53 protein-coding genes are annotated in these 55,953 nt (G+C 47.0%); 41 read left to right on the top strand and 12 right to left on the bottom strand.

What is annotated here, in order from left to right:
• Positions 1–139: 139 nt before the first annotated feature.
• The gene (locus ACKX14_RS10780; protein WP_422447475.1) at positions 140–1,528 is read right to left on the bottom strand and encodes an MFS transporter; all 1,389 of its coding nucleotides are present in this window, start codon (positions 1,526–1,528) and stop codon (positions 140–142) included.
• 266 nt (positions 1,529–1,794) lie between these two features.
• Positions 1,795–3,561, bottom strand: a complete 1,767-nt coding sequence (locus ACKX14_RS10775; protein ID WP_422447473.1) for an ASKHA domain-containing protein — start codon at positions 3,559–3,561, stop codon at positions 1,795–1,797.
• A gap of 399 nt (positions 3,562–3,960) precedes the next feature.
• On the opposite strand from ACKX14_RS10775, the gene ACKX14_RS10770 reads away from it, so the two are divergent.
• The 20 genes from ACKX14_RS10770 (at position 3,961) to ACKX14_RS10675 (ending at position 23,921) form a co-directional block, all read left to right on the top strand.
• Positions 3,961–4,128: a GntR family transcriptional regulator gene (locus ACKX14_RS10770; protein ID WP_422447472.1), complete on the top strand. Its 168-nt coding sequence runs from the start codon at positions 3,961–3,963 to the stop codon at positions 4,126–4,128.
• Positions 4,129–4,443: 315 nt separating this feature from the next.
• Positions 4,444–5,097 carry a cobalamin B12-binding domain-containing protein gene (locus ACKX14_RS10765; RefSeq protein WP_422447470.1) on the top strand — a complete coding sequence of 218 codons (654 nt, stop codon included), beginning with the start codon at positions 4,444–4,446 and terminating at the stop codon, positions 5,095–5,097.
• Between the two features lie 17 nt (positions 5,098–5,114).
• On the top strand, positions 5,115–5,870 hold the full coding sequence (locus ACKX14_RS10760) for a GntR family transcriptional regulator (protein ID WP_422447468.1): 756 nt from the start codon (positions 5,115–5,117) through the stop codon (positions 5,868–5,870).
• Between the two features lie 621 nt (positions 5,871–6,491).
• Entirely contained in the window at positions 6,492–8,099 is a 1,608-nt protein-coding gene (locus ACKX14_RS10755) for a mannitol dehydrogenase family protein (protein WP_422447466.1), read from the top strand.
• A gap of 209 nt (positions 8,100–8,308) precedes the next feature.
• Positions 8,309–9,346: a TRAP transporter substrate-binding protein gene (locus tag ACKX14_RS10750; RefSeq protein WP_422447464.1), complete on the top strand. Its 1,038-nt coding sequence runs from the start codon at positions 8,309–8,311 to the stop codon at positions 9,344–9,346.
• A gap of 104 nt (positions 9,347–9,450) precedes the next feature.
• Entirely contained in the window at positions 9,451–10,470 is a 1,020-nt protein-coding gene (locus ACKX14_RS10745) for a zinc-binding alcohol dehydrogenase family protein (RefSeq protein WP_422447462.1), read from the top strand.
• Between the two features lie 42 nt (positions 10,471–10,512).
• Positions 10,513–10,986 (top strand): TRAP transporter small permease, encoded by a 474-nt coding sequence (locus tag ACKX14_RS10740; RefSeq protein WP_422447460.1) that lies wholly within the window; start codon positions 10,513–10,515, stop codon positions 10,984–10,986.
• Entirely contained in the window at positions 10,983–12,263 is a 1,281-nt protein-coding gene (locus tag ACKX14_RS10735) for a TRAP transporter large permease (RefSeq protein WP_422447458.1), read from the top strand. The genes ACKX14_RS10740 and ACKX14_RS10735 overlap by 4 nt, the downstream gene beginning before the upstream one ends.
• Positions 12,264–12,269: 6 nt before the next feature.
• Positions 12,270–13,349, top strand: a complete 1,080-nt coding sequence (uxuA, locus tag ACKX14_RS10730) for a mannonate dehydratase (RefSeq protein ID WP_422447456.1) — start codon at positions 12,270–12,272, stop codon at positions 13,347–13,349.
• An 86-nt stretch (positions 13,350–13,435) separates the two neighbouring features.
• The gene (locus tag ACKX14_RS10725) at positions 13,436–14,113 is read left to right on the top strand and encodes a GntR family transcriptional regulator (RefSeq protein WP_422447454.1); all 678 of its coding nucleotides are present in this window, start codon (positions 13,436–13,438) and stop codon (positions 14,111–14,113) included.
• Positions 14,114–14,462: 349 nt separating this feature from the next.
• On the top strand, positions 14,463–15,308 hold the full coding sequence (locus ACKX14_RS10720; protein ID WP_422447452.1) for a methyltetrahydrofolate cobalamin methyltransferase: 846 nt from the start codon (positions 14,463–14,465) through the stop codon (positions 15,306–15,308).
• Between the two features lie 180 nt (positions 15,309–15,488).
• A complete protein-coding gene (locus ACKX14_RS10715; RefSeq protein ID WP_422447450.1) occupies positions 15,489–17,171 on the top strand; it encodes a formate--tetrahydrofolate ligase in 1,683 nt (560 codons plus the stop codon).
• A gap of 61 nt (positions 17,172–17,232) precedes the next feature.
• On the top strand, positions 17,233–17,865 hold the full coding sequence (locus ACKX14_RS10710; protein ID WP_422447448.1) for a cyclodeaminase/cyclohydrolase family protein: 633 nt from the start codon (positions 17,233–17,235) through the stop codon (positions 17,863–17,865).
• Positions 17,866–17,898: 33 nt separating this feature from the next.
• Positions 17,899–18,753 (top strand): bifunctional 5,10-methylenetetrahydrofolate dehydrogenase/5,10-methenyltetrahydrofolate cyclohydrolase, encoded by an 855-nt coding sequence (locus tag ACKX14_RS10705; protein ID WP_422447446.1) that lies wholly within the window; start codon positions 17,899–17,901, stop codon positions 18,751–18,753.
• Between the two features lie 19 nt (positions 18,754–18,772).
• The gene (locus ACKX14_RS10700; protein ID WP_422447444.1) at positions 18,773–19,441 is read left to right on the top strand and encodes a methylenetetrahydrofolate reductase C-terminal domain-containing protein; all 669 of its coding nucleotides are present in this window, start codon (positions 18,773–18,775) and stop codon (positions 19,439–19,441) included.
• Positions 19,438–20,313, top strand: a complete 876-nt coding sequence (locus ACKX14_RS10695) for a methylenetetrahydrofolate reductase (RefSeq protein WP_422447442.1) — start codon at positions 19,438–19,440, stop codon at positions 20,311–20,313. Before ACKX14_RS10700 ends, ACKX14_RS10695 begins: the two co-directional genes overlap by 4 nt.
• 33 nt (positions 20,314–20,346) lie before the next feature.
• A complete protein-coding gene (gene lpdA, locus ACKX14_RS10690; protein WP_422447440.1) occupies positions 20,347–21,720 on the top strand; it encodes a dihydrolipoyl dehydrogenase in 1,374 nt (457 codons plus the stop codon).
• Positions 21,721–21,759: 39 nt separating this feature from the next.
• Positions 21,760–22,134 carry a glycine cleavage system protein GcvH gene (gene gcvH / locus ACKX14_RS10685; RefSeq protein WP_422447438.1) on the top strand — a complete coding sequence of 125 codons (375 nt, stop codon included), beginning with the start codon at positions 21,760–21,762 and terminating at the stop codon, positions 22,132–22,134.
• An 18-nt stretch (positions 22,135–22,152) separates the two neighbouring features.
• Positions 22,153–23,091, top strand: a complete 939-nt coding sequence (locus ACKX14_RS10680; protein ID WP_422447437.1) for an amidohydrolase family protein — start codon at positions 22,153–22,155, stop codon at positions 23,089–23,091.
• Positions 23,070–23,921 carry a formate/nitrite transporter family protein gene (locus tag ACKX14_RS10675; protein ID WP_422447481.1) on the top strand — a complete coding sequence of 284 codons (852 nt, stop codon included), beginning with the start codon at positions 23,070–23,072 and terminating at the stop codon, positions 23,919–23,921. Before ACKX14_RS10680 ends, ACKX14_RS10675 begins: the two co-directional genes overlap by 22 nt.
• A 109-nt stretch (positions 23,922–24,030) precedes the next feature.
• Here the strand turns inward: ACKX14_RS10675 and ACKX14_RS10670 are convergent, their stop codons facing one another.
• From ACKX14_RS10670 to mscL, 4 genes are all read right to left on the bottom strand, one after another.
• Entirely contained in the window at positions 24,031–24,789 is a 759-nt protein-coding gene (locus tag ACKX14_RS10670) for an ABC transporter permease (protein ID WP_422447435.1), read from the bottom strand.
• Positions 24,786–25,514, bottom strand: coding sequence for an ABC transporter ATP-binding protein (locus ACKX14_RS10665; protein ID WP_422447479.1), 729 nt, complete (start codon positions 25,512–25,514; stop codon positions 24,786–24,788). The genes ACKX14_RS10670 and ACKX14_RS10665 overlap by 4 nt, the downstream gene beginning before the upstream one ends.
• 334 nt (positions 25,515–25,848) lie before the next feature.
• Positions 25,849–26,199: a nucleotidyltransferase domain-containing protein gene (locus ACKX14_RS10660; protein ID WP_422447433.1), complete on the bottom strand. Its 351-nt coding sequence runs from the start codon at positions 26,197–26,199 to the stop codon at positions 25,849–25,851.
• 56 nt (positions 26,200–26,255) lie between these two features.
• Positions 26,256–26,636 (bottom strand): large conductance mechanosensitive channel protein MscL, encoded by a 381-nt coding sequence (gene mscL, locus ACKX14_RS10655; protein WP_422447431.1) that lies wholly within the window; start codon positions 26,634–26,636, stop codon positions 26,256–26,258.
• 250 nt (positions 26,637–26,886) lie between these two features.
• Here mscL and ACKX14_RS10650 point away from each other — a divergent pair, with 250 nt between their 5' ends.
• Complete coding sequence (locus ACKX14_RS10650; RefSeq protein ID WP_422447429.1) at positions 26,887–27,438, top strand: NADH peroxidase; 552 nt, start codon at positions 26,887–26,889, stop codon at positions 27,436–27,438.
• Positions 27,439–27,490: 52 nt separating this feature from the next.
• Here the strand turns inward: ACKX14_RS10650 and ACKX14_RS10645 are convergent, their stop codons facing one another.
• Positions 27,491–27,757: a hypothetical protein gene (locus ACKX14_RS10645; protein ID WP_422447427.1), complete on the bottom strand. Its 267-nt coding sequence runs from the start codon at positions 27,755–27,757 to the stop codon at positions 27,491–27,493.
• A gap of 109 nt (positions 27,758–27,866) precedes the next feature.
• Between ACKX14_RS10645 and ACKX14_RS10640 the strand changes: the two genes are divergently transcribed.
• The 7 genes from ACKX14_RS10640 (at position 27,867) to ACKX14_RS10610 (ending at position 37,172) form a co-directional block, all read left to right on the top strand.
• Positions 27,867–28,001, top strand: coding sequence for a hypothetical protein (locus ACKX14_RS10640; RefSeq protein ID WP_422447425.1), 135 nt, complete (start codon positions 27,867–27,869; stop codon positions 27,999–28,001).
• 609 nt (positions 28,002–28,610) lie between these two features.
• The gene (locus tag ACKX14_RS10635; protein ID WP_422447424.1) at positions 28,611–29,492 is read left to right on the top strand and encodes an NAD(P)/FAD-dependent oxidoreductase; all 882 of its coding nucleotides are present in this window, start codon (positions 28,611–28,613) and stop codon (positions 29,490–29,492) included.
• Between the two features lie 178 nt (positions 29,493–29,670).
• Positions 29,671–32,076: a heavy metal translocating P-type ATPase gene (locus tag ACKX14_RS10630; protein WP_422447422.1), complete on the top strand. Its 2,406-nt coding sequence runs from the start codon at positions 29,671–29,673 to the stop codon at positions 32,074–32,076.
• A 272-nt stretch (positions 32,077–32,348) separates the two neighbouring features.
• Positions 32,349–34,277 (top strand): heavy metal translocating P-type ATPase, encoded by a 1,929-nt coding sequence (locus ACKX14_RS10625; protein ID WP_422447420.1) that lies wholly within the window; start codon positions 32,349–32,351, stop codon positions 34,275–34,277.
• A gap of 158 nt (positions 34,278–34,435) precedes the next feature.
• Positions 34,436–35,200 (top strand): ZIP family metal transporter, encoded by a 765-nt coding sequence (locus tag ACKX14_RS10620; RefSeq protein ID WP_422447418.1) that lies wholly within the window; start codon positions 34,436–34,438, stop codon positions 35,198–35,200.
• 112 nt (positions 35,201–35,312) lie between these two features.
• Complete coding sequence (locus tag ACKX14_RS10615; RefSeq protein WP_422447416.1) at positions 35,313–35,591, top strand: hypothetical protein; 279 nt, start codon at positions 35,313–35,315, stop codon at positions 35,589–35,591.
• A gap of 210 nt (positions 35,592–35,801) precedes the next feature.
• Positions 35,802–37,172 (top strand): ATP-binding protein, encoded by a 1,371-nt coding sequence (locus tag ACKX14_RS10610; RefSeq protein WP_422447414.1) that lies wholly within the window; start codon positions 35,802–35,804, stop codon positions 37,170–37,172.
• Between the two features lie 2 nt (positions 37,173–37,174).
• Here the strand turns inward: ACKX14_RS10610 and ACKX14_RS10605 are convergent, their stop codons facing one another.
• The 3 genes from ACKX14_RS10605 to ACKX14_RS10595 all read right to left on the bottom strand — a co-directional run bounded on the left by ACKX14_RS10605 (position 37,175) and on the right by ACKX14_RS10595 (position 39,004).
• Positions 37,175–37,738, bottom strand: coding sequence for an HD domain-containing protein (locus ACKX14_RS10605; protein WP_422447412.1), 564 nt, complete (start codon positions 37,736–37,738; stop codon positions 37,175–37,177).
• Between the two features lie 112 nt (positions 37,739–37,850).
• On the bottom strand, positions 37,851–38,123 hold the full coding sequence (locus ACKX14_RS10600; RefSeq protein WP_422447410.1) for a putative Se/S carrier protein: 273 nt from the start codon (positions 38,121–38,123) through the stop codon (positions 37,851–37,853).
• A 338-nt stretch (positions 38,124–38,461) separates the two neighbouring features.
• Entirely contained in the window at positions 38,462–39,004 is a 543-nt protein-coding gene (locus ACKX14_RS10595; protein WP_422447408.1) for a spore coat protein, read from the bottom strand.
• A 297-nt stretch (positions 39,005–39,301) separates the two neighbouring features.
• Between ACKX14_RS10595 and ACKX14_RS10590 the strand changes: the two genes are divergently transcribed.
• The 11 genes from ACKX14_RS10590 to ACKX14_RS10540 all read left to right on the top strand — a co-directional run bounded on the left by ACKX14_RS10590 (position 39,302) and on the right by ACKX14_RS10540 (position 50,911).
• The gene (locus tag ACKX14_RS10590; protein ID WP_422447406.1) at positions 39,302–40,483 is read left to right on the top strand and encodes a thiolase family protein; all 1,182 of its coding nucleotides are present in this window, start codon (positions 39,302–39,304) and stop codon (positions 40,481–40,483) included.
• 24 nt (positions 40,484–40,507) lie between these two features.
• Positions 40,508–41,359: a 3-hydroxyacyl-CoA dehydrogenase family protein gene (locus ACKX14_RS10585; protein WP_422447404.1), complete on the top strand. Its 852-nt coding sequence runs from the start codon at positions 40,508–40,510 to the stop codon at positions 41,357–41,359.
• 91 nt (positions 41,360–41,450) lie between these two features.
• The gene (locus tag ACKX14_RS10580; RefSeq protein WP_422447402.1) at positions 41,451–42,602 is read left to right on the top strand and encodes an acyl-CoA dehydrogenase family protein; all 1,152 of its coding nucleotides are present in this window, start codon (positions 41,451–41,453) and stop codon (positions 42,600–42,602) included.
• Between the two features lie 100 nt (positions 42,603–42,702).
• Positions 42,703–43,485: an enoyl-CoA hydratase/isomerase family protein gene (locus ACKX14_RS10575; RefSeq protein WP_422447400.1), complete on the top strand. Its 783-nt coding sequence runs from the start codon at positions 42,703–42,705 to the stop codon at positions 43,483–43,485.
• Between the two features lie 114 nt (positions 43,486–43,599).
• Positions 43,600–44,400 carry an electron transfer flavoprotein subunit beta/FixA family protein gene (locus tag ACKX14_RS10570; protein ID WP_422447398.1) on the top strand — a complete coding sequence of 267 codons (801 nt, stop codon included), beginning with the start codon at positions 43,600–43,602 and terminating at the stop codon, positions 44,398–44,400.
• A 147-nt stretch (positions 44,401–44,547) separates the two neighbouring features.
• Positions 44,548–45,750, top strand: coding sequence for an FAD-binding protein (locus ACKX14_RS10565; RefSeq protein WP_422447396.1), 1,203 nt, complete (start codon positions 44,548–44,550; stop codon positions 45,748–45,750).
• 333 nt (positions 45,751–46,083) lie between these two features.
• The gene (locus ACKX14_RS10560; RefSeq protein WP_422447394.1) at positions 46,084–47,091 is read left to right on the top strand and encodes a proline racemase family protein; all 1,008 of its coding nucleotides are present in this window, start codon (positions 46,084–46,086) and stop codon (positions 47,089–47,091) included.
• A 160-nt stretch (positions 47,092–47,251) separates the two neighbouring features.
• The gene (gene deoC / locus ACKX14_RS10555; RefSeq protein WP_422447392.1) at positions 47,252–47,923 is read left to right on the top strand and encodes a deoxyribose-phosphate aldolase; all 672 of its coding nucleotides are present in this window, start codon (positions 47,252–47,254) and stop codon (positions 47,921–47,923) included.
• Between the two features lie 112 nt (positions 47,924–48,035).
• Positions 48,036–49,148: a BMP family lipoprotein gene (locus tag ACKX14_RS10550; protein WP_422447477.1), complete on the top strand. Its 1,113-nt coding sequence runs from the start codon at positions 48,036–48,038 to the stop codon at positions 49,146–49,148.
• A 164-nt stretch (positions 49,149–49,312) separates the two neighbouring features.
• Complete coding sequence (locus ACKX14_RS10545) at positions 49,313–50,059, top strand: SIR2 family NAD-dependent protein deacylase (RefSeq protein ID WP_422447390.1); 747 nt, start codon at positions 49,313–49,315, stop codon at positions 50,057–50,059.
• A gap of 297 nt (positions 50,060–50,356) precedes the next feature.
• A complete protein-coding gene (locus ACKX14_RS10540) occupies positions 50,357–50,911 on the top strand; it encodes a pyruvate kinase alpha/beta domain-containing protein (RefSeq protein WP_422447388.1) in 555 nt (184 codons plus the stop codon).
• 73 nt (positions 50,912–50,984) lie between these two features.
• Here the strand turns inward: ACKX14_RS10540 and ACKX14_RS10535 are convergent, their stop codons facing one another.
• A complete protein-coding gene (locus ACKX14_RS10535) occupies positions 50,985–51,608 on the bottom strand; it encodes a TlpA family protein disulfide reductase (protein WP_422447386.1) in 624 nt (207 codons plus the stop codon).
• Positions 51,609–51,729: 121 nt separating this feature from the next.
• Complete coding sequence (locus ACKX14_RS10530) at positions 51,730–52,392, bottom strand: cytochrome c biogenesis CcdA family protein (RefSeq protein ID WP_422447384.1); 663 nt, start codon at positions 52,390–52,392, stop codon at positions 51,730–51,732.
• A gap of 356 nt (positions 52,393–52,748) precedes the next feature.
• On the opposite strand from ACKX14_RS10530, the gene ACKX14_RS10525 reads away from it, so the two are divergent.
• Positions 52,749–54,635 (top strand): sigma 54-interacting transcriptional regulator, encoded by a 1,887-nt coding sequence (locus ACKX14_RS10525; RefSeq protein WP_422447382.1) that lies wholly within the window; start codon positions 52,749–52,751, stop codon positions 54,633–54,635.
• 235 nt (positions 54,636–54,870) lie between these two features.
• A complete protein-coding gene (locus tag ACKX14_RS10520) occupies positions 54,871–55,779 on the top strand; it encodes a diaminopimelate dehydrogenase (protein ID WP_422447380.1) in 909 nt (302 codons plus the stop codon).
• Positions 55,780–55,953 lie beyond the last annotated feature (174 nt).

Here is a 55,953-nt window from a genome sequence, read left to right as displayed (position 1 = left end):
TCTTAAGCTGGCTTTAGCCTGAATAGCGACTTTCAGTCGCAAATAATTCCCTGCACTCCAGTGCAGGGTGGTTCAATATTTTGGTGCCCGACAGATATATCAAAATATTCGCCCTGCCGTTGAGCATTAAATCAACGGGCTATGCCCCTAATTCGGCTTTCCTCTGATTTATTTCATTTTGTAATTGCACCAAATGTTCTCTTGTTAATTTATAACCTACCGATAATATTACAGCAGATGCCAGAGCAAAAATGCCGGGAATAAATACAAACACATTTATTACTGCCATTTTTAACGCCAGTGAAGCAGTGGCCGGATCAGCTCCGGAAACAAAACCTGCTGCCGATAAAACAAAAGGAATTATAGTGCCTCTTGATATGACTGCGGTTTTAAGGGACAAGGTCATTAAACCCATAACAAACGGAGAAGCATCTTCTCCGGTTTTCCATTGTGCGTAAACCGAAACATCCGAATACAAGCTGACCATTACCGAAGTAAGCAGCCCGAGGAATATTCTCGCTATTAAAACAAAAACAAAGAACGTGATTAAATTCATCGCCACGAATTTACACATTATTAGGGATATGGCCAAACCGAAAAGGCCGAGAATCGAAGCGTTTCTCGATGATAGTTTTTTCGACAGCGAGCCAGCCATATGGGCTCCTATTACCTGAGCAATACCACCGAGTAATAAATAAGTAGGATACAGATCCATATTTTGGGCAACGTAGGTAAAGTAGTACGCAGCTGCAGCTGTCATTACGAAGTTAACCATGTATCTGAGAAAGTCTGATAAGAGGAGCACAATAAGAGGTGGATTTTGAACGAGACTATTTACCATAGCTTTTATGGATACCTTCTGTGATGAAGATGCTGCGGCACTTTGAGTTTGGCCTGTGGGCTCATATCCATCGGTTATTTTGAATACAATCCAGTAACCTATCATCATCACGAAGGCCATAATACCTGCCAGCAATGCGTAACCTAATACCTGATTGTTTGTTACCTGTCCAAGGTATATTGCTAGAGGTGGACCGGTATAGGAAAAGACCACTCCTGCAAGAGCCGTATAAGTAGCGCGCCGGGAGGCAAGCAAAGCACGCTCTTCGGGATTGTTTGCCAGAACCGGAATTAATGCCACATTCGCAACCCATGGGATGTTCCATGCAATGTGACTCAAAATAAAACCAGCACAAACGATAAATGCAGCCACCGATTCGGTCCCGATTTTTGTGAACTGAAAGATATACAGTACCACAACCAACGGTGGCGCGATGAGCATCCAAGAACGGTTTCTCCCCCACTTTAAAGGTTTGGTGCCGCTGATGATAGCACCATAAAACGGAGACAAAACCGCATCGACAATACTGGTAATGGAACCAATAAGCGCAACCATGGGCAGCGAGAACTTCGCCACGTTAGTCAAGAAAAAAACGAATAAATAGAGTTCGACGCTGGTCATCAGAGAGAAACCAAAATCTCCGATACCATATAAATTTTTAATGGCATTGCTTAACGGTTTTTTCATTATTCTATCCCTCCCTTATGCTTTTATAGTATTTGAACAACGGATTGATAATTTAAAATATCCCTCCCTTCTGCCGTGGATTTTAATTCTTTCTTTTCCGGGAAGTTGCTGAACCCCACCCCCTTCAAGACATATTCTTTATGCAAATAAATACGTTGAGTTATGTTTATAAAAAAGCCTTTATTATAAGCAAATAAAAAGCTGTAGCTTTTTTAAAGTGCATTACGAAAACCCTACATCAAGGTATTTTTTTGCTTTCCTATGCATTATAAAAACCCCAATTTGCTAAAAAATATATCTTTAAAATCCGGATGCGAACTTAGTTCGATATAATGTATCTTTTGGGAAAGAATTATCGCCCGCTCATACTCCTTTTCCGAAAGCATGGCTAATTTCGATCCGGCACCCGCTGCGTTTCCAATTCCTCTCATTTTTCCCTCAAGTTCCTGAGGTATCAAACCTACTTTACAAGCACTGGCAGGATTTAAATAGTTTCCAAAAGCACCTGCAAGAAATACTTCATCTATATCCTCAACTTTTGCACCGTAGGTTTTTAAAAGCACTTCTATTCCGGCCGCAATTGCACCTTTTGCTAGCTGAAACTCCCTGACGTCTTTTTGACTTATATATATTGGTTTTCCTGTTGCCGTATTTTGGGCAATCACAAATGACAGAATACCGTTAATGCGGACGATTCTATCCCTGTATTTTTTGCCCGGCTCGCTTTTTATCTCTTCAGGCTTTAAAATTCGACCGTTTTTGTCCAAAATCCCTGTCTTCAAAAGTTCGGCCACCGCGTCAGTAAGTCCGGAACCCGCGATCCCTCGGGGCAAAACTCCGCCGATGACGGTGTATTTATACTCTTCACCCATATATACATGGTCTATAGCACCCGATGCCCCCCTCATCCCGCACGATATTTGTACACCTTCAAAAGCAGGCCCTGCAGCAGTAGAACAGGCCAGCAATCTTCCCTTTGTGCCCAGAACTATTTCTCCATTAGTCCCGATATCTATTAATAGCTTTAACTCATTTGCTTTATCCATTTCAGAAGCAAGGGCCGCCGCTACCGTATCGCCTCCTACAAAGCCCGCCACGTTGGGGAAGGTATAGACTTTCCCTGCAGGGTTTATCTTTATATTAATGTCATCAGCATCGACAATAACCGGATCGGTTATAACCGGCACATACGGAGCCTGGGCTAAATATCCGGGTTGTATTTTTAAAAAAAGATGGAGCATCGTAGTATTTCCGGCAACAGTAATGGCATACACATCTTCCGGTTTATAACCAGTTTTATTTACAGCTTTTTCTATTATATTATTTAATTCATTAACAACTTCTTTATGTAATTTTTCCAGCCCTTCAGCAGATTGAAAAGCATAAATTATGCGGGAAATTACATCTGCGCCGTATTTTGTTTGGGGATTGAGGGATGAAACCCTGGCTATTTCCCGCCCGGTTTTTAAGTCTATAAGATAGCCTACAATGGTGGTAGTTCCAATATCAAAGGCCATGCCTAACAGTTTTTCACTTGTATCTTCGCTTTCAACTGCAATAACTCGGCCGCTGGCAATCACTAAAGTAGCTTTAAAATTGTTTTTTCTTAACTTTTCGGGCAATTCTCTAAGCAGTTTAAGATTCGCATTTACCCCTCTTTTCCCTACCACCCTGTTCCAGTCATCGCGATTATCCTCTAAAGATGGAGGTGGCAAGTCTATGTAAACCTTTTTTACTAATGGGTCTAATATCACCTGCCGTTCTATGCCTTCAGTCAGTATCTCGTGTTTTTGTTCCCTGTTCGGAATTTCTACAACCAAATCCTCATCTATTTTCAGCTGACATGCAAGGCTTTTTACCTCCAGGCCATTGCTTTTGATGATTCTCACAATGCACCTTTTACATACTCCTATTCCGCCGCATGGGAATTCAAATTCAACACCGTTTTCCGTCAAAGCGTTTTTTAAAGATTCATTTTCTTCTGCCAGGATTTCAATGTTCGCCGGAAGAATTATGATTTTATGCTTGTTCATATGAACACCACCGATTTTTTGAAATAACTGAATTGAATGTTTCGTATGCTGTAAAAGTTGCGCTCTTTACATTTAGATTGTTGTATATTTTTAAAATTATTCATATCTTCATTCACTTTCTTTAACTAGTATATACAACTTAATTCAAAAAGTCAATATAAAATATGATTATTTATAATTTTAGTTAAATTTGCCGATTCCTTATAGACTTATAAAACATTGCAAAAGCAATTGGCTATACAGAAGCAAAAGTTTCATTGAAAAGAAGTCAAAATAGTGCTATTATTATGATGATACTTTATAACCCTTTACTTTGCTTTACTTTATTTTATTGTTTAAATATTTTTTTATTACTCTCTGGTTTACTTAGGTAAAAGAACAGGTAAGAGGGAGTTGAATATGGGAATGCCTATTTACCTTAAGATAGCCGAAGATATAAAAGAAAAGATAAATAACGGTGAACTCAAACCGGGAGATGTAATTTACTCAGAGAACGCTTTATGCAAGAAGTATAATGCCGGCCGCATGACCGTGAGAAGGGGTCCTTCTTCTCAAACACAAAGATAAGCGAAAAATTTAAAAACGAAACTGAGAATATTAACGATCTGGGCAAATAACAATACTTTTATTGCTTTTCATTTTTCTCCCTTAGAGTAATAAGAAAATTACCAAAATTTTAAGACATTAATTCAAAAATTTTATATCGGTTTTATAAGAGAAAGCAAAATATACATTCATTGAAAACAAGTTAAAATAATGGTATTATTAAGATAATAGCTGGTAATAGATAAATAATCGAAAAAGCTCCCGATTTTAAAAATTAATCTTGATATGAATAAAATAAAATTCCGCGTTGATTATCTTTTTTGAGGAGGGGGCGCAGTGAGGAATATAATAACATTAGAAGATTTGATAATAAAGGCCGTGGAAGAATTAGACGAGGAAAAGGTTTTGAAATTGGTGGACAGGGCGTTGAATGCGGGGATGGAGCCGTTATATGTTTTGGATTTGATAAAAGAAGGCGTAAAAAGAGTAGGTATATTATATGAAAATCAAAAGTACTTTATAGCGGACTTAATCATGGCCGGCCTTATTTTCAAAGAGGTTCTGGAATTGGAGAAAATAAAAAAGCAGTTTTGCAACAACAATAATAAGAAACTCGGGAAACTGGTTATAGGTACGGTTAAAGGTGATTTGCACGACATCGGAAAAGATATCTTCAAGGGGATGATGGAAGCCAACGGTTTTGAAACAATCGACCTCGGCGTGGATGTGCCGAAAGAGGTGTTCACAAAAAACGTCATCAAATACAAGCCGGACATCGTTGGGCTAAGCGGTGTTCTAACGTCTACCATAGAATCAATGAAAGAAATTGTGGAAGCACTTGTTGATGCCGGTGTGAGAAATGATGTCAAGATTATTCTGGGCGGAAATCATTTAACACCGGACGCCTGTGATTATATAGGTGCGGATTGTTACACGAACGATGCCTCCGTTGGTGTCAAACTATGTAAAAAAATGCTTGGTAAAATATGAAGTGTGGGGAGTTAAATATGGGATTGCCTATATATCTTAAAATTGCGGAAGATATAAAGGAAAAAATAAATAACGGCGAACTTAAACCCGGGGATGCCATCTATTCCGAAAACGCTTTATGTAAGGCGTATAACGCAAGCCGAATGACAGTCAGGAGGGGACTGGCAATCCTTGCCAACCAGGGATATATATATTCCATCCCGGGGAAGGGGAACTTTGTTCAGGAACCGGATTATAGCACATACACATTGTATTATAACGAAATGAAAAATTTTATCAACAGTGTTGACAAAACAAAACTGCTGGAAGTCAATATAATTTTGCCCAACTATAAATTGATAAATAGTTTACAGGTCACAAGAAATAAAAAGATTATTGTCATTCGGAGGCTTTTTTTCACCGAGGGAGAGCCTGTAGCGTACGATGTAAAATATCTGCCTTATTTCAAGGGAATGCCGATTGTCGAAAAGGAAATCCGGTATGCCACGTTTCCCGAAATGGTGGCAAAAAGCACATCTCTTTTTGCGATTAAAAAAGAACTGGTAATTTCCGCCCAGATGCCCGACGAGGAAACAAAAAAGTATCTAAACATATATAATGAGCAGCCGTTAATGGTGGTCGAGCAAAAGCTATATAACAGAGAAGGCAAACCGATCGGGCTGGGTATAACGTATTTTAGAGGGGATTATTGCAAGCTGCATGCGGAATCCTTTTTTTCAGACAGCAAAGCGAGCGAAAAATATAAGAATGAAGCGGCCGAAAAAAGTCAATAATCTGAGCGATAAATAGTTTTTAACGTCACATCTAAATTCCCGGTACCAATACTGCAAGTGTTATGCCGTTTATATCCTGCCGGTGCAGAACTTTTGATAATTTTTGAAGCAATTTCAGCTGTGGAGTTTTAATCCTTACATTTAACAACCCTGTTATAAATTCCAGATCCCCTGAGCATGGAGGTGTTGCCAGCGCCTCTTTTTTTATTTTTTTATATGTATTTTTTTGACGGCAGGGTCAAAATTGACGTTTTTAATTTTACATTTCCCGCAGGTGCCCCTGCCCCCGCAAACCAGGTCCAGAGGAAAACCGGCAAGGGAGCAGGCATGTGCAATTGTTTCGTTTTCGTTTAGGCAGGCCAAACTTCCATTTTCCCCTTTATTATGACATAACGCAAATTAATTTCGGTTTAGGGGGTGATTTTCAAGTATGTACCGATAATTTATATATCAAGAAAAAAGCAATAAATTGCATGTGTATACTTTAATAAAATGAAACCTGAATAAAAATAAACAAAAAAAATAATAAAAAAACTATTGACTAATAACATACTAATATGGTAGTATGTAAGTGAAAATTCAGGCGAGTAAAAAAACAGCCTGAAATACAGGTGATATCGTATGAAACTTAATATTCGTGACCTGAAAAACAAACAGATTTGGCGAGAAAAGGGGTATAAACTGCCTGCTTTTGATGTTGAGGCAGTCAGGGAGAGGACTCTAAAAGAGCCCATATGGCTTCACTTTGGTGCGGGAAATATATTCAGAGCTTTTCCGGCTGTACTGCAGCAAACTCTCCTTGACGAAGGCTTTTGTGATAAAGGGATAATAGTATGCGAGGCCTTTGATGAAGAAATTATTGAAAAAGCGTATGCACCTTTTGATAATTTGAGTTTGCTTGTTACCTTAAAAGCCGATGGAAGCATGGATAAAAAGGTTATAGCCAGCATAGTTCATGCAATTTCCGCAAAATACAATATGGACGAGCTTGAAAGGATATTTACATCTCCTTCGTTACAGATGGTGAGTTTCACCATAACAGAAAAAGGATATTCGCTTACCGATTCAAAAGGAGAATATTATCCGGATGTAATCTGCGATTTTGAGACTCTTTCTGAACAGCCCAAAAGCCTCATGGGAATGATAGCAGCTTTGTGCTACAAAAGATATCTGGCGGGTAAAATGCCTGTTGCATTGGTAAGCTTGGATAACTGCTCCCACAATGGAACAAAGCTTTACAATGCGGTAAAAGCTTTTGCGGACCATTGGCTAAGAAAAGGGTTGGTGGATGAGGGATTTGCGGATTATATCGACAATCCGCGGCTGGTATCATTCCCGTGGAGCATGATTGACAAAATAACTCCGCGCCCCTCGGAACGGGTAAAAGCCGTGCTTGAAGCGGACGGCTTTGAGGGCGCTGACATTATACGCACAGCTAAAAATACGTATATATCTTCATTTGTAAACGCGGAACAGACCGAATATCTGGTAATCGAAGATTCCTTTCCGAACTCGCGGCCGCCTTTGGAAAAAGCGGGCGTTATATTTACCGACAGGGAAACGGTGGACAGGGTAGAAAAGATGAAAGTCTGTACCTGTCTGAATCCCCTTCATACGATTCTGGCGATTTACGGCTGTCTTCTCGGATATAATTCAATATCAGAAGAGATGAAAGATAAACACCTCAAGACATTTATTAAAAAGGCAGGTTTCGAAGAAGGATTGCCGGTGGTGGTCGATCCGGGCATTATCAGACCAGAGGATTTTATAAACGAAGTGATTGAAAGACGATTGCCCAATCCATTTGTGCCTGATACTCCCCAGAGAATCGCCTGTGACACGTCGCAAAAAATTCCCGTGCGATTTGGTGAAACCCTGAAGGCATATATTGCTTCCGGGAAAGATATATCAACACTTACATATATACCGTTGTTCTTTGCAGGCTGGCTCAGGTATCTGCTGGGAGTTGACGATGATGGCAGACCCTTTACACCGAGCCCCGATCCAATGCTGGAAGTGCTGCAGGGGTATCTAAAGGGGATTTCGCTCGGTGATAAAGGCCCATTTACACAGAATCTAAAGCCGATTTTGTCCGATAGTAAAATTTTCGGCATAAACCTGTATGAACATAATCTTGCTTCAAAGGTTGAGGCCATGTTCGAAGAACTTGTGGCAGGCAAGGGTGCCGTAAGGAAAACTCTGGGGAAATATATAAGTATAGAAAACTAAAGAAACAATGATATCAAAGGAATGCGCATTGTCGAAATCTGATATAAAAATATATAAATTAATTGTTAAGGTAAAACTTTAACTTTATAAAAACTATAATAATATTCTAGAAAACTGTATGGACAGAAAGGAGGGAAATGTCGTTTTAATAAGACCATAAAAAAATTAATAGGACCATTTAAAAAATTAAAGTGAAAAGGGGGATAAAGATGAAAAATCGTTTAATTAAATTCTTAATTTTAAGTTTAATTTTTATTTTTGTAATCACTATTTTTACCGGTTGCGGCAGTAATTCGAAAAAAATAAATACAAATGAAGAATCTAATGGAAATACTTCTCAAAAGCCAGAATATGTATTTAAATTAGGTCATGTAGAAAATGAAGATAGTACATGGCATAAAGCTTTTCTTAAATTTGCAGAAGAAGTTAATAAAAAATCAAATGGAAGAATTGAAATAAAAATTTATCCAAACTCTCAACTTGGCAGTGAACGAGAAATGATTGAAGGAGTTCAAGCAGGAACAATGGATATGACAATGTCTGGCGAAACTTTACAAAATTGGGCTCCTAAAGTAGGTGTAATGTCTGCACTTTATGCGATAAGAGACTATGATCAGCTGGATAAAGTTGCTGGAGGAGAAATAGGAAAAGAGATAGAAAAGGAAATTTTAGAAAAAACTCATTTACGTCCTATTGCATGGTTTGCTCGTGGCCCACGTTATTTGACTTCTAATCGACCTATTAAAACACCTGACGATTTAAAGGGTTTGAGGGTAAGAGTTCCTAATGTACCATTATTTGTAAAATCGTGGGAAGCATTAGGGGCAAAACCAGTACCTATGGCTTTATCAGAAGTTTTTACGGCTTTACAGCAAGGAACAGTTGAAGCTCAGGAAAACCCATTAGCTTTAATAAAAAGTAACGGCTTTTATGAAGTTCAAAAATATGTTAATAAAACTGAGCATGTTATAGGTTGGATATATATTCTCATCGGAGAAAAGCAGTTTGAAGCTTTGCCTAATGATTTACAAAAAGTAATATTAGATGCAGCAAAAGATATGCAGCAATATGAAAGACAATTATTTATGGAAAATGAAAAAAATCTTGCCAAAGAATTACAGGATAAAGGGATGGAATTTATCGATGTTGATAAAGAAGCTTTTAAGGCAAAAGTAACAAATACAGTCATTGCTTCATTAACACCAGAGCAAAAAGATCTTTATATGAAAATTATTAATACAAAGTAAAAACAAAATGTAACCTCAGCTTTTTGGAGTGTATTTTGCTAAAAGGACATGGTTTCTGAAAAAAATTACAGAAACCATGTCCCTAAAAAAATGAGGTGTAAAAAATGAAAGCGATAAAAGTTGAAAATCCTAATGTAATACATATTGTAGATATTCCTTTTCCAAAAAATATTGATGAAAATGAAGTTATGATAAAAGTTAAAGCAGCGGGTATTTGTGGTTCAGATCTGCATATAATTCATGGGAGATCGCCGGTAGCTGTTTACCCAAGAATTATTGGTCACGAAGTTGCAGGGGAAGTAGTTAAAGTAGGTGTCAAAGTCGATAGGTTAAAAGAAAAAGATCATGTAGTTGTTGATCCGGTTATTAGCTGTGGAAAGTGTTACGCATGTCTTATGGGTAGACCCAATGTATGTTTCTCTTTACAGGTAAGAGGAGTTCATGTAGATGGCGGATTTTGTGAATATATTGTGGTACCAGAGGACAGTGTACATAAGATTTCAAATGAAATCATTTGGGAAGAGGCTGCATTAGTTGAACCATTTACTGTCGCCGCACAAGTCGTATCGAGAGGCAATATAAGTAAGTTGGATAGTGTATTGATTTTAGGTGCAGGGCCTGCCGGTTTATCTATTTTACAAGTGGTAAAGAATATTGGTTCTAAGTGTTTTGTTGTTGATATAAATGATAGACGTTTGGAATTAGCTAAAAAAATGGGAGCTGATGTTGTTATAAATTCTAAAAATCAAGATTTGTCACATACTGTTTTAAAAGAAACTGATGGGTTAGGTACAAATGTTATAATTGAGGCCGTTGGTTTGCCTCGGTTGTTGGAGGAAAGTATGAAAATTATTTCACCCGCTGGAAGAATTGTAGTTATGGGATTCATAGATGAACCGTCAAAAATTAATGAGTTAGATATAACTAAAAAAGAAATTAGCATTATGGGCTCGAGGCTTCATTCGAAAAAATTTCCTGAAGTAATTGAATGGTTTGATAAAAAGTTAGTAAATCCTAAATCGCTTATATCTCATGTTTTTAATTTTACAGATATTTACAAAGCTCTGGAGCTATTAGAGGGAAAAAATGAACAGGTATGTAAAGTTATATTAAAGTGGGATTAAAAACTATTTTATTAAAATTAATTTTTATAAAGGAGCGATATAATGTTAAAAATAAAGCATTTAATTGATAAATTGCTTGAATTTATTTCGATGGTTAATATGCTGGGTATGATTATTGTTGTATCTATACAAATAATCTGCCGTTATTCTCCATTAAAGGCTCCACAGTGGACGGAAGAAGCCTCAAGATTCCTTTTCATTTTTGCTGTAAGCTTTGCTGGCTCTCTTGCGATACGAGACAATGCATTTGCTAATGTTGATCTTTTTATTACTATGTTCCCTAAAATGAGTAAGATAATAAAAATTGTCTGTTACAGTATTTTAGAGATTTTTATGATAATACTTTTACCACAGTCTATTAGATTGATACAACTCGGTTCTATACAAACTTCACCGTCATTAGGATTGTTGATGTCAATTCCATTTTCAAGCATATTTATTTTTACTGTATTTGCTTGTTTTTATATTTGTATAGAAATTTATGACAGTATTATCAAAAAAGGAGTGCCGAGTTGATGATATTATTATTCGGAGTATTTATATTGACTCTGATGATGGGTTTACCAATTGCATTCTGTTTAGGGATTTCCTCATTGGCATATCTATTATTTTCTGGTATACCATTGGAAGTTATACCTCAGAAAATGTACAGTGGGATGGATTCTTTCGTTCTTCTTTGCATTCCCGGCTTCATTTTAGCTGGTAATTTGATGAATCAAGGAGGTATTTCTAAGAGAATAATTGATTTTTGTAATGCTTTGATAGGTCATATCAGAGGTGGTCTTGCCCTTGCTGCAGTTGTTGCATCCATGATATTTGCAGGAATATCAGGGACAGCAGCAGCTGACGCTGCAAGTATTGGAGCGATTATGATACCTTCTATGATTAAAGCAGGATATAAAGATGACTTTGCCTGTGCTCTTACGTCTTCTGCATCTACTGTTGGGCCGATAATACCTCCCAGTGTCCCGATGGTAATTGTGGGCACATTGACTGGTCTTTCAGTTGGTAAATTACTTGTGGCAAGTGCTATACCTGGTATTATATTGGGAATAGCATTGATGATTACATCTTATATAATTTCGATAAAAAAGAATTATCCAAAAGGGGAGAGGAGCTCTTTTAGAGAAATAATAAAAAATTTTTTCAGTGCTTTTTGGGCTATAATAATGCCAATAATTATTTTAGGTGGAATCGTTGGAGGATTTTCTACTCCGACAGAGGCATCTATTATTGCAGCAATATATGCATTTATAGTAGGTACTTTCATTTATAAAGAACTTAATATAAAAAATATAAAAAAAGTATTATTGGAATCTACAATTAATTCAGCTTCTATAATTTTTTTAGTAGGCTTTGCTAATGTCTTTGCGTGGATTATGGCAAGTGAACAAATACCTCAGCTTATTGCTAACTTTTTGCTTAGTATTTCTTCTAATAGATATATAATATTACTTATTATAAATATTTTACTTTTAATAGTGGGAATGTTTATGGAAACCATAGCTGCGCTGATAATATTATTCCCAGTATTGTTAAAAGTAGTTGTACCTTTGGGTGTAGATCCAATACATTTGGCAGTAATAGTGGTATTAAATTTAGTTATAGGTCTTAATACTCCTCCAGTTGGAGTCTGTATGTTTATAACTACAAGTATAGCTAAGATATCTGTTACTAAATTTACAAAAGCCGTAATACCTTTCCTTCTGGTTTCTATAGCTATATTGATGTTAGTTACGTATATCCCTCAAACTACTTTGTTTCTTCCTAATCTATTATTTAATGGACGGTGATCTTAATTGAAGATGGTTTTTAGATGGTTTGGAAAAGGATACGACAAAATCCCCTTGGAATATATCCGGCAGATACCGGGTGTATCAGGTGTTGTGACAAGCCTTATGGATATACCGGTAGGGGAGGTCTGGCCTTTAGAAAGAGTAAAGGCACTAAAAGAAGAAGTCGAGAGTTGCGGTCTTGAGGTTGAAGTAATAGAGAGTGTAAATATCCATGAAGATATAAAGCTGGGAGAGAAAACAAGGGATAAATATATAGAGGCTTATATTGATACAATCAAGAACCTGTCGCAGATAGGTATAAAGGTAATATGCTATAATTTCATGCCCGTGCTGGACTGGGCCAGGAGCGATCTGGCCAGGCCGTTGAGTGACGGTTCCTATACCATGGCATATAATCATGCGCATATTTTAAAAATTGACCCAAAACACCTTGCCGATCAATTTGATGAGCAGTCAAACGGATTTGAACTGCCGGGTTGGGAACCGGAGAGGCTCAAGGAGATGTCGGCTACAATTGAGAAATATAAAAGCATAAGTGAGGAACAATACTGGAAGAATATCAAATATTTTCTTGACAGTGTAATACCTTACGCTGAAAAATATGATGTTAAGCTGGCGATACATCCGGATGATCCACCATGGCCCATATTCGGCCTGCCCAGAGTCATTACGAACAGGGATAATATACGAAAATTCCTGGACCTCAATAAAAGCCCGTATAACGGCATAACTCTCTGTACAGGGTCGTTGGGATCAAATATCAACAATGATATACCTGCCATTGTGAGGGAATTTGCAGGTGAAGGAAGGGTACATTTTGCCCATCTCAGAAATATAAAATTTGAGTCTGAAAGGGATTTTTATGAATGCGCCCACTTGTCCCAATGCGGCTCGCTTGACATGTTTGAGATAGTCAAAGCCTTCTATGACAGCAAATTTACGGGATATATCCGACCCGACCACGGCCGCATGATATGGGGAGAAACAGGCAGACCCGGCTACGGACTTTACGACAGAGCCCTTGGTGCAACATATCTGCAGGGCTTATGGGAAGCAATTGACAAAATGAGCCGTAAAAGTTAGAAAAAAACCATTTTTTGAATATATTGACATTTATTGACTTTGTGCATATAATCTTAATCGAGGTTAGAAGAAAGTGGGTATAAATCATGCTTGAACCGCTTGAAAGACGTAGAAACGAAACCGCCAGGGAATATGTAATAAGGGTATTGCAGCATAATATTATAAATTTAAATCTTAAGCCCGGGCAGCTTGTAAGTGAAAAAGAAATAGCCGAAATACTCGGCGTCAGCCGCACCCCTGTAAGGGAGGCATTTATAGAGCTTTCCAGATCATCGATGGTCGAGATATATCCCCAGAAGGGGACATATATTTCGCTGATAGATATGGAAATGGTGGAAGAATCCCGTTTTATGCGGTGTGTACTTGAAAAAGCGATTGTAAAGCTTGCCTGTAAAATGATTTCTGAGCCTTTTCTGGTAGCCTTGGAGGAAAATCTGCAATTACAGGATTCCTGTGTAAGTCGCAGTGATTACAAGCGCCTGCTGGCCCTCGATAACAGTTTCCATGAGCTTCTATTCAAAGCCTGTAAAAAGGAAGCGACCTTTAATCTCATTCAAAGTATGATGTCGCATTTTAACAGGGTGCGTATCCTCAACCTCGCAGAAATGGATATGCAAAGGACTGTTAACGACCATAAAGAAATACTGCAGGCAATAAGAGACAAAGATGAAGAGGCGGCGGCGGCTTTAATGGAAAAACACCTTACCAGGGTAATTTTCGATCAGACCTATTTAAAAGAAATACATCCTGAATATTTCAAATGAATTTATCCCGAGCCTCCTATTTCGAGATAAACAAATTATTGAAAATTACAGAGGATTATAGAGAACGGTTCACAATTGTGTTGTAACATCACACAACCGTGAACCGTTCATTTTTTTATCACAATGATTTAAAAGTAAAATTATCTACGAAATAGCCAAATTATAATGATAATTTTTGCATTGACAAATATTTAAAAATATGATAACCTTATAAAAAAGGATATACATGTATATACTAGCAACTAAAAGTCTTCTTAAAAACATTCGCATTAAAAAATGATTTTAGGCATAAATATTACTAGTCCCAAAAAAGTGTATTTTAAAAATACATAAAAAGGGGAATGTAAAAATGATTATCATTGGAGAGAAAATCAACGGCACCATCCCGAGTGTTAAAAAGGCCATAGAGGAGAGGGATGAGGATTTTATCCGCAACCTGGCGGTAAAGCAGGCGGAAGCGGGGGCCGACTATATTGATGTGTGCGCTGGGACTGCACCGGATGTTGAGGTCGAAACTCTAAAATGGCTGATGGACATAGTCCAGGATGCAGTAGATAAACCTTTATGCATTGACAGCCCCAATCCAAGGACAATTGAGCAGGTGTTCAAATACGCGCGGCGGCCGGGAATAATAAACTCCGTATCGGAAGAAGGAGATAAATGCGAAGTTATCTATCCTCTCATCCGGGGGACTCAGTGGCAGGTTATAGGTCTGACCTGCGATAACAGGGGAATTCCTATGGATGTGCAAACCAGAATAGATATTGCCAGGTTGCTGGTGGAGAAAGCCCAAAAATATGACATTAAACCCGAGCGGATTCATATAGACCCTCTGGTCATAGCACTTGCTACCGACAACCAGTCGATGCGAAAGTTTTTTGAAACGTTGATCACCATTAAGCAATTGTATCCAGACATTAAGGTTACTTCGGGCCTCAGCAATATCTCTTTTGGAATGCCTTTGAGAAAAGTAATCAACCAGACCTTCCTTACGATTGCTGTTTTTGCCGGAATGGATTCTGCCATCATGGACCCGTGCAACAGGGAGATGATGACAACGCTTCTGGCCGCGGAAGCAATAGCGGGTCGCGACAGATTTTGCAGAAAATTTTCAAATGCCTACCGAAAGGGTTTGATCGGTCCCGCCAAAGATCGACCTCCTGTCAGCGTTGAAAATGAAGCACATACGGCATAAGAAAAAAGCTGATATCTCCCGGGATTCTGATAAAGATGAAAAAGATGAAAGGCCTCATGGATTGAGAGGAGATTTGACATGAAACAAAAAAGAGCAGAGATTTATGAACAACCTCAATCAGTGTGATATTAAATCAGTGATATTATAAAAAATTAAAGATATGATTAAGGAGGGACTGCAATGGGGTTTAAATCGGACATTGAAATTGCTCAATCGGTAAAACTTCAAGATATAAGGGAGATTGCCGCAAAGCTGGGCCTTTCCGACGAAGATATTGAGTTGTACGGCAAATATAAAGCCAAAGTCGACTACAATTTGCTGAAAAGGAGCGGGGGTAAAAAGGCGAAACTTATTTTGACAACCGCCATAAACCCCACTCCCGCCGGCGAGGGGAAAACCACCACGACTATCGGGGTTGCGGACGCCCTATCCCGGTTGGGAAAAAAGGCCATGGTAGCCCTGCGGGAACCTTCTCTCGGACCGGTTTTTGGCGTCAAAGGCGGCGCCGCGGGGGGAGGTTACGCCCAGGTGGTCCCCATGGAGGACATTAACCTACATTTTACGGGCGATATTCATGCCATAACCGCCGCCAACAACCTGCTGGCGGCCATGATCGACAATCACATTTACCAGGGAAATGAGTTAAATATAGACCCCAGGAGGATTGTGTGGAGAAGAGCCCTGGATATCAACGACAGACAGCTGAGGTTCGTCGTCGACGGCCTTGGCGGGAAAGCCAATGGTGTGCCCCGGGAAGACGGATTTGATATTACCGTTGCTTCGGAAATAATGGCGGTTTTTTGCCTGGCCTCCGATATTAAGGATTTGAAAGAAAGACTGTCGAAAATAGTTGTGGCGTACAATCGGGACGGAATGCCCGTGACCGCCGGAGACTTAAAGGCTCACGGGGCCATGGCCGCATTGTTAAAAGACGCACTAAAACCGAATCTGGTGCAGACTCTGGAAGGAACACCCGCTTTCGTGCACGGAGGCCCCTTTGCCAACATCGCCCACGGGTGCAATTCTGTCATTGCCACCAAAATGGCCATGCTTTTGGCCGATTATGTGGTCACGGAGGCCGGATTCGGCGCCGACCTTGGGGCGGAAAAATTCATCGACATAAAGTGCAGGCTGGCGGGAATAAAACCCGATGCGGTAATCATTGTTGCCAGCATAAGGGCCCTTAAATACAACGGCGGTGTGCCTAAACCGGACCTTGCCAGGGAGAATCTGGAAGCCCTTGAAAAGGGGCTGCCAAACCTGCTCAAACATGTGGAAAACATCACCAGGGTTTTCAATCTGCCGGCTGTTGTGGCCATCAATAAATTCCCGCAGGATACGGAAGCCGAACTGGAACTGGTTAAAAACAGGTGTAAAGAGCTGGGCGTAAATGCCGTGCTTTCCGAAGTCTGGGCCAGAGGTGGCCAGGGCGGAGAAAATCTGGCGCGCGAACTGCTCCGATTGATTGAAGATAATAAACATGAGAATAAAATGACTTTTGCATATGAACTCGATATGCCCATCAAAGAAAAGATAAGGGCCATCGCCCAAAAAATATACGGTGCAAGAGACGTCATTTTTACCGATAAGGCCTTAAGGGAAATTGAAAATATGGAGAAATTCGGGTTCGGGAAAATGCCGGTATGCATGGCAAAGACCCAGTATTCCCTCACTGACGACCCCAAAAAGCTCGGCAGGCCCACCAATTTCGATATTACCGTAAGAGACATTACCGTATCGGCTGGGGCGGGATTCCTGGTGGCCCTGACGGGGGAAATAATGAAAATGCCCGGCCTTCCAAAGGTTCCGGCCGCCGAAAAAATCGACGTGGACGAAAAAGGCGTGATTTCCGGTTTGTTCTGATAACACAGCGGCCTTAAAAATAAAAATAATATAGAATAGAAAGAAAGACGGGGATGTTTGAATGAAATTTGCGGATAAATCGTGCAGCGAATTCATCGCGGAACTGGCTTCCAAGAAACCGGTGCCCGGAGGAGGAGGCGCCGCCGCTCTGGTCGGCGCAGCGGGTACGGCTTTGGGCAGCATGGTGTGCAACCTCACGGTGGGAAAGAAAAAGTACGCGCAGTACGAAAAAGATTTACAGGACTTATTGACAAGGGCCACAAAAATCATGAATGATCTACTTCGTATGATAGATGAGGATGCGGAAAACTTCCTTCCGCTTTCAAAAGCTTACGGTATGCCGGACGGTACCGAAGAAGAGAAAAGATTGAAACGGGAAATCCTGGAGAAAACCCTGAAGCAGGCCTGCCGGGTCCCCGTGGAAATTGTGAAAGCCTGTTATGAGGCGATACGGTTGCACGCAGAACTGGTGGATAAGTGTTCCAGACTGGCGGTAAGCGATGTGGGCGTCGGGGTTCAGTGTTTAAGGGCGGCCTTGCTTGGCGGTATGCTGAATGTCACGATAAATATTAATTCCATTCAGGATCGAAAATTCGTGGAAGAGGTCAGAAATCAGACGGAGGCCCTGGTGCAATCGGGTGTGAAACTGGCCGATGAGGTGTACCGGAAAGTTGAATCAATTTTAAACAAATGAAAGAAAAGATATGTAAGAGAAGGAGAGATGAAATTGGGCGTTTTGATAAAAGGTAAACCGGTGGCGGATGCCCTGAAAGAAAGATTAAAAGCAGAGGTGGAGGATTTAAAGGATAAAGGGATTTACCCTAAGCTTGCAATAATCAGGGCTGGGCAGAGGCCTGACGACCTGGCCTATGAGCGCGGAGCCCTGAAAACCATGGAAAATGTAGGTATACAGACGCAGGTTGTGGCACTGCCGGAAGACATTTCCCGGGAAAGTTTTGTCAGGGTGCTGCAGGATGCAAACTACGACGGCGCCACTCACGGGATATTGGTTCTTAGGCCGCTGCCGCCGCAACTGGACCCGGATGCCCTCAAATATGTGATTGCGCCCGAAAAAGACGTAGATTGTTTCAGCCCCGCCAATGTGGCAAAGGTTATGGAAGGAGATGAAACGGGATTTGCCCCCTGCACTCCTTGCGCCGTGATGGAAATGTTGAAGTATTACAATGTGGAATTAAAGGGCAAAAACGTGGTGGTTATCGGCAGATCCATGGTTGTGGGGAAACCGGTTGCCATGCTCTTATTAAAAGAACATGCCACCGTCACCATTTGTCATTCGAGGACCAGAGATCTGCCGGGGGTGTCGTCAAAAGCTGATGTGCTGGTAGTCTGTGTGGGAAGGGCAAAAATGATAACATCTGAATACGTGAAGGATGGTGCCGTGGTCATCGATGTCGGCATCAATGTCGACCAACAGGGGCAGTTGTGCGGAGATGTGGATACGGAGGATTGTATGGATAAAGCTTCCATGATTACCCCCGTCCCCGGTGGGGTAGGTTCGGTCACAACCTCGATTTTAGCGGAGCACGTGGTCAAGGCATGTAAAATGCAAAATAGTTTGTGACGGAGGGGGGCCGCAAGATTTGATTATTTCCAGGAACAAGCCTTTTGATGAAATACTCAAATATATAGAAGGCTGTGAAAAAATCGTGTTGACCGGCTGCGGTGAATGCGCTACGGCGTGCCAATCTGGGGGCGAGGAACAGTTAAGAGAAATAAAGAAAAGCCTGGAAAACAGCGGCAAGAATGTGGTGGCTTTAATAGTGCCCCAGACCAGCTGCAATCTTCTCCTGGTTAAGAAGGATTTAAGACAGATAAAAAAAGAACTCGATGAAGCTTGTGCAATTATTTCTTTTGCATGCGGAGACGGCGTCCAGACTGTGGCGAAGCTGGTCAAAATTCCGGTCTATCCCGGCAACGACACCCTGTTCATTGGGGAAGTGGAAAGGGTGGGGAAGTATACCGAGGCATGCCGGACGTGCGGAGAATGCGTTCTCGGCTCGACCGGCGGTATCTGTCCCGTGACCCGGTGTGCCAAGTCTCTGCTCAACGGTCCCTGCGGCGGAGCCAAAAACGGCAAGTGTGAAGTCAATCCGGAAAACGACTGTGCATGGATCTTAATATATAACAAGTTGAAAGAATTGGGACAATCTTATAAATTGAGCGAAATTGCGGAGCCTAAGGATTTTTCAAAAGCCGCATATCCGAGACGCTATAACCTGCGCGAAAAAGACGGGGGTGAAGGGGCATGAGTCTGCTGCAAAAAGCCCTTGAAAATGGCGAGTTTGCCGTGACGTCGGAACTGGCGCCCCCGAAAGGAACCGACTTTTCCCACGCCTTACATTGTGCGGAATTGGTACGGGGCAGGGTGTGCGCCATAAATGTAACGGATTTTCAATCATCGTCATTAAAGGCCACATCTCTTGCCATGTGCAAGGCTTTGCTGGACGGTGGCCTGGAACCGGTCCTGCAGATAACGGGCAGGGACAGAAACAGAATTGCCATCCAGGGTGAAATGCTTTCCGCAGCGTTTTTCGGCGTAGAAAACCTGCTGGCCCTTACCGGAGATCATCCCACCGTGGGCGACAATCCCGGTGCAAAGCCGGTATATGACCTTGACAGCGTCGGGATTTTGCAGGCCGCATCAAAGCTCATGACCGGCTTTGATATGGGAGGCAATAAACTGGATCGGGCTCCATCCTTTTTCCTGGGTGCCACCGTCACTCCCGAATACGATCCCATTGAGCTGCAGATTATGAAGATGGAGAAAAAAATAAAGGCCGGGGCGAGATTTTTTCAGACTCAGGCGGTATTTTGCATCGAGACCGTGGAAAAATTTAAGAAGCTGACGGAGCATTTCAACGTCCCCGTCATGGCCGGCATCATTCCCTTAAGGTCTGCAGGAATGGCCAGATATATGAATAATAATATTCCCGGCATAAATATACCCGATAATATAATCGAACGTTTAAAGTCAAGCCGGAATCCCGTAAAAGAAGGCATCAGGATAGCGGGCGAATTTATTGCCGAACTGAAGGAAAAGCGCCTGTGCAGCGGAGTGCACATAATGGCGATCGGTGCGGAAGAAAATGTACCGCTTGTTTTGGACGAGGCGGGTCTATAGTAAAAAATTCTCTTAAAAACCGGAGGTGAGCCGATGAGAATCGTAGTAATAGGTGCGGGGCCCGGCGGATACGAAGCGGCTATTAAAGCGGCCAGACTCGGTGCGCGGGTGACCCTCATCGAAAAAGACAAATTGGGCGGGACCTGCCTGAACCGGGGCTGCATTCCCACAAAGGCACTGCTCAAGTCTTCCGAATTATTAAGCGAGATAAAGGACGGAGCAAAATTCGGCGTACACATCGAAGGTGAAGCCGAGGCGAGCTTTAAAGATATTATCGAGAGAAAAAATAAACTGGTTTCCCAGTTGGCAAAAGGGATAGAGTTTTTGCTCACCAAAAACGGCGTCCGGATCATAAAAGGCACGGGAAGGCTTATTGACAGGCGCAGGGTCGAAGTCATGGGGGATGGATTTGCGGAAACCCTGGAAGCGGACAGAATAATACTGGCAACCGGCTCGATTCCTGCTTGCCCCCGGCTTTTCAGTTACGATGGAAAAAATGTAATAACCAGCGATGAAGTATTATCTTTGGAAGAAGCCCCCGGCTCAGTCATTATTGCCGGCGGCGGTGTAATAGGATGTGAAATAGGGCAATTCTTGAGACGGATGGGTTCGGATGTTACAATAGTAGAAATGATGCCCCACATACTTCCGCAGGAAGATGATGATGTGGCAAAACAGCTTGAAAGGCAGTTTAAAAAGGAAAAAATCAGGTTTATCACGGGCCAAGGAATCACTTCGGTCAGGGTAGACGGCGGTAAGGTGATTGCAAGCCTGCAGGACGGCAATGAGCTGAATGCGGACGTTTTGATGGTTTCTATAGGAAGAAAGCCTTTTACTCAAGGGCTGGGATTGGAAAATGCAGGCATACATACGGACGAAAGAGGCATGATTCCTGTCAACAGAAAAATGGAAACCTGTGTTGAGGGGATATATGCCATCGGTGACCTGGTGGCCACTCCGGCGCTGGCGCATGTGGCTTCAAAGGAGGGGTTGATTGCCGCTGAAAATGCGGTGGGAGGCAACAGGGAAATTTCGTATCACGCCGTTCCCAGATGCGTATACACCGACCCGGAGATTGCGTCGGTTGGAATAAATGAAGCGGAGGCCGGTGAAAAAGGTATTCCCTATAAGATCGGGACTTTTGAATTCCGCGGCCTGGGGAAGGCCCTGGTTATGGATAAAATTCAGGGATTTGTAAAAGTCCTTACCGATGAAAACGACAGGTTAATCGGGGCATCAATAGTGGGTCCCGGCGCCACGGAGCTCCTGGCGGAGCTTACCCTTGCCGTGCACCTGGGGCTTTCGGCGGAGCAGGTAGGTGATGTCATACATCCCCACCCAACATTGTGTGAAGCCCTGATGGAGGCTTTGCACGACATTCACGGCCAGAGCATACACAAGATTTGAAAAATATAAAAGGCTGTATGCAAGAAGGAGGGCTACTTAATGAAATATCCCGGCAATTTGAAATACAATAGAGAACATCTCTGGGTAAAAATTGAAGGAGATACGGTTTATGTAGGGATTACAGATTACGCGCAAAATGAGTTGGGAGAGATTCTTTACGTGGATCTTCCGGAAGTGGGTAAAAAATATAACAAAGGTGAGCAGTTCAGCGAAGTGGAGTCGGCGAAGGTGAATTCGACGCTCTGCATGCCCTTTACGGGAACGGTAAAGGAAGTTAACGAAAAATTGGAAGACGAACCGGAACTTATAAACCAGGAGCCCTATGAAGCATGGATAGCCGGATTTATATTGCACGATTCCGCCGAACTGTGCGATTTGATCAGCGCTTCCGAATATGAAGCCGGGCTGAAATAAAACGTTAGGGATGAAAGAATGTTTATCGACACTCACATACACATATCTTTGAACGGCATCAACTCAAAAAAATGGCGAAAGATATTGACGGAAGAAAATTTAAGGCCGGTCATGGAAATATTGGACTTATATAGAAGAAAAAACATCCTGATACTTCGCGACGGCGGTGACAACCTGGGAGCGTCTTTGGCAGCCAGGGAGCTGGCGGGGCGAATGGGGATCATTTACAAAACCCCCGGATGGGCGATTTACAAAAAAACAAGATATGGCGGCTTTTTAGGCAAGCCTGTAGAAGATTTAAAAGATTTTAAAAGTATGTTCGGTGAACTGCTGAAAGTAAAGCCGGACCATCTTAAAGTTATATTGACCGGCATTGTGGATTTTGACTCATATGGACGGGTCGGCGGAATTTCCTTCACTTTTGAAGAGCTTTATTATATAATACAAACTGCGAAAGAAAAAAATCTGCCGGTAATGGTCCATGCCAATTCATCAGCGGCGGTTGAGATGGCAGTCAGAGCCGGTGCCGACACCATAGAACACGGGTATTTCATCACCGAGGATGCGCTGCATATGATGGCGGAAAATGACGTAATCTGGGTGCCGACCCTCTCGCCGCTGGGCAACATCATTGAAAGCAATGATTCAAGATATCGAAATCAGATGCGGAACATAAGAAGGATTTTTGACGAACATGCGGCGGCTGTCAAAAAAGCTTTGGAAATCGGCGTGAAAATTGCGGTGGGAAGTGATTCGGGCTCTTACGGGGTATACCACGGCGAAGGCTTTTTCGATGAAGTCAGGTATCTGGAAAGGTGCGGTATTTCGAAAAGTCGAATATATAAAATAGCCTTTGAAAACGGGGTAAAAGCCCTGGGCATAAAATGTTCAGAGCTTGAGTCTTTGGGAAAACCGGCCAGCGGTGATTCCGGTGGATTTATTATAAAGGAGGGGTAAAAATAGATAAACAAATTTTATCGCCCCAAGAAATAGCTTCAGTATGGAGTCAAATCGGTGAGAATAAGGCCAATCTGCCGGTATTTAAAATGTTTTTACTGGGCATTTTTGCCGGTGTTTTTATAGGCTTCGGGGCCAATGCAAGTATAGTGGTGACCCAAACGCTCGGGAGTAATGTGGACGGCGGCCTGGCGAAATTTTTCGGAGCGGCTGTTTTTCCCGTAGGCCTTATGCTGGTTGTCATGGCGGGAGGGGAGCTTTTTACCGGCAACAACCTTCTGACTCTGGCGGTGCTTGACAAAAGAATCACGGCCTCACGGATGCTTTTAAACTGGGCGGTGGTGTACCTGGGAAATCTTGTCGGGTCGCTCGCGCTGGCGTTTATGCTGGCCCATTCGGGGTTGTATGGCTCCGAGTCAATGGCTGCCAGGTCGGTTGAAATCGCCACCGCCAAGGTATCCATGACCTTTATGCAGGCTTTTATCAGAGGAATATTATGCAATATACTGGTGGTCCTGGCGTGCTGGATGCAGGCCGCATCCCCCGACATGACGGGGAAAATCCTTGCCCTGTGGTTCCCCATAATGCTCTTTGTTCTTTCCGGTTTTGAACACAGTGTCGCCAATATGTTTTTTATACCCGTAGGTAAATTTATCGGCGCCGGTATAACGTGGGGACAATTCTGGATAAAAAACATTATACCTGTCACCCTGGGCAACATGGTGGGCGGTGCTGTAATAGTGCCCCTCACATACCATGTCTGTTATTCAAAAACCGGACCGGGCACTGGCGTTAAAGGCGCTGCAAACAGAGAACCGGGGTTTAAGTAATACGGGATTTGCGTTTTTATTAAAGGGGAATAGAAATTTTGAATAAACATTTGAAAATAAAAAAGCGGCGGAAGGCGGTTTACGAACTGGGGGAAAGACTTATTTACGATCAGCTGATGTTATTTGCGATCAACTGATGGTACGGAGTGAAGAATTTCCTGTAGGTTAGAAATGTCACGCAAAAGCATGATATGGCTACGGTGGATGCCAGCATGAAGGTGACCAAGATCTGGTATTTCACCGCATTTATGGGGTCGACCCCGCCCAGAATCAAACCTGTCATCATGCCCGGCAGCTGGACTATGCCAAGGGTCTTCATGTTGTCGATGGTCGGCATCATGCCGGTTTTCAATGATACCTTCAATATTTTCTGGACCGCCTGACGGGAACTGGCGCCCAGGGACAGCGCCGTTTGTATCTCCAGGGTTCGGTTTTTTATTTCATCTTTCAACCTTGAGACCGTAAGGCCCGATGATACCATGGAATTGCCGATAATCATGCCCGCCACAGGAATTACTTCCTGGGGTCTGAAATGGATGGCCCCGAACAGTATCAAAATTGCCAGAGTTACTGCCGCGCCTGCAGCTATGGACAAGGTGATGTCGTAAAAAACTCCCGGTACGCCTTTTCCCCTTTTCGCCGCATTGTTGCCGGCAACGAAAACCATTACCGTCAGCATGGCCAGGGTAAAAAAGAAGTTGCTGGCGGCAAAAATATAATGGAGGATATATCCCACTATGGTGAGCTGCACCACAGCCCTTATGGTGCCCGCGATTATTTCCTTTTCCACTCCTAATTTCTGGTAATAAGAAATGAATATGGATATGAGCACAAGACTTGATGCCAGTGTCAGTGAAATCACATTCATTTGGATTTACCTCCCGTCAGCTTTCCCTCTATAAAAAGCCGTGTAATTTGTTTTTGCGGATTTTCAAAGAATTCCGCTGTTCTGCCGAAATCTGCCAGCTCGCCGCCCACCAGCAGGTATGTATAATCTCCCACTCTTTTTGCCTGTTCCATGTTATGGGTTATCCAGATGAAGGTAAGGTTGAATTTATTTTTGAGCTCAAGGATCAAGTCCTCTATCAGCTGGGTGGAGGCAGGGTCCAGGGCCGATGTGGGTTCGTCCAGCAAGATCACTTCGGGCTTATTGGCAAGGGTCCGGGCGATGGAAACGCGCTGCTGCTCGCCCCCCGATAAATTATCCACACTTTTATTCTCCAAGTTTTCGCCGAGGCCCACAATTTGGAGGTAATATTTGACGTCCACATTTTTTTCTCCTGCAAGCTTGGGGCCGTATTTTATGTTGTCCGAAACAGTCCCATCGAAAAGGTATGCCTGCTGGAAAACCATGCCTATTTTCCTGCGCAGGCTTATAATATCAAAATTTTTAATATCCGTCCCGTCTACCAACACCCTTCCTTCAGTGGGGTCTATCAGGCGGTTGATCAATTTAATAAAGGTGGATTTGCCGGCACCCGATGGCCCCATCAACGTATGAATCAGCCCCGCTTCAAATTCTACATTTATATTTTTTAAGATTTCCTCACCCCCGCTTCTGAAACTTACACGCTCCATCTTAATTTTGCTTATTTTACCCAAGTCTCCTTCCCCCATCCAATGTGCAAATTGATTCAATTTAATACGATTGTAACATATGTTTCATTTTATTGCAACATCTGTTTCAAAAAGGATGGGTAAGGATTCAGTTTCAGATGTGCGTACGGTCCCGGGGCCTTTCACCCGGAAATTTATGTCTTTGTGCTGGGGAAAAACATAAAAATACCGGGGGTAAGGCTATGGTTATATCCTCCGGCACGATTCGAGAGGGGTATGGAAATCGCAAAGGTAAAAGCTGGAAGCATGTTCCGGGATTAAATTAAGTTCAACACCATATTATATATTCTATCGGCCATACAAATCGCCTTTAGCTTTTTCCAACCATTTCTGAGCTTGTACCTTTTTGTCTCTGTTCATATAGCACTTTCCCCTCTTTTATAGCTGCTTCATATACCGTCCACCACGCGTCATGATAATGAGAAATATCTTCCGGGTTAGCAATAACTATGTCTTTGGGAACTTTGTATTTTCGCAAATCCCTTCGAATGGCAACCTCCATTTCACGTTTTTTATCATGAGGGCAATCTATTACCACAAGGAAGTCAACGTCACTATCAGGGCTTTCATCTCCCCTGGCATGGGAACCAAATAGAATCAATCGAATGGGATTGTATTTTTCAATAATATCATTTGCCATATTTTTTATATTAGTTTCCATATTGCTCCTCCTTCCTCTTAAATATTTTAACCCTATATATAAATTATATCATACGTTCATGGAGTTTTTTGCTTTTGTTTTAACAGATCGCGGATTTCGGCCAGAAGCATCTCCTCCCTGGTCGGGGAGGGTTCCTCATCGTGTTCTTCCTTTTCCCTGAACCTGCCGATTAATTCAATAAATATAAATATAGAAAAAGAAATTATTAAGAAATCCACAACGTTCTGGATAAAAGCCCCGTATTTAACGACGGCTTTCCCGAACCGGAACTGCAGGTTAGAAAAATCTATTCCTCCGAGCAGTAATCCAATAACGGGCATAATTATATCATTCACAAGGGAAGTGACAATTTTTCCGAACGCTCCGCCGATAATCACGCCGATTGCCAGATCAAAAATGTTTCCTTTGATAGCAAATTTTTTAAACTTCTCCCACACTGATAATAACTCCTTCCGCGCAGGCATACTTTAACCGGTTCCGCCTTATATTTATTCATAATTTAAAATATGCTTTGCGGCCTGGCGATATACAAAAATTTTTTGTAAAAATCTGTTGACAAAAATGATAATAGTAACTATAATTAATAATGTAACTGATCGAACATATTTGTTTCAAAGGCACTTTAATGTTGCATTTGAAACAGATATGGAAAAATAAAAAATTAAAATCATTAGGGAGGAATTCGACATGAAAAAATTTGTTTGCACGGTATGCGGCTACGTACATACGGGGGATACGCCGCCGGATAAATGCCCCCAGTGCGGCGCTTCAGCCGACAAGTTTGTGGAGAAAAAGGACGACAAGGCGTTGACCTGGGCCGATGAGCACAGGATAGGTGTTGCAAAGGGAGTTGACCCCGAAGTTGTCCAGGGGTTAAAGGACAACTTTATGGGAGAATGCACAGAGGTGGGCATGTATCTTGCCATGAGCCGCCAGGCGGATAGGGAAGGGTATCCCGAAGTGGCCGAAGCATACAGGAGGATCGCCTTTGAAGAGGCCGAGCACGCCGCAAAGTTTGCGGAGCTGCTGGGAGAGGTCGTGGCCGCCGATACCAGAAAGAACCTGGAGATGAGGGTTGAGGCCGAACACGGCGCCTGCCAGGGCAAGAAAGACCTGGCCACCAAAGCCAAGCAGTTGGGATATGATGCAATTCACGACACCGTCCATGAAATGTGCAAGGACGAAGCCCGTCATGGAGCCGCCTTTGCGGGGCTGTTAAAGAGATATTTCGAAAAATAACAAGAAAATAAAGTAGAAAGAGCCGTGCCTCATGGCACGGCTTTAACATTGATCAATCATCGGCGAAGAACAGAAGGATCAATATCAGGAACAGCGCAAAAGCCGCTCTCCCTCCAAAGAAGCCAAATCCACCACCCATTTGATTCACCCCCTTACTTCCGCCTAGTATAATATATGCCATGAAGTTCCAGAGGGTTACCCGATGTCCGTTGCCTGAAAAGACCCAAACCTTTAAATTGAAACCGGATTTTTTTGATTTCATCAAATTACCAGCGACCAAAAATGCGCCGGCTCCTGGAATCCGTAACTGGTTCCCCATTCGAAAGGCCGGCTTTTACGCAGGTTTCTTTTTTGAAAGCGTACTTGTAACCAAAAAGTAATCTTTGAATATCTTATAGTAGAAAGAATAGAAAAAAGGGGGGTTCTAAATGTCAGGGACATCCGAGAAACAAACAAAGGCGTCGGAAGAAATTAAAGAAACCACCGGCGGAGGGTTTTTTGGAGGCAGGTTCGCTTTTGCCCTGTTTCTGATTCTGATACTTTTATTCTTTAGCGACGATTGATAAGACCTTTAATATTTAGGTGATATTTTTTGAAACCAGCATTAAGCTGGTTTTTTTAATTTTGCCCTCTTCTTGCATCCCCGGGCCCGGCATAAGCCCGGCACTCACTTGCGAATTTTATCCAGGTCGGAACACAAAGTGTTGTCCTGCATTAACCGAAAAAATAAACCCGGCATATATTGTATTAGAGTCTAATGAAAGGAGTGTCTATGATGGGTGGAAGTGCGGGCTTTTTCGGCGGCAGATTCGCTTTTGCTTTGTTCCTCATTTTAATCCTCCTGTTCTTCGATGATTAAAATTAATATAAATATAGACAACTGCATGAGGACTTTTGGCCAGTACAAACTGGCCTTTTTTTGGTGGAAAAAATGTAAGAGACTATGCCCCTGATTATGATGCAGTAGGGCTTACAGGGCCGCTGCAGCACCCTTCACCGGAGATTAATCCCTATTATTAATATATATGAATATATTGACATAATGACATTTCTCAGCTAATATAAGGTATGAGCTGTTCTAACAATGTCCAGAAGGCCGAGTTTAAATTATTAACCTCAAAAAATAAGCCGAAACTAAAAATAAACAACTTATCATAAATGGAGGAGATCCTATGACATATGATGTTATAATAATCGGCAAAGGCCCGGCGGGTTTGTCGGCGTCCATATACACCGCCAGGGGCGGTCTCAAGACACTGGTAATCGGCAGACAAAGCGCTCTCGAAGAGGGGAAAGTAATTGAGAATTACTGCTGCGCGCCGCAGGTTTCGGGCGAGGAGCTGCTCCGCAGCGGCATAGAGCAGGCGAGGAAGTTTGGAGTAAAGATGGTTGAAGAAGAGGTGCTTGATATCGGAAAGGATGAACTTTTCAGGGTCAAGACGGATGCGAACGAGTACCGGGGCAGGGCGATAATTATCGCCACCGGGAGGGTGAGGGAAAAAATACCCATCCAAAACATGAGCAAATTTGAAGGCCGGGGAGTCCACTACTGCGTTACCTGCGACGGTTTCTTTTACAGGAACAAAAAGGTGGGCATCCTGGGATATAAGGATTACGCGGTCCATGAATTATCAGAAATGCAAAGCTTTACAAAAGATGTCACTCTGTTCACCAACGGCCGTGAACTTCAAATCAACGACACAAGCAAAAACTACCTCGAGGAAAAAAAGATAAAAGTTGACACCAGGCCCATCATGAGGCTGGAAGGCGGCGAATTACTGGAAAAAATCGTATTTGAAGACGGGCGGGACGAAGAAATAAATGGGTTGTTTGTGGCTTACGGTTCCGCGTCGTCGGTGGACTTTGCACTGAAGCTGGGAATCCTGACGGAAAACAATTATATATTAGTGGACAGAGACCAGAGAACCAATGTCGAAGGGGTTTTTGCAGCCGGCGACTGCACCGGAGGCTTGGCCCAGGTGGCCACGGCTGTAGGCGAGGGAGCGGTGGCAGGCCAGAGCGCCAGGGCGTATGTGATGGGCCTTTCAAGGTAGCATCTTCCTTCAGGGCTGACGGTGAATTGAGCATTTTTCCTTCAACAGTAATTAAAATTAATTATTGACAAAAAATATAAAAGGGATATAATTAAAGCAAGGATATACCCCCATAGGGTATAATATTTTTTCAAAAATCAAGACCCAAGACCAGAATAAACCTGAAGGAGGAGATGTTATGTCAGGCACCGTCAGCAAAGCGGGCATAAAGATAAAAGGAATGACCTGCGCCTCCTGCGCCGCCAGGATAGAAAAGGCCCTCTCAAAGTTGCCGGGGGTCAGCCAGGTCAATGTAAACTTCGCCGCCGAAAAGGCCAGCATCACCTACGATTCCGGCAAGGTCACGGTGGGGGACTTTATCCAAAAGATAAAAGATGTGGGGTATGACGTGATACTGGATAAGGTGGAGCTGGGTTTAAAAAACATGACCTGCGCCTCGTGCGCCGCCAGGATAGAAAAGGCTTTATCCAAGGCGCCGGGGGTGTATAGGGCTTCAGTCAATTTTGCCACCGAGACGGCCACGGTGGAGTACAACAGCAGTGAAACCGATGTAAAGAATCTAATCAAGGTTGTGCAGAACACGGGTTATGACGCCTACGAAAAAACCGAAATGAACGTGGACCGGGAAAAAGAGGAGCGGGAGAGGGAGATAAGATCATTGGGGAGGCTTACGGTGATTTCGGCCATCCTGACCACCCCGCTGGTCATTTCCATGATTTTGAGGATTATGGGCAGGCCCGGCGGGTTCCTCGACAACCCGTGGTTCCAGATAACCCTGGCTTCGCCGGTGCAGTTTGTCATAGGTTACAGGTATTATAAAGCGTCATACCACAACCTGAAAAACGGCACCGCCAATATGGACGTGTTAATCGCCATGGGCACATCGGCTGCATTTTTTTACAGCCTTTATAACGTCTTCACCCTGCCCATGGAAATGATTCACAATTACCTGTATTTTGAAGCCTCGGCTGTCATAATCACCCTGATAACCCTCGGCAAGTACCTGGAAGCCCTGGCCAAAGGCAGGACATCAGAGGCCATCAGGAAGCTCATGGGCCTCCAGGCCAAAACCGCAAGAGTCATAAGAGACGGGAAAGAGATAGACATACCCGTGGAACAGGTGGAAGTTGGAGACATTGTGGTGGTGCGGCCCGGTGAAAAAATTCCCGTTGACGGTAAAATCATCGAAGGCTATTCTTCAGTAGACGAATCGATGCTCACCGGCGAGAGCATACCGGTGGAGAAAAAGGTGGGCGACGAGGTGGTGGGCGCCACCATAAATAAAACCGGGACATTCAAATTCGAGGCAACAAAAGTCGGAAAAGACACGGCCCTGGCGCAGATCATAAAAATGGTGGAAGAAGCGCAGGGGTCAAAGGCGCCCATACAGAAACTGGCCGACCGGATATCGGGAGTTTTTGTCCCGGTGGTGATAGTCATAGCGGCCATCACATTCGGCGTATGGTATTTCATATATGGAAATTTCACCGCAGGGTTGATCAATGCGGTATCCGTACTGGTCATCGCCTGCCCCTGCGCTCTGGGCCTTGCCACACCCACATCGGTAATGGTGGGTACCGGCAAGGGCGCCGAAAACGGCGTGCTGATTAAAGGTGGCGAACATCTGGAGAGGGCTCACAGGATAAAAGCCATAGTCCTCGACAAGACCGGCACCATAACCAAAGGCAAACCGGAAGTCACCGACCTGGTCTCTCTGGGAGAGTTACAGCCCGAAGAAATTCTGGCTCTGGCCGCCACAGCCGAGAAAAACTCCGAGCATCCGCTGGGTGAGGCCATAGTCAACAAGGCAAAAGATGCGGGAATCGACCTTCCCGATCCCGAAAACTTTGAGGCCATACCCGGCCACGGCATATACGCAAAAATAAACGGCAGAAAAGTTTATTTGGGCAACCGCCGCCTGATGACGAGCAAAAACCTTCCCACGGAAGGCATCGAAAACTTGCTTGAAAAACTTGAGAACGAGGGCAAGACCGCCATGATAATGGCCGTAGACGGCAGGATAGAAGGCGTGGTGGCGGTGGCCGACACGGTAAAAGAACACTCCAGAGAAGCCATCGAAGAACTGAAGCGCATGGGAATTGAAGTCTGGATGATAACCGGTGACAACAAGCGCACCGCACAGGCCATAGCCCGCCAGGTGGGCATCGAACATGTAATGGCGGAAGTGCTTCCCGAACATAAGGCTGAAGAGGTGGAAAGACTCAAGAAACAGGGCAAAATCACCGCCATGGTGGGCGACGGCATAAACGACGCCCCCGCGCTGGCAGCCGCCGACGTGGGCATCGCCATCGGCACCGGTACCGATGTGGCCATTGAGGCGGCGGACATAACCCTCATGAGCGGGGACCTCAGAGGGATAGTCACCGCCATCAAATTAAGCCGCGCCACCATGAGGAACATCAAGCAAAACCTCTTCTGGGCGTTCATATACAACACCCTGGGCATCCCCTTTGCGGCCCTGGGATATCTGAGCCCGGCCATCGCCGGCGGTGCCATGGCATTCAGCTCCGTGTCGGTGGTGACCAACGCCCTGAGACTCAGAAAATTTAAGCCGGCTTTTTAAATCTCGCTTCTGCTCTTCATTCAAAAAAGTCTTATCCCCCGTCTTGTATAATATTGCAGTGTTATAGGCCTTCGGAAAAACCGGAGGCTGTTTTTTTGCTGCTTCAATTTAATTAATAATGAAATAGGTTATTCGGCTCTTTATTTACGGAAATTTTGATGAGTGGTAAATTACAGTGGTTTTTTTATTGAATTTGTTTTATGGAAATGATAAAATATTAATAAGAAAACATTTGAACATATATTCAAATGTACCGGTGAAAGGGGTCTTCTATGGTAACTAAACTTAAGGGGCTGCACTGCCCCAACTGTGCCGCTAACGTCGAGAGGGATAAATTTAAATCCAAACTGGCATCCATAGGCTTTTCTTCCGCACTGCTGGCTCTGGCTTTATTGTACGGGCCGGCATTGTCAAAAACATTTCCGCCTGCCGAAATCCTTATTTTCCTGGCCGCCTACATCCTGGCGGGAAAGGATGTGATGCTGGACGCGTTGAGAAATAGCGTCCGCGGGCAGGTCTTCGATGAGAATTTCCTTATGACCATTGCCGGATTCGGCGCTTTTGCCATAGGCCAGTTTCCCGAAGCCGTGGGCGTAATGCTGTTTTATTCGGTGGGCGAATATTTACAGGCGCTGGCCGTGGACCGTTCCCGGCGATCCATTTCGGCCCTCATGGACATCCGGCCCGACTACGCCAATTTGAAGATTGACGGCGGGATTCGGAGGGTTTCACCGGAAAGTGTTGAGGTGGGCCGGGTTATCGTGGTGAAACCCGGAGAAAAGGTGCCCCTGGATGGCGAAGTCCTGAGCGGCAACTCGTTTGTGGATACGTCCGCCCTTACCGGGGAATCGCTCCCCAGGAAGGTGTCGCCCGGTGATAAAGTCATGGCGGGCATGGTGAATACCGGCGGGCTTCTGGAAGTGAAGGTGGAAAAAGTCTTCAGCGAATCTTCGGTCTCGAAGATTCTGGACCTGGTTCAGAACGCAGCCGGCAGGAAAGCCCGCACCGAACAGTTTATCACAAAGTTCGCAAGATTTTATACCCCGGCGGTGGTGTCCGCGGCGGCGGCCGTTGCCGTCATACCGCCGCTGGCAATACCCGGCGCGGCGTTTTCCGATTGGATTTACAGGGCTTTAACCCTTCTGGTAATCTCATGCCCCTGCGCCCTTGTGATATCCATACCCCTGGGTTATTTTGGCGGAATAGGGGGGTCATCCCGCCGGGGCATCCTGATTAAAGGGGCCAACTTCCTTGAAGCCCTGACGGACATAGACACGGTGGTGTTCGACAAGACCGGCACTCTTACAAAAGGCGCTTTTAAAGTGTCAGAAGTAAAAGGGCATAACGGTTTCTCCGGAGAAGATGTGCTGCGGTGGGCTGCCGGAGCCGAGGCCTTTTCCGCCCACCCCATAGCAAAATCCATAAGGGAAGCTTACGGCCAAAGCATAGACGCAGGCGCCATAGGCGAATACGAGGAAGTTGCGGGTTACGGGGTAAAAGCGACGGTGGGAGGAAGGCTTGTGCTCGCCGGCAGCGAAAAACTCCTTTCCCGTTTCGGGATAGATTGCCCGGTCGATTCGAACGGGGAAACGGCGGTCCACGTGGCCGTAGACGGGATATACGCCGGAAGCATCATCGTGTCCGACGAAATTAGGGCCGATGCGCCCCGGGCAGTGGAGGAACTCAAAGCACTGGGGATAAAAAAGGTGGTCATGCTGACGGGCGATGACGAAAAAGCCGCGGCCCGGGTGGCTAAAGCAACGGGTATAGACGAATATTTCGCCAACCTGCTGCCCCAGGACAAGGTCGCAAGGCTGGAGCAACTCCGGGCGGAAGGCGGCGCCCGCCGCAGGGTGGTCTTTGTGGGGGATGGTATAAACGACGCGCCGGTCATAGCCGGAGCCGACGTGGGCATGGCCATGGGAGGGCTGGGTTCGGATGCGGCCATCGAAGCCGCCGACGTGGTCATCATGGAAGACATGCCCTCAAAGGTTGTGGAAGCCGTTAAGGTGGCCAGACGCACCAGGAAAATCGTCGTCGAAAACATCATCCTGGCCCTCGGTATAAAAGGGTTGTTCCTGACCCTGGGGGTCTTCGGCGTGGCCACCATGTGGGAGGCGGTTTTCGCCGACGTGGGAGTGGCGCTCCTGGCGGTGCTCAACTCCGCCAGGACCCTCCTGGCGGTGCGGTCAGCCCGGTAGGCAACCGCCGTCTTTTGCAACACGTTCACGGCGTTTTTGGCCGTGCCGCCTTTTTGTAAGCAGGATCGCCGTCGAAAAAAGTCATTTGCGATAAGATCAAGTTGTGGTAGAATTATACGCAGATGGACAATAAAAGTTTGCGCAGGAGGCCGGAATACTTGCAATTGCATTCACTCCATTTATCGCTTGCCGAATATGGTATTTTTTTAAGTATAATGGCCGGACTTGCCACAGGCATCGGGGCTCTGCCTTTGCTTTTTTTGAGACGCAGAATATCGGATTTTTTAATTGATATGGCTCTGGGGTTTGCGGCGGGTGTGATGCTCTCGGCCGCGGCGTTCAGCCTTATAGAACCTGCTTTAAAGCGCGGCGGGGCGCCGGCCCTTTTGGCCGGCATAATATTGGGCCTGGTGTTTGTCGACGTAATTGATAAAAAAATCCCGCATGACCACTTTGTAAAAGGCCATGAAGGCCCCGGGTATAAATCAAGCTCAAATAATATCCTGCTTTTTGTCATCGCAATAGCAATACATAATTTTCCAGAAGGCCTCGCTGTTGGCGTGGGAGGTTTTTCAAAGGAAGCGCTGTCGCTGACTTTTGCCATAGGTATACAAAATGTTCTGGAAGGTCTGGCTGTGGCGGCAAGCCTCATAGCCGCCGGTTACGGGATCGGATACGCGTCATGGGTGGCATTTCTGACGGGACTTGTGGAGCCCTTTGGGGCTATCATAGGAGTTACGATGGTGAATTTTTCTGCGGCGTTTTTGCCTTACGCTCTGGCATTTGCAGGAGGCGCCATGCTTTTTGTAATAAGTGACGAGGTTATACCTGAAACGCATATGGGAAATCATCAGAGGCCTGCCACATATGCCATCATTTTCGGCTTTATGCTGATGACAATACTGGATTATTTAGTCGGTTGATGTAAAAGAATTTTGTTACAAGATATGTTGTCAATACTGGGGATGTTATAAATATTGGAAAGAGAAATATTCAATTTTTCCTCACCCCCATGGTGCACTGGCCGGACAATATGTGCTGACCGCAAGATACATCTGCGTGGGTTCGCCGACTCTGAATAATAACATCATGCCCACCGTGTCTGCCTTCTTAACGTATCTTAAAGGTCTCGCCACCGGGAATAAGACGGGCCTTGCCTTCGGTTCTTACGGCTGGGGCGGTCAGAGCATAGACCTGGTCGACCAGGAGCTTAAAGAGTGCAAGTTTGAGACGATGGAAAAAATAAAGGTCCGGTATGTGCCCGATGATGCGGTTCTTGCCGGGATAACGGATAAAGTAAAAGAAAACCTGTAAACCTGAATATCTTAAAAACAAAATACTGGCTTTGCGCCGGTATTTTTTTTGCCGAATTTTAAAGTTTAAAATAGTGCTCGCCGGACACGTCCGGCAGGCGCCGGGCGTGCAGAGCAAGAAACAGGTCTTGATATATCGGTTTATTTTTTGTAAAGTAATAATAAAATATTCTGTTCAAAAAATATTTTGTTCAAAGGAGTTTTGAGAAAAATGAACGGCACACAGACCCATGGCCAATTGTTTAACGCATTTTTGGCAGTAAAAAGCCTGGTGGTTTACAGAAACATTTTAAAAGACCCGGCAGTAATGCGGTTCCAACGAATTCTGGAGATGTCGCTGAAAGAGGAAGTTCCGGTTGAAGTTATGGCAGAATTCCATGATTTTTTAGGATTTCTTGTGGAACAAAAAGAAAACGATCCCATGTCCGTTACCGGCAACCTTTGGCAGGATCGCATACTGGACCTCATCCTCGGTGATGAGAACTGCTTTAGCCTGAAATGTGAAGCAAAGGGTCTGGAAGGCGTGGACGAATCGCTGAAAGAGCTTGCCGTGCGCGATCTGGAATACTTAAGGAAATTATATGACTTTGATTTTAACTGTCTGACTGACCTTATCGGTAAAAAACTGCATCTTCAGAAAATGATAACTTTCCCGCAAAAATATTACAAAAAGGCCGCTGAAGATTACCCGCATCCTGAAAATTACTTTGTGGAAAAACAAAGGCTGAAGAGTATGCTGAGCGCTTCTGCAGATTGGGGCAAAAACCTGGGAGATATCGCCCGATTTTATAAGAGTGTAGGATGCGGAAGTTTCGGCAGGTACTGGGGATTCAAGTGGGTGAAAACCGAAACCTCCGGAAAACTTGAAGGCATCCCCGAACCCGATCCCATAAGGCTGCACGAACTCATAGGTTACGAGGAGCAAAAAAAGGAGGTCCTCAGAAACACCGAACAGTTTGTGAAGGGATTCAAGGCCAACAACATGCTGCTGTACGGCGACCGGGGCACAGGAAAATCGTCCACCATCAAGGCCATGTTACATGAATTTGGGAAGGACGGCCTCCGCATGGTGGAGGTTTTAAAACATCAGCTGGTGTTTTTGCCGGAGATTATTTCACAGCTCAGCAAAAGGCCGCAGCGGTTTATCATATTCATAGACGAGCTGTCCTTTGAAGAATACGAGACGGAGTACAAATACCTCAAAGCCATGCTGGAAGGAAGCCTGGAGGCGACTCCGGACAATGTGGTCATTTACGCAACTTCCAATCGCCGTCACCTCGTCAGGGAATTCCACAGCGACCGGGGGGGCGATGAGATAAAAGCCGGGGATACCGTCCAGGAAAAATTGTCCTTATCCGACCGCTTCGGCATAACCGTGGTGTTCATGTCGCCGGACCAGGAAAATTACCTGAAAATAGTGGAGGGGATTGCCCGCCAAAGGGGTTTAGACATCGATCCCGGAGAACTGAGAAAGATGGCGGTAAAGTGGGAGCTCTGGCACAACCAGCGTTCCGGAAGGACCGCACGGCAATTCATCGAAGACCTCCTCGGCAGGATGGGTGCAAAAAACAGCAAATCTTAACTTTACAATCCCAGTACATCGGCGATTTCGGTCATCGCCTTCAGCGAAAGCTCCGCAAACTCCGCGAAGGGGATGCCCAGCAGTTCTATGGACCGCATGGCGTTACGGTCGGCCCCGGCGGCAAACCGCAATTCGTTCATCCTCTTGGTGATGGATTTGACTTTAACGCTGGAGAGCTTCCTGTCCGGGTAAACCAGGGCTATGGCGGTGATAAAGCCGGTTATGGGGTCGGCGGCGTAGAGCGCCCGGTCGAATTTGCTTTTTATTTCTGTGCCGGTGGCCTGGTTGTGAGCCAGTATGGCATGGTACATGTCTTCAGTGCCGAAATTGAGGCTTCTCAATATTTCAATCGCTCTGGGGCCGTGAAGTTCGGGATGTTTCCTGTAGTCCACCAGGTCCGCGTCCAGGTCGTGCAGGAGGCCGGCGATGCTCCACTCCTCGACCCTTTCGGGTTCCAGCCTCCCGGCCAGGGCCTTCATCACCGCCTCCACCGCATAGCTGTGCTTGACGAGATTTTCGGTATGCAGGTGTTGGTGGAGAATTTCCACCGCTTTTTGCCTGTCCATTTTTACCTCCTAAAAATTCAGTTCGGATTGATTTTAATTGGACATTATTATACCACAATTTTTATTTTGTTACAAAAAAAGGATGCCGGAGCGCATCTTTAAAAATTTTACTCTATTTGAGCAGCTCCAGAGGGACCGGTTTTTCCTTTGGAGCTTTATATACGTACAATGCATCATATTGCAGGTCTTTTTCTTTCATTAAAGATATGATGCGTTCCGCATTTGATTCAAAGACCCGTGCGGCCACGCCGCAGCTCGAACTGATTTCGCGGGGCGCGGGGACCAGCCGGAAAGACAGGGAGCTCCCTTTTAATTTTGATTCGAACCTGAGAGCATAATGGACCGACGGGAAAGTCACTATAAAATACGGATAAGCCTCCTGCATAAAAAATCTCCTTCTTCCTTTTCTGACAAGTATATTTTATCACGAATCCGGCCGGGCGGCAATTTAACCCTTGACTGGCCGGACGGAATAACTGAAATTGCTAAGGACCGGTTAAAATTCTGATGCAAAAGTGACATTTTCACACGACGATTATCTGATTTTCAGGGTGACATTTTCTCAAGTTATTGACAAATACAAGAATTAATAAAAATGGCTTCAAAGGAATAAAATTAAAGGGAAGAGAAAAATTCTCTTCCCTTTTTTGCAAAGTTTTGTTCGTTAGCCTTAATGCCGTTTACATTACGATGTGCCCGCTGCACTTTACCGAAACCTGCCGTCTACATCGTGGGCTGGTATATGTTCATCATGGTGTTGGTGGTGTTCTGCTGCATGGTGGGCACCTGGTAGTAACCCCGGCTGTTCATGAACTGCCATATGTCGTAAGCTTGATCGGCGCAATTAACGGCGCCCTGGATGAGCATTTTGCGGAGTTGAGGATTGGCGCATTCAAGTGAAGCCATCATGCGCTTTGAAGCACCGGTTTTGTGGATCGACATAACTGCCGATGCGGCATCTCTGTCGTCAATTTGGGTTGCCGAGGCGTTGGGTGTTGTGGATGACGGGCTTCTGAGACCGTAAGTGGGGGAAAAGTTCATGTTGGCTCTGTAGGGTACGGCTTCATGGTAGCCTTCCTGCTGCAGAGCCCTGACCATGTTGTTGTACTCGTTTGTCATAAATTCCAGCTGCCTGTCAATCATGCTTTTTAACTGCGGGTCTCTGACATGATCCCCGTAAAGCTGGACGGTGTTGATACCTGTGATCGTTTCGGACAGCACCTCGTGCAGTTCCATTACTTCATGAGCACCAAGATTGGCTGCCATAGAGTAAACCTCCTCCTCAAAAAATTTTTTTACAAAAATAATTTACCCCCGGAGAAAAAAAATATTCATAAATAAAACATTCGAAGTGACGGTATATTTTAAACAATGCGCCTGCACCATTCAAAAAACCCGGGCCGGTTCTCGGGTTTAAAAAGTGAACGATGTGTTTAATAAATGAACCAAAAGGCCGTGGAAATGGCCCGTTTTAAAGGTTTTTCCGGTGGTACGGAGTTTGCTTCATATATTTTGCAATTGCATGAAAATAATATAATAGAGTGAATTTCGGGAGGTGGCTTCATGAGGGAAGTGGTAATTGTAAGCGCCGTCAGGACCGCCTGCGGCAAATTCGGGGGGAGCATCTCGAAAAAGACGCCGGTGGAACTGGGCGGCGCCGTGATAGCCGAAGCGGTCAGGAGGGCGGGGATTGAAAAGGAACTGGTGGAAGAGGTGATATTCGGCAATGCGTGGCAGGCGGGTGTGGGGCCGAACCTGGCCAGGCTTGCCGCGGTCAAAGGCGGCCTTCCTGTCAGTATTTCTGCCTTTTCCGTCAACAAGCGTTGCGCCTCGGGGCTTAAAGCCGTCGCCCTGGCGGCACAGGCCATAAGGGCTGGAGACGCGGACGTAATGGTGGCCGGAGGTGCGGAGATGGCAAGCCGCGCTCCCTATCTTCTGCCGGGAGCCCGCTGGGGTTACAGGCTTGGAGCAGGGGAACTGCAGGATCACCTGCACCAGGACGGGTTCATGTGCCCCCTGGCGGGCATGATGATGGGGGCAACGGCGGAAGTGCTGGTGGAAGAATACGGCATAACCCGGAAGGAGCAGGATGAGTACTCATACATGAGCCATAAAAGGGCCGTCGCCGCTATTGATTCGGGAAAATTCAAAAACGAGATACTGCCCGTAAATATCGGCGACGGAAAGAATCCGAACGCCGTGTTTGACACCGAAGAAATCCCGAGGCGCGACATTTCCATGGAAGCCCTGGGGAAACTGCCCCCCGTCTTTAAAGAAAACGGCACCATAACCGCCGGGTCCAGTTCGGCCCTCTGTGACGGGGCCGCCGCGGTGGTGCTGATGGCTGGAGAGAAGGCGAAAGCCCTGGGGATAAAGCCCCTGGCGAGGATCCTTTCCCACGGACAGCGGGGCGTAGACCCCACTCACATGGGGCTCGGGCCCGTTGAGGCGGTGCCCGCAGCGCTCCAAAAAGCCGGCCTGACTCTGGCCGACATCGACCTCATAGAGCTGAATGAAGCCTTTGCAGGCCAGGTGCTGGCGGTGGTAAGGGCGCTGAACCTGGACCTTGATAAGACGAATATATACGGCGGGGCCATTTCGCTGGGCCATCCGATAGGGGCCACGGGGGCAAAACTTCTGACCACACTTATAAATGCATTAAGGCAGGAAGACAAGCACATAGGGATGGTTACCCTATGTGTAGGCGGCGGCCAGGGTGAGGCCATGATAATCGAGAGGCTTTAAATATAAAAATCAGGAGGGGTTTTGATGGAATTCCAAAAAATCATGGTGGTGGGCGCCGGGACCATGGGGCACGGCATAGCCCAGCTCTGCGCCCAGCAGGGGTTTGAGGCAGTGCTCATCGATGTCGAGCAGTCCTTTGTCGACAGAGCCGTCGCCAAAATAAAGGCGGGGCTCGACAGGCGCGTGGAAAAGGGCAGGATGACCGCGGAGGAGGCGGATGCCGTCATGTCCCGGATTACCGGCGGCACGGAGATTGAAGCCTTCGGCGACATTGATTTTGTGGTGGAGGCCGTGGTGGAAGACGTGGAAGTGAAAAAGCAGGTTTTTGCCCGCCTTGACAGGCACTTCGGGCCTGAAGTCATCCTTGCCACCAATACCACCGCCTGCTCCATCAGCGAGATAGCAGGCGGCACCAAAAACAGGGCAAGAGTGGTGGGCATGCATTTCTTTAACCCGCCGGTGATAATGAAGCTGGTGGAGATAATCCCGGGGCTCGACACGGCTCCCGAGACGGTGGAAGCTGCCAGGGCTCTTGCCGAAATGCTGGGCAAGACGCCGGTGGTTACTAAAACAGAGTCGCCTGCCGGCATAGTGAGCCGGGTCCTGGCCGCTCTATTAAACGAGGCTGTCAACGTTTATTCAGAAGGGGTGGCGGACGCCCGGGATATAGATACCGCCATGAAGCTGGGCGCCAACCATCCCATGGGGCCCCTGGAGCTGATCGACATGATAGGGGTGGATATCCACCTGGCCAAGACCGAAACCCTTTACAGAGAGTTCGGTGACCCCCGCTACCGCCCGCCGTATATCCTTAAGAAAATGGTGAGGGCCGGGCACCTGGGGCGCAAGACCGGCAAGGGATTTTACACCTATTAATCCTTTAAGGTTTGACGGGAATCCGGCGGTCCTTGATTATTGACCGGTGTTGCGGGATTTTAATAACTTTATTTATATGGGAGGCGCCGATATGAATTTTGATTTAACAGAAGAACAGGTAATGATAAAAAACATGGTGGCGGAATTTGCCGAAAAGGAAATAGCCCCGGTGGCGGCGGAAAACGACCTTGAGGAGAAGTTCCCCGCCGATATAGTAAAGAAAATGGGAGAGCTGGGGATTTTCGGCACCGTGATACCAGAGGAATACGGCGGGGGAGGGTTTGACTACATAGCCCATGCCATCGTGGCGGAAGAACTGGGGCGGGTGGATTCCTCGGTGCGGGGCATCTACTCCGTGCAGGTATCGCTGGTGGCCCTGACCATTTTGAAATGGGGCACCGGCGAACAGAAAAGAAAATACGTGCCGCGCCTGGCCTCCGGCGAGATACTGGGCTGCTTCGGCCTGACGGAGCCCAACTCCGGCAGCGATGTGGTGAGCATGCAGGCCACCGCGGTGGAAGACGGAGACAGCTTTATTTTAAACGGCAACAAAATGTGGATCACCAACGGCGGGGTGGCCGACCTGGCTATTGTTTTCGCCAAGACCGATAAAAACGCCGGGCACCGCGGTATTACGGCATTCCTGGTCGATACCGGGACACCGGGCTTTTCAAGCAGAGACATTCACCAGAAACTGGGTTTGAGGGCTTCCAATACAGCGGAGCTCATCTTGACCGATGTCAGGGTTCCCAAAGAAAACATCCTTGGAGGGGTGGGCCAGGGCTTCAAGGTGGCCATGAGCGCCCTTGACTTCGGCCGCTATACCGTGGCCGCCGGGTGCGTGGGCCTTGCCCAGGGATGTTACGACGCCGCCAAAAAGTACGCCCTGGAAAGAATCCAGTTCGGAAAGCCTATCGCCGGGCACCAGCTCATACAGGAGATGTTCGCCGACATGATCGTAGACATCGAGGCCGGCCGGCTGCTGGTCTACCGGGTGGGGCATCTCAAGAATAAGGGAGTCCCCAACACCCGGGAGGTGTGCGTGGCCAAACTTTTCTGCAGCGAAATGGCAAACAGGGTGGCCTATAAAGCTCTGCAGGTCTTCGGAGGCTACGGGTTCTCCGGGGAGTTCCCCATTGAGAGGTACTACAGGGACGCCAGGATAAACACCCTTTACGAGGGCACAAGCCAGATACAGAAACTCATAATCGCCGGTAGAGACCTGGGGATATCCGCATTTTAAAAGGGTAAAGGAGGGGCCGGCACCGGTTCTGCCGAACACAGCATCGCCGGTGCCGCTGCGCTGCGGGGATGATATGGAAACAAATTGGGAGGTGTGTCGGGTGGATTATCAGCTTCTCCTGTATAAAGAGGAAGACCGGGCGGCGTATATAACCATCAACCGCCCCGAGGTGAGAAACGCCCTCAGCAACAGGATGGTGGAAGAACTGGAGGATGCGGTTTACCGCATCGAAAAAAACGAGGACCTCAGGGCTGCGGTCGTCACCGGGGCCGGGGACAGGGCTTTTATGTCGGGAGCCGACATAAAGGAGCTCGTGGAAAGGGACGCCATCATCGGGCGAAGGCATACCAGGCAGCGCCAGGAGCTTTTTTCCAGGATCGAGAACCTGAACATCCCGGTTATCGCCGCCGTCAACGGCTACGCCATTGGAGCGGGCCTTGAGCTTTCCCTGGCCTGCACCTTCAGGATAGCCTCCGAAAACGCCGGATTCGCCGCTTCCGAAGTAAAACTCGGGATCATCCCGGGAGCGGGTGGGACCCAGCGGCTGGCGAAGCTTGTGGGCAAGGCGAAGGCCCTTGAAATGATACTCCTGGGAGATATGATTGACGCACAGGAAGCTTTCAGGATCGGGCTGGTAAACAAGGTTGTGCCTCAGGATAAGTTGATGGAAGAAGTAGCCGAATGGGTGAAAAAAATCAAGGCCCTGCCGAAACTGGCCATCCAGTACGCCAAAGAAGCCATAAACCGCGGGGCGAATCTCGGGCTTGACCAGGGGCTGGCGCATGAGTCTTACCTTTTCGCTCTGGCCTGCACCACCCATGACAAAAAAGAGGGTGTGGCGGCTTTCCTGGAGAAACGGCCTCCGAACTTCACCGGCAGATGATTTACGGCTTTCGACACGCCTGACGGCAAGTTAACCGCAGATTGCCTGCGGCGGCAAAGCCAACCGGGGTTTTCGGCCGCCGCAGTTTCATGGACTTTAAAGGGGGAATTTTACTTGAGAATAGTGGTATGCATAAAGCAGGTTCCCAGCACCGAAGCCAGAGTGCAGATGGACCCCGTCAGGGGAACCCTTATCCGCGAAGGAGTGGAATCCGTTGTAAATCCCTTTGACGAGTACGCCATAGAAGAAGGCATAAGGCTAAAAGAAAGATACGGCGGAGAAGTAATTGCCATTTCCATGGGACCGCTCCAGGCGAGAGACGCCCTTAAAACCGCCATTTCCATGGGGGCCGACAGGGCGGTGCTTTTAAGCGACAGGGCCTTTGCGGGGGCCGACACCCTGGCCACCGCGTACACCCTTTCACTCGGCATCAGGAAACTTGGCGGCGCAGACCTCGTTATATGCGGCAAGCAGGCCACCGACGGCGACACCGCCCAGGTGGGGCCGGGCCTCGCCCAGCGGTTGAATTTTAGGCAGCTTACCTGTGTGTCAAAGATACGTGAGATAGATTTGGACCGGAAAAGGATAGTGGCGGAGCGCCTCCTGGACAGCGGCACCCAGGTGGTGTCCGCATATTTGCCGGCCCTCATTACCGTGGTGAAGGACATCAACCGGCCGCGCATACCCAACATCTTTTCCATCAAAAGGGCCAGCCGGGCCGAAATTCCCGTATGGGGTGCGGCGGACCTCGGGGGCGACCCGGGGGAATTCGGATTTGACGGCTCCCCCACTCAGGTCCTATGCATATTCACCCCGCCGCCCCGGCGAGGCGGTCAGATAATAAAAGGCGAGGTGTCCGAGGCGGTGGCAAAGCTGCTGGAAGCCCTGTCGGATGGGCATGTGATAAATCTGTAGACCGATGGCGGTTTTTGCCCTTAGCACTCTTGTTCCACCGAAAAATCCAACTTCGAAATCCAACTTCAAATCAGAAACGGTTCTGCCGTGCGCTTTGAACAGGGCTCTATCGGTCCGGTCATGATCGGTATAGAAGGAGGTTCGGAAATGGCGCTTAAGGTAATTAAAGAAAGCTGCACCGGGTGCGGCCTTTGCATGGATGTATGCGCCTACGGCGGCATAAAAGTCGACCACGAAGTAGCCGAAGTCACCGATAGCTGCATCCTCTGCGGCCGGTGCGTGGACGTATGCCCGGTGGGCGCCCTTCTGCTGGAAGATAAAAAGCCCACAGGCGGCGATATATCGGAATATAAAGGCGTCATGGTGTTTATTGAGCACGAATCCGGCAGGATACACCCCGTTTCCTTTGAACTCCTGGGCAAAGGCCGTGAGATCTCCGGCGAACTGGGAGCCGGCCTTTCCTGCATGATAATAGGCTCCGAAGGAGATAAAATGGCAAAGGAAGCGGCCCGCTACGATGTGGACGCCATTTACGTGGTGAACGCATCCTGGCTCAAAAACTATCAGACCAATACATATGTAATGGAAGCACAAAACATAATCAATACGTACAAGCCCGAGATAGTGCTCATAGGGGCCACGACCCTGGGCAGGGATTTCGCCGGGGCCCTGGCCGCAAGGCTCAGGACCGGCCTTACCGCCGACTGCACCGAGCTTTCGGTAGACAGGGAAAAAGGCCTGCTTCTCCAGACCCGCCCGGCTTTCGGGGGCAACATCATGGCCACCATTTGCTGCCCCCACCGAAGACCCCAGATGGCCACGGTAAGGCCCAAGGTCATGCCCATGCCGGAGGAGAAACCGAATCCACATGTAAAAATAATCCAGCTGCGGCCCGTATCGGGTCCGCAGGATTTGTTACTGGACATCCTGGAGTTCATCCCAGATAACGCCGGCACGGTAAACCTGGCCGACGCCGACATCATCGTATCCGGCGGCAGGGGCATGAAGGGGCCGGAAAACTTCGCCATGCTCTTTGAACTGGCGGAGCTCCTGGGCGGCGCCGTAGGGGCCTCCAGGGCCGCCGTTGACAGCGGGTGGATGCCCTACGCCCACCAGGTGGGTCAGACGGGCCGCACCGTGAGGCCCAAACTCTACATCGCCTGCGGCATTTCCGGCGCCATCCAGCACCTGGCGGGCATGCAGACTTCCGAGATCATCGTGGCCGTAAATAAAGATCCGGACGCACCCATATTCAAAGTAGCCACCTACGGCATTGTCGGGGATGTGTTCCAGGTGGTGCCGGAAATGATAAGGCAGATAAAAGAAAAAAAGCGGCAGATGTCTTTGTAAACGTCACACATTTTAAAATTGATAATTTTTTGTTTGTTTCCTCTGGGATGGCATTTAGCGGGTTCACGACCTTGATTTTTATGGATAAGTGCCGCAACTCCGTTTTCCTTCACTCCTTTTCTCAGGTACCTGTCGTGCACACAGGTCTGAAACCTCCTGTTGCTGGCGGCTTTCCTTTTACTTCCACCTGTGATATAATAGACGTGGTAAAATTAACAGATAATTACCGGGAACGGCTGGAGGAACTGTTAATGATAGATAAACGGCGGTTATGGAACGGATTGGCCTGATTCAATACATGTGAGCCGGTAAAATTTAATAGGAGTGGATACAATGAACGTTTCCCGTTCGATTATAGCCGTGGATTCTCACACCATGGGCGAACCCACAAGGGTGGTTATAGGAGGGATACCCCGGATACCGGGCAACAGCATGCCCGAAAAAAAGGAATACCTGGAAAAACATATGGACCACATCCGAAGGGCTTTGATGCTGGAGCCCAGGGGCCACGACGACATGTTCGGTTCCATAATAACCGCCCCCACCAGACCCGAGGCCCATCTCGGGATTATATTCATGGACACCGGGGGCTACCTCAACATGTGCGGCCACGGCACCATCGGGGCGGCCACGGTGGCGGTGGAGATGGGGATGGTTGAGGTCAGGGAGCCGGAAACGGAAGTGGTGCTGGAAACCCCGGCCGGCCTGGTAAAGGCCAGAGTCAGGGTGGAAAAAGGCAGGGCGACAGGCGTTACTTTTCAAAACGTGCCAGCGTTTTTATTTAAAAAAGATGTAGAAGTTGAAATCCCACCTTACGGCACCGTCAAAATTGACATAGCCTTCGGCGGCAGCTTTTTCGCCATAGTTAAGGCAAAAGATCTGGGGATAGAGGTGAAAAAGGAAAACATATACAAATTGATAGATATGGGATTGAAAGTCCGCGAAGAGGCCAATAAAAAGGTGCGGGTTTACCATCCGGAAAAGCCGCACATAAAGACCGTGGACCTGGCGGAAATATCCGACTGTCCCACCCACCCCCGCGCCCATGCCAAAAATGTGGTCATCTTCGGCGAAAAATCCGTCGACCGTTCCCCGTGCGGCACGGGCACCTGTGCCAAAATGGCCGACCTTTATTTCAGAGGCGAACTCGGTTTAAATCAAGACTTCATCCACGAAAGCATCCTCGGCACCCTGTTCACCGGGCGCCTGGTGGGTCGGACAAAAGTGGGGGAATTCGAAGCGGTCATCCCGGAAATCACCGGCCGGGCCTTCATCACCGGGGTAAACCACTACATGCTCGATGAAGAAGACCCGCTGAAATACGGATTTTCTCTGAGGTAAAAATATTTAGATAAGCAAGAGCGAATAATGGCCTCCGTGAAAAAATCATGGGGGTCTTTTTTGTGAATAAAAAATTGGAATTTAAAAGGATTTTATCATGCGGTGTAGAATTATCTATATGGAAAATTTAATGAAAATTTACAATCGAGGTGATAGTCGGATGCTTTCCAGGGAACAGATAGCAAAATACATAGATCACACGCTTCTAAAACCCGTAGCCACCTTTGAGGATATAGAAAAACTCTGCAGTGAAGCGGTGGAGTACGGTTTTTATTCGGTATGCGTCAACTCGTGCTATGTAAAATATGCGGTTTCCAAACTGCAGGGGACCGATGTAAAGGTGGCCGCCACCGTGGGCTTTCCCCTGGGGGCATCGGCCGGTGAGACCAAAGCCTTTGAAGCGGCCGGGGCGATAAAAGACGGGGCCGTGGAAGTGGACATGGTCATAAACGTGGGATTTCTCAAAAGCGGGGATTACTATGCCGTAACCCGGGACATAGAAAGCGTGGTGAAGGCGGTAAAAGAAATCAACCCCGATGCAAAGGTAAAGGCGATCCTGGAAATGGGATACCTCACTCCCGGCGAAAAGGTGACCGCCTGCAAGCTTGCAAAAGACGCCGGGGCCGATTTTGTAAAGACCTCTACCGGTTTTGGCGGCGGCGGAGCCACCGTGGAAGATATAAAGCTCATGAAGAAAATGGTGGGGGATTCCATGGGGATCAAGGCCTCGGGAGGGATAAGGGACCTTGCGACTCTGCTTGCCATGCTCGACGCCGGAGCCACAAGAATAGGCACCAGTTCGGGCGTGGCTATTATGCAGGAGGTAAAATAGTTCTCGCATATTTTTATGATTACGGTTTAAGGGGGGTGTTGGCAAAAATAATTGAAATTGCCTCATAAATATATAACTTAAAATTTTTAGGGGGGAGACTGTCGTGTCAAATATGAGAAAGCTCTTTACGATTTTTCTGATTGTATTTTTGGTGGGTTCGGCACTGGCGGGATGCGGCCGGCAGGCCGCCGAACAGAATCAGGAGGGGCAAAAGGCCCAGGAGCAGTCTCAGTCCGCTCCGGAGGAGAATAAGGTTAAAGTGGGCCTTGTATTTGATGTGGGCGGCCGCGGGGACCTGTCTTTCAACGACAGCGCTTACGCCGGGCTGGAAAGGGCCCAGAAGGAATTTGGAGATAAAATAGAAGTAAAATACCTGGAGCCCTCGGCCGGCGGCGAGAACCGCGAACAGCTCATGAGACTGCTGGCCGAAGACGGATATAACCTGATTTTCGGCGTCGGATTCATGTTCACCGACCATATTAAGAAACTCTCCCGGGAATTCCCGGATGTAAAATTCGGCTTGATAGACGGCTACATCGAAGATCTGGACGAAAACTCCAACGTTTCCTGCCTGCTGTTTAAAGAACAGGAAGGTTCTTTCCTGGTAGGCGCCGCCGCGGCTATGAAATCAAAGACCGGCAAAGTGGGGTTTGTGGGCGGCATGAAGACACCCCTCATCGAAAGGTTTGAGGTCGGGTATCTGGCCGGAGCAAAATACGTTAACCCCAAAATAGAAACCGTATCCGACTATATCGGCACCACCGGCGACGCCTTTAAAGACCCGGTCAAGGGCAAAGAACTGGCCTTAAAGCAGATTAAAGCAGGAGCCGATGTGGTGTATCACGCTTCCGGCGCTTCGGGCATCGGAGTCATTGAAGCCGCGGCCGAGGAAAAGAAACTGGCCATAGGGGTCGACTCCGACCAGTCCCTGACCGCCAAAGAAGAGCAGAGGCCGTATATACTCACCAGCATGGTAAAGAGCGTGGACACTGCCGTCTTTGACACCATAAAGGCGTATATGGACGGTAATTTTAAGGGCGGTCCCAGTATTTTCGGCCTGGCAGAAGACGGTGTGGGCTACGCCGTGAACGACTACAACAAAGCCCTGATTTCCGACATACAGCCCAGGCTTGACGAACTGAAGGAAAAAATCATAAAAGGGGAAATCAAGGTACCGGTGGACACAAAAGAATACGGAGAATTCCTGCAGACCCTGGGCAAATGATAATGAGGGGTGACACGAGTCACCCCCGTTTTATACGCAGGGCACACATCGCCGCCCGAATGCGGGAAGACCCAACGGAGACGGTTTTTACCGCCTCATGATCGCGGGTAGGCGGCGGACTCTTGCGACAGGCATTATACCTCTGCATCGGGAGGGGTGAAAGCGTGGATTTTTTAAGGGAAATGGCGCTCAAAACGGCCGATCTCATAAAAAGATCAGGCAAAACCCTCGCACTTACCGGCGCCGGCATCAGCACCGAAAGCGGGATTCCGGACTATAGAAGCAAAGGCACCGGGTTGTGGGAAAAATATGACCCAATGGCAAAGGTCAGCCTTTCGGCATTAATTTCCGATCCGGTAGAATTTTATAATTTTAACCTGCCCCGGTGGATTAAATACGCGAATGCCGAGCCGAATACCGCTCACCGGGTTCTTGCAAAGATGGAAGAAAAGAACTTTATCCGTGGAGTTATAACCCAGAATATAGACGGGCTTCACATTAAAGCTGGTTCCAGAAACGTATGGGAAGTTCACGGCCACCTTCGCACGTGCCGCTGTATGGGTTGCAATCATAAATATGATTTTTCCGAAGCTGTCCGGCAGTTTGAAGACGGCATAGTTCCCCCAAAATGCAAAACATGCGGCGGAATACTCAGGCCGGATGTGGTGCTGTTCGAAGACCCCATGAGCAGCGACTATTACAGGGCACGGGAGGCTTTGGACGGCTGCGAACTCTTACTGGTGGTGGGAAGCAGCCTGCAAGTCTACCCGGTGGCGGACCTGCCCTATCTTGCAAAAGAACTGGTAATAATCAACAAAGAACCGACCCCCTTTGATAGCCGGGCCGCCGTAACAGCTCACTGCAAAGCAGGCGAATTTTTTGAAGAGCTGGCGTCGATTTTGAAGATATAATAACTAAGAAGATATAATATAATTAAGGTGATAAAAGATTACCTCTTCTGACCTTACCCCGATGTTGCGCTTGGGGGGCCAGTACGGTAAGGAAATTTCTCTGCCCTGAAGATTATTCTGATTTCAGGGCAGGCGGAAAGACCGTTAAGGCGAGAGCTCCCGTTTCTTGGGACGGGGGCTATGGCTGTCTCAAATACCGCCTGTTGGGGTCTGGGACAGCCTGAAAGGCGGAATACAAATACCCCAGCTCCAAACTGGTGCATTTTTGCACGGTTTGGATAACCAGGTTTGAGACAAATGTACTGGGATAAGCCGGGAAAACAAAACACACAAAATACGCTGGAAGTGGTTAAAAAGGCTGTGGAGGAACGGGGGATAAAACATGTGGTGGTGGCTTCCTCCGGAGGATATACCGCAAGAATGTTCAAGGATGCGGGCATGAAAGCCAATCTTGTTGTGGTGACCCATGCCAGCGGCTACCCGGGCCCCGGCCTGCAGGAATTTCCCGATGACCTGAGACAGGAACTGCTGTCCTCAGGGGTGAAGGTGCTCACCACCACCCACGTCCTCTCCGGCGCCGAGAGGGGCATGAGCCGCAAATTCGGCGGGGTCTACCCCGTGGAGATCATGGCAAACACCCTGAGGATGTTCGGCCAGGGGGTCAAAGTGTGTGTGGAAGTGGCCACCATGGCCCTTGACGCCGGACTCATACCCTACGGCGAAGACGTGGTCGCGGTGGGAGGCAGCGGCGAAGGAGCCGATACGGCCGTCATCATCCGCCCGTCTCACGCCGCGAGCATATTCGACACCTGGATTTCGGAAATCCTGTGCAAGCCAAAAGGAAAAGATTAGATACTGCGAGCGGTCGCTCGCTTTTTTTATTAAATGCCGCCCGTGGATATGACCCATATCCCTACAAAGCCGGTCAGGAAGGGACCCGGGGCTTCCCTGATGACCGGGATTCAATCAGGGATTCCAGGTCCTTTTTTGTGACGGGGCCTTCTACCCGGGCTCTGACAATGCCGTCATTTCCGACGATTATGGTGGTGGGGACGCCCCTTATAAGGTAATCCCTCAGTGTCCGGGCCTTTTCGTCTTTGAGTACGGTAAAGGTGTAGCCCTTATTCTTGATATATGTCGTAAGTTTGCGCTGGTCCCTGTCAAGATTGACCATCAATACCTCCACTTCCTCCGGTTTCGAAGAGTAAAAGGCCTCGAATTCAGGCATTTCGGCAAGGCAGTATGGGCAGTCCAGAGACCAGAAGTTTACCACCACCGTTTTGCCGCAAAGGCTCGAGAGCTTCACCTTATTTCCGGAAAGGTCCTCCAGCTCGAAATCCGGAGCCCTGTAGCCTTCAAAAGGTTTTTCTACGGCGGCGCCTTCACCGCCCGGACCGTCACCTGCGGCGCTTTCGGGCGTGCCCCGGGGCGGACCGCCTTCCGGGACCGCCTTTTTGTCTGGATTCCCGCATCCGGCCAAAGCGGCGGACACTGCTATGGCAAATATCAGGAAAAAAATCAGGCTCCCGGGAAGTTTTGGCTTTTTCATAATAATCCACAAACCTCCTTTTGCAATCCTTAAACTTGCGGATTAAATTTCCCGTTCAACATTCAGCCCATATATAAGTCGTTAAATGATATAAATTATGATTTTCTTTCATTATGTATAATTACAGACGGTTGAAAAACAACAAAACCCCCATCAGTATCAACAGCGCTCCCGCAGCCTTTTGCAAAAAAGGTAAATATCCTTTTACTGCTTTCAAAAGCCCCGAAGCCCTGTCGGCTGCAGCTGCCAGCGCCATAAAGGGCAGGGCGAAACCCAGAGAAAAAGCCGTGAGCAGCCACAGACCGGCCCTAAAGCTCTGGGCGCTGCCAGCCATAATAAGCACCGATGAGAGCACCGGCCCGATGCAGGGTGTCCAGCCCAGAGAAAAGGCCCCTCCCAGTAAAAGCGCGGCCGGCGGCGTGATCTTCGAAAAGTGAAGCTCCCTTCTCATTTCTTTCAGGAGGAAGGGCAGTTTAAAGGCCCCGGCCAGAAACAGGCCCAACAAAATGACGAACGCCCCGGATATCTTCAGCATAAAAAGCCGGTTCACCAGCAGGTAGCGGCCTGCCGCAGTGGCGGAAAGCCCCAGCAGAATGAATACGATGGAAAAACCAAGAATGAAAAAAAACGTATTTAGAAGAAAAACACCCCTCCCGGCCTGCCGCGGCGCACTGCCCGCCAGCACCGAAAAATACACCGGCAGCAGCGGCACCGCGCACGGAGAAATAAACGCCAGAACCCCCGCCAGGAAAGCCACACCCGGTCCTATCCTGTTCAGATCCATCCCGACACCTCCTTTAGGCACAATAATGTATATGGTATTTAAATTATATCATAATTTTGTAATATATAAATTTATCCATAGCCTTACTTAAAAATTTTTTATATACAGTGACTTAAAAGAAAAATTTGGAATCACACTATTTTATCTATATGGTGTCGTGACATAACTTAAAACCACATATTGGATTTGATGTGAATTTGTATGCAGGAAATTAAAAGAGAAATGTAGAATTTTTAAAAAACGGATGTCCGACCCAAAAATTAAACATGATTTAAACGCCGGATTATTCCTGCGGTATTAAGTTGGAAATGGTGAAGTTGTCCGCATGTTAATCCTATTAAAAGGGTGTGAAAAATATGATATACCAATCCGCCGTTATCGAACTTATAGATGAGGGGATTATAGTCATCGATTCCTGCGGGTATATAAAGATATACAACAGGATGGCCAGGGACATCTTCGGAATTAATCCCGAGGACGGTCTCGGCCACCGGGAAGGCCGGGTCGAAGAAGGGGATATTGTTTGTATAGCGGACAACTTGCTGGGCGCTGACGACGGAGGCATGGGCCCCGGGGATTTAGCGCTGATCGGAGTTGACCCCGGCGGGGTCAAAAAGGGAGACGCCGTCGTGGCCATCGGGGTGAAAGGGGCAAAAATAGGCAGCGGTGTTTGCGCTAGGCTTGACGGGAAAGACTACCGCAGTAAGCTCTCGGTAGAAACTTCCCTGAACGGTATCAGGCTGGAAGCCCGGATAGATTTTGATTTAAAGCGGTTGAGGATAAAGGTGAATGACCGGAGCTTCGACTATATTTACAGATGGGCCGCCGGGCATATGGTGGTCATAGGTGGGGAAAGCCTTGAGGTGAAGTTCTACCAGACCAGGGGCTATACCGCCCGCAACGAGGAACTCAAGACTGTGCTGGAAGGGGGACTTTTCCGGGGAAAAGGAAGGTATGGCAGGAGTTTTCAGGTGGTGGACAGGCATATAAGCGAATTGCACCCGGACTCGGACATAATAAGACAGCTCATGGCCGTGGCGAGAGGCGAAGGCAGGGCGGTAAGGGGGCTGGAGTCTATGATAAACGGTATCCCTGTCCGATGTACCATAGAACCGCTGGTGGAAGACGGTGTGAGGGTGGGGGCCTTTCTGAAGGTCGCTGACATCACGGAACTTAAGGCACTCCAGATGGAGAGGGAAAAGGCCATGATGTCGCTGGAAAACCTGGAAAACAGGTTAAAAGCTGAGCAGATCCAGAAAGAGGCCTTTAAGCATATAATAGGCGACAGCCATAAGATTCGTGTGGTGGTGGAAATGGCCAAAAGGGCCGCTGAAACCAGCTCCACAGTGCTTTTAATAGGAGAGAGCGGCACGGGAAAGGGCCTTTTTGCCGAGGCCATTCACAGGGCCGGGGCCAGGCGCGACGGCCCCTTCGTATACATGAACTGCGCGTCCATACCCGAGACGCTGCTGGAGAGTGAACTGTTTGGTCACGAAAAAGGAGCTTTCACCGGTGCGGTAACTGAAAAGCAGGGCAAATTTGAGATGGCAAGCGGCGGGACCATTTTCCTTGACGAGATAGGCGAACTGCCAATACCGCTCCAGGCAAAGCTGCTTCATGTTCTGCAGAACAGGACCTTCACAAGAGTCGGAGGTATAAAGCCCATTCACGTGGACATAAGAATTATAGCCGCCTCAAACCGGGACCTCCGTGATTCTGTTTTAAGGGGAGCTTTCAGAGAAGACCTCTTTTACAGGCTGAATGTTATTTGCATTGCGCTGCCGCCATTGAGAGAACATAAAGAGGACATATACCCGCTGGTGAATTACCTGCTCCCCAAAATAGCCGAAAAGACCGGCAGGGGATTAAAAGAGGTATCCGGAGAGGTGATGAAGATTTTTCTGGACTACCGGTGGCCGGGCAATATCCGTGAACTCGAAAACGTGCTTGAAAGAGCCGTTATAATGGCCGATGGGAACGTAATTTTACCCGCCCACTTGCCGGAGTATGTGCTGGAGGATGTAAAAAAAGGCCGCAGCGGCGGTGAACTGGTGGATATAAAAAATGTCGGTCCCATAAAAAACATATTAAAAGAAGCCGAAGCCAAGGCTCTGGAAAAGGCCCTGGAAGTGTGCGGCGGCAGCAGGAAAAAGGCCATGGAATTGCTGGGCATGGGCAAGACCAGCTTTTACAAAAAGCTTAAGGTTGCCGGTAAGTTCGCAAAAGTGAACCAGGAGTTCTAAAATAAGAACTCCTTTTTTTAATTTAGTCAGCACTATACGGCGGATTCGAGACCCATATGCGGTTCGCAAAAGTGAACTTCTGCTTTATGTGATAAATTTAGATGTCTCTATTTTCCCGAGTTCCGCCGGAACAGCGCTGGCATTAATCTTGCTTGTCTTAATTGCATATAAATTGATTTAAAGAGGTTATTTTAAAAAACATGTAGACTATACGGTAGTTTAAGGAGGAAGAAAATTGCAGAGAGCAAGGATAGCCGTGGTGGGCTTCGGGAACGTAAGCAGGGCCGCAGTGGCCGCCGTTGAGGAAAGCCCCGATATGGAAGTGGCGGGGATAGTGCTGCGCACTCCGGAAAAAGTTCCCGGAGTGCAAAAAGAAATGGGAGACATACCCGTGGTTACCGATGTGAAAGAGCTGGGAAAGGTGGATGTGGCCATTCTGGGCGTACCCAGCCGCGCCGTGCCGCAAGTGGCGCCGGGGTATCTGAAGATGGGGATAAACACTGTAGACAGCTTTGACATCCACGGGGAAGCCGTGATGGAGTTGCGAAAGGACCTGGATAAAATAGCGAAAGCACACAATTGTGTGGCGGTGATTTCCGCCGGCTGGGACCCGGGAACCGATTCGGTGATAAGGGCGGTAATGGAAATGATAGCGCCCAAAGGGATAACCTATACCAACTTCGGGCCAGGTATGAGCATGGGCCACACCGTGGCGGTGAAAGCCGTGGAAGGCGTGGAGGATGCCCTTTCCGTGACCATCCCCGAGGGGACCGGCCTTCACAAAAGGCTGGTGTACGTCAAAATAAAAGAAGGATATGATTTTGAAAAAGTGGCGGCGGCCATAAAACTCGATCCATACTTTGCCCATGACGAACCCCACATATACAAAGTGGACAATGTGGAAAGCCTTATAGATGTGGGCCACGGCGTCCACATGGAAAGGAAGGGGGTCTCGGGCAAAACCCATAACCAGCGGATGGAGTTTATAATGTCTGTGACAAACCCGGCGGCCACGGCTCAGGTCATGGTTTCCGCCGCCAGGGCAAGCCTCAAACAACAACCCGGGTGCTACACCCTGCTTGAAATACCGCCAATTGACTTTGTATATGGCTGCAGGGAGAAATTACTGCTAAGGCTGGTTTAAGTCAACAGAGAAACTGCCGCTTTAATTTATCTGTGATATACTAAAAAATAATTTACATTTACTGTTATTCGTCTGTGATATTGTCAGGGTGAAATTCTTCTGTAAAAATGTCAGTATGAGTAGGGAGAGAGTAACCTTGTCACAGACGGAACTTAAAAGGGTATTAGTGTTGCA

Origin of the sequence: Thermorhabdus hydrogeniformans (assembly GCF_049310025.1) — a bacterium.
Taxonomy (GTDB): Bacteria; Bacillota; Thermosediminibacteria; order Thermosediminibacterales; family Tepidanaerobacteraceae; genus JBJYKD01.
The sequence above is the reverse complement of the archived record's forward strand: the minus strand, read 5'-3'. Positions and strand labels throughout refer to the sequence as shown.

Excerpts from the sequence above, each read along its gene's own strand:
- ACKX14_RS10780 (WP_422447475.1), bottom strand. The coding sequence starts at position 1,528 with ATGAAAAAACCGTTAAGCAATGCCATTAAAAATTTATATGGTATCGGA.
- ACKX14_RS10775 (WP_422447473.1), bottom strand. The coding sequence starts at position 3,561 with ATGAACAAGCATAAAATCATAATTCTTCCGGCGAACATTGAAATCCTG.
- ACKX14_RS10770 (WP_422447472.1), top strand. The coding sequence starts at position 3,961 with ATGGGAATGCCTATTTACCTTAAGATAGCCGAAGATATAAAAGAAAAG.
- ACKX14_RS10760 (WP_422447468.1), top strand. The coding sequence starts at position 5,115 with ATGGGATTGCCTATATATCTTAAAATTGCGGAAGATATAAAGGAAAAA.
- ACKX14_RS10755 (WP_422447466.1), top strand. The coding sequence starts at position 6,492 with ATGAAACTTAATATTCGTGACCTGAAAAACAAACAGATTTGGCGAGAA.
- ACKX14_RS10750 (WP_422447464.1), top strand. The coding sequence starts at position 8,309 with ATGAAAAATCGTTTAATTAAATTCTTAATTTTAAGTTTAATTTTTATT.
- ACKX14_RS10745 (WP_422447462.1), top strand. The coding sequence starts at position 9,451 with ATGAAAGCGATAAAAGTTGAAAATCCTAATGTAATACATATTGTAGAT.
- ACKX14_RS10740 (WP_422447460.1), top strand. The coding sequence starts at position 10,513 with ATGTTAAAAATAAAGCATTTAATTGATAAATTGCTTGAATTTATTTCG.
- ACKX14_RS10725 (WP_422447454.1), top strand. The coding sequence starts at position 13,436 with ATGCTTGAACCGCTTGAAAGACGTAGAAACGAAACCGCCAGGGAATAT.
- ACKX14_RS10720 (WP_422447452.1), top strand. The coding sequence starts at position 14,463 with ATGATTATCATTGGAGAGAAAATCAACGGCACCATCCCGAGTGTTAAA.
- ACKX14_RS10715 (WP_422447450.1), top strand. The coding sequence starts at position 15,489 with ATGGGGTTTAAATCGGACATTGAAATTGCTCAATCGGTAAAACTTCAA.
- ACKX14_RS10710 (WP_422447448.1), top strand. The coding sequence starts at position 17,233 with ATGAAATTTGCGGATAAATCGTGCAGCGAATTCATCGCGGAACTGGCT.
- ACKX14_RS10695 (WP_422447442.1), top strand. The coding sequence starts at position 19,438 with ATGAGTCTGCTGCAAAAAGCCCTTGAAAATGGCGAGTTTGCCGTGACG.
- lpdA (WP_422447440.1), top strand. The coding sequence starts at position 20,347 with ATGAGAATCGTAGTAATAGGTGCGGGGCCCGGCGGATACGAAGCGGCT.
- gcvH (WP_422447438.1), top strand. The coding sequence starts at position 21,760 with ATGAAATATCCCGGCAATTTGAAATACAATAGAGAACATCTCTGGGTA.
- ACKX14_RS10680 (WP_422447437.1), top strand. The coding sequence starts at position 22,153 with ATGTTTATCGACACTCACATACACATATCTTTGAACGGCATCAACTCA.
- ACKX14_RS10670 (WP_422447435.1), bottom strand. The coding sequence starts at position 24,789 with ATGAATGTGATTTCACTGACACTGGCATCAAGTCTTGTGCTCATATCC.
- ACKX14_RS10660 (WP_422447433.1), bottom strand. The coding sequence starts at position 26,199 with ATGGAAACTAATATAAAAAATATGGCAAATGATATTATTGAAAAATAC.
- ACKX14_RS10650 (WP_422447429.1), top strand. The coding sequence starts at position 26,887 with ATGAAAAAATTTGTTTGCACGGTATGCGGCTACGTACATACGGGGGAT.
- ACKX14_RS10645 (WP_422447427.1), bottom strand. The coding sequence starts at position 27,757 with ATGGGGAACCAGTTACGGATTCCAGGAGCCGGCGCATTTTTGGTCGCT.
- ACKX14_RS10640 (WP_422447425.1), top strand. The coding sequence starts at position 27,867 with ATGTCAGGGACATCCGAGAAACAAACAAAGGCGTCGGAAGAAATTAAA.
- ACKX14_RS10635 (WP_422447424.1), top strand. The coding sequence starts at position 28,611 with ATGACATATGATGTTATAATAATCGGCAAAGGCCCGGCGGGTTTGTCG.
- ACKX14_RS10630 (WP_422447422.1), top strand. The coding sequence starts at position 29,671 with ATGTCAGGCACCGTCAGCAAAGCGGGCATAAAGATAAAAGGAATGACC.
- ACKX14_RS10625 (WP_422447420.1), top strand. The coding sequence starts at position 32,349 with ATGGTAACTAAACTTAAGGGGCTGCACTGCCCCAACTGTGCCGCTAAC.
- ACKX14_RS10610 (WP_422447414.1), top strand. The coding sequence starts at position 35,802 with ATGAACGGCACACAGACCCATGGCCAATTGTTTAACGCATTTTTGGCA.
- ACKX14_RS10605 (WP_422447412.1), bottom strand. The coding sequence starts at position 37,738 with ATGGACAGGCAAAAAGCGGTGGAAATTCTCCACCAACACCTGCATACC.
- ACKX14_RS10600 (WP_422447410.1), bottom strand. The coding sequence starts at position 38,123 with ATGCAGGAGGCTTATCCGTATTTTATAGTGACTTTCCCGTCGGTCCAT.
- ACKX14_RS10595 (WP_422447408.1), bottom strand. The coding sequence starts at position 39,004 with ATGGCAGCCAATCTTGGTGCTCATGAAGTAATGGAACTGCACGAGGTG.
- ACKX14_RS10590 (WP_422447406.1), top strand. The coding sequence starts at position 39,302 with ATGAGGGAAGTGGTAATTGTAAGCGCCGTCAGGACCGCCTGCGGCAAA.
- ACKX14_RS10585 (WP_422447404.1), top strand. The coding sequence starts at position 40,508 with ATGGAATTCCAAAAAATCATGGTGGTGGGCGCCGGGACCATGGGGCAC.
- ACKX14_RS10580 (WP_422447402.1), top strand. The coding sequence starts at position 41,451 with ATGAATTTTGATTTAACAGAAGAACAGGTAATGATAAAAAACATGGTG.
- ACKX14_RS10565 (WP_422447396.1), top strand. The coding sequence starts at position 44,548 with ATGGCGCTTAAGGTAATTAAAGAAAGCTGCACCGGGTGCGGCCTTTGC.
- ACKX14_RS10560 (WP_422447394.1), top strand. The coding sequence starts at position 46,084 with ATGAACGTTTCCCGTTCGATTATAGCCGTGGATTCTCACACCATGGGC.
- deoC (WP_422447392.1), top strand. The coding sequence starts at position 47,252 with ATGCTTTCCAGGGAACAGATAGCAAAATACATAGATCACACGCTTCTA.
- ACKX14_RS10550 (WP_422447477.1), top strand. The coding sequence starts at position 48,036 with ATGAGAAAGCTCTTTACGATTTTTCTGATTGTATTTTTGGTGGGTTCG.
- ACKX14_RS10540 (WP_422447388.1), top strand. The coding sequence starts at position 50,357 with ATGTACTGGGATAAGCCGGGAAAACAAAACACACAAAATACGCTGGAA.
- ACKX14_RS10535 (WP_422447386.1), bottom strand. The coding sequence starts at position 51,608 with ATGAAAAAGCCAAAACTTCCCGGGAGCCTGATTTTTTTCCTGATATTT.
- ACKX14_RS10530 (WP_422447384.1), bottom strand. The coding sequence starts at position 52,392 with ATGGATCTGAACAGGATAGGACCGGGTGTGGCTTTCCTGGCGGGGGTT.
- ACKX14_RS10525 (WP_422447382.1), top strand. The coding sequence starts at position 52,749 with ATGATATACCAATCCGCCGTTATCGAACTTATAGATGAGGGGATTATA.